This is a genomic window from Ornithinicoccus sp. (assembly GCF_057176825.1).
The window spans coordinates 2,365,278-2,422,948 of sequence record NZ_CM169976.1; the positions used below are offsets into that span (position 1 = coordinate 2,365,278).

Annotated in this window: 48 protein-coding genes, 1 tRNA gene and 1 pseudogene (2 of these 50 cut by a window edge); 34 read left to right on the forward strand and 16 right to left on the reverse strand. The window is 70.5% G+C overall.

The features are described 5' to 3' along the window. The 9 genes from metK to AC1QRC_RS11840 form a co-directional block, all read left to right on the forward strand. On the forward strand, window positions 1-568 hold the 3' end of the coding sequence (gene metK / locus AC1QRC_RS11800) for a methionine adenosyltransferase (RefSeq protein WP_484203494.1). It extends 647 nt beyond the left edge of the window; only the last 568 of its 1,215 coding nucleotides appear in the window; the start codon falls outside the window, past its left edge; its stop codon occupies window positions 566-568. A 59-nt stretch (window positions 569-627) separates the two neighbouring features. After that, window positions 628-2,697, forward strand: a complete 2,070-nt coding sequence (locus tag AC1QRC_RS11805; protein ID WP_484203495.1) for a primosomal protein N' family DNA-binding protein — start codon at window positions 628-630, stop codon at window positions 2,695-2,697. 186 nt (window positions 2,698-2,883) lie between these two features. Then, window positions 2,884-4,749, forward strand: a complete 1,866-nt coding sequence (locus AC1QRC_RS11810) for an ABC transporter substrate-binding protein (RefSeq protein ID WP_484203496.1) — start codon at window positions 2,884-2,886, stop codon at window positions 4,747-4,749. A gap of 208 nt (window positions 4,750-4,957) precedes the next feature. Continuing rightward, on the forward strand, window positions 4,958-6,481 hold the full coding sequence (locus AC1QRC_RS11815; protein WP_484203497.1) for an ABC transporter permease: 1,524 nt from the start codon (window positions 4,958-4,960) through the stop codon (window positions 6,479-6,481). 51 nt (window positions 6,482-6,532) lie between these two features. Continuing rightward, window positions 6,533-7,621, forward strand: coding sequence for an ABC transporter permease (locus AC1QRC_RS11820; protein ID WP_484203498.1), 1,089 nt, complete (start codon window positions 6,533-6,535; stop codon window positions 7,619-7,621). Next, window positions 7,621-9,384, forward strand: a complete 1,764-nt coding sequence (locus AC1QRC_RS11825) for an ABC transporter ATP-binding protein (RefSeq protein WP_484203499.1) — start codon at window positions 7,621-7,623, stop codon at window positions 9,382-9,384. Before AC1QRC_RS11820 ends, AC1QRC_RS11825 begins: the two co-directional genes overlap by 1 nt. Window positions 9,385-9,394: 10 nt before the next feature. Beyond that, window positions 9,395-10,351 (forward strand): methionyl-tRNA formyltransferase, encoded by a 957-nt coding sequence (gene fmt, locus AC1QRC_RS11830; protein ID WP_484203500.1) that lies wholly within the window; start codon window positions 9,395-9,397, stop codon window positions 10,349-10,351. Then, window positions 10,344-11,813, forward strand: coding sequence for an RsmB/NOP family class I SAM-dependent RNA methyltransferase (locus AC1QRC_RS11835; RefSeq protein WP_484203501.1), 1,470 nt, complete (start codon window positions 10,344-10,346; stop codon window positions 11,811-11,813). The genes fmt and AC1QRC_RS11835 overlap by 8 nt, the downstream gene beginning before the upstream one ends. Before the next feature lie 531 nt (window positions 11,814-12,344). Beyond that, window positions 12,345-13,643: an ISL3 family transposase gene (locus AC1QRC_RS11840; protein ID WP_484203502.1), complete on the forward strand. Its 1,299-nt coding sequence runs from the start codon at window positions 12,345-12,347 to the stop codon at window positions 13,641-13,643. A 303-nt stretch (window positions 13,644-13,946) separates the two neighbouring features. Here AC1QRC_RS11840 and AC1QRC_RS11845 read toward each other — a convergent pair. Then, window positions 13,947-15,349, reverse strand: a pseudogene (locus AC1QRC_RS11845) (IS1380 family transposase). A gap of 179 nt (window positions 15,350-15,528) precedes the next feature. Here AC1QRC_RS11845 and AC1QRC_RS11850 point away from each other — a divergent pair. From AC1QRC_RS11850 to AC1QRC_RS11865, 4 genes are all read left to right on the forward strand, one after another. Then, window positions 15,529-16,215, forward strand: coding sequence for a YcaO-like family protein (locus AC1QRC_RS11850; RefSeq protein WP_484203503.1), 687 nt, complete (start codon window positions 15,529-15,531; stop codon window positions 16,213-16,215). A gap of 1,188 nt (window positions 16,216-17,403) precedes the next feature. Next, window positions 17,404-18,060 (forward strand): ribulose-phosphate 3-epimerase, encoded by a 657-nt coding sequence (rpe, locus tag AC1QRC_RS11855; protein WP_484206630.1) that lies wholly within the window; start codon window positions 17,404-17,406, stop codon window positions 18,058-18,060. 11 nt (window positions 18,061-18,071) lie between these two features. Then, window positions 18,072-18,812 carry a nicotinamide mononucleotide transporter family protein gene (locus AC1QRC_RS11860; RefSeq protein ID WP_484203504.1) on the forward strand — a complete coding sequence of 247 codons (741 nt, stop codon included), beginning with the start codon at window positions 18,072-18,074 and terminating at the stop codon, window positions 18,810-18,812. A 9-nt stretch (window positions 18,813-18,821) separates the two neighbouring features. Continuing rightward, window positions 18,822-19,307 carry a PH domain-containing protein gene (locus AC1QRC_RS11865; RefSeq protein WP_484203505.1) on the forward strand — a complete coding sequence of 162 codons (486 nt, stop codon included), beginning with the start codon at window positions 18,822-18,824 and terminating at the stop codon, window positions 19,305-19,307. A 10-nt stretch (window positions 19,308-19,317) separates the two neighbouring features. Here the strand turns inward: AC1QRC_RS11865 and AC1QRC_RS11870 are convergent, their stop codons facing one another. Together AC1QRC_RS11870 and AC1QRC_RS11875 are read right to left on the reverse strand one after the other, a co-directional pair. Beyond that, on the reverse strand, window positions 19,318-19,869 hold the full coding sequence (locus tag AC1QRC_RS11870; RefSeq protein ID WP_484203506.1) for a nucleoside/nucleotide kinase family protein: 552 nt from the start codon (window positions 19,867-19,869) through the stop codon (window positions 19,318-19,320). Continuing rightward, window positions 19,866-20,525, reverse strand: a complete 660-nt coding sequence (locus AC1QRC_RS11875) for a TIGR03085 family metal-binding protein (RefSeq protein ID WP_484203507.1) — start codon at window positions 20,523-20,525, stop codon at window positions 19,866-19,868. The genes AC1QRC_RS11870 and AC1QRC_RS11875 overlap by 4 nt, the downstream gene beginning before the upstream one ends. 112 nt (window positions 20,526-20,637) lie before the next feature. On the opposite strand from AC1QRC_RS11875, the gene AC1QRC_RS11880 reads away from it, so the two are divergent. The 11 genes from AC1QRC_RS11880 to pyk are packed head-to-tail and all read left to right on the forward strand — an operon-like array spanning window position 20,638 to window position 31,803. Then, a complete protein-coding gene (locus AC1QRC_RS11880; protein WP_484203508.1) occupies window positions 20,638-22,590 on the forward strand; it encodes an ABC transporter ATP-binding protein in 1,953 nt (650 codons plus the stop codon). Next, window positions 22,587-24,398, forward strand: a complete 1,812-nt coding sequence (locus tag AC1QRC_RS11885) for an ABC transporter ATP-binding protein (RefSeq protein ID WP_484203509.1) — start codon at window positions 22,587-22,589, stop codon at window positions 24,396-24,398. Before AC1QRC_RS11880 ends, AC1QRC_RS11885 begins: the two co-directional genes overlap by 4 nt. A gap of 1 nt (window position 24,399) precedes the next feature. After that, window positions 24,400-25,053, forward strand: coding sequence for a Trp biosynthesis-associated membrane protein (locus AC1QRC_RS11890; RefSeq protein WP_484203510.1), 654 nt, complete (start codon window positions 24,400-24,402; stop codon window positions 25,051-25,053). Window positions 25,054-25,091: 38 nt separating this feature from the next. After that, window positions 25,092-25,301, forward strand: a complete 210-nt coding sequence (locus AC1QRC_RS11895) for an HGxxPAAW family protein (RefSeq protein WP_484203511.1) — start codon at window positions 25,092-25,094, stop codon at window positions 25,299-25,301. A 42-nt stretch (window positions 25,302-25,343) separates the two neighbouring features. Then, complete coding sequence (gene trpC / locus AC1QRC_RS11900) at window positions 25,344-26,150, forward strand: indole-3-glycerol phosphate synthase TrpC (RefSeq protein ID WP_484203512.1); 807 nt, start codon at window positions 25,344-25,346, stop codon at window positions 26,148-26,150. Further along, a complete protein-coding gene (trpB, locus tag AC1QRC_RS11905) occupies window positions 26,147-27,352 on the forward strand; it encodes a tryptophan synthase subunit beta (RefSeq protein WP_484203513.1) in 1,206 nt (401 codons plus the stop codon). The genes trpC and trpB overlap by 4 nt, the downstream gene beginning before the upstream one ends. Next, a complete protein-coding gene (trpA, locus tag AC1QRC_RS11910; RefSeq protein WP_484203514.1) occupies window positions 27,349-28,134 on the forward strand; it encodes a tryptophan synthase subunit alpha in 786 nt (261 codons plus the stop codon). Before trpB ends, trpA begins: the two co-directional genes overlap by 4 nt. Then, window positions 28,131-28,634: a MauE/DoxX family redox-associated membrane protein gene (locus AC1QRC_RS11915; RefSeq protein WP_484203515.1), complete on the forward strand. Its 504-nt coding sequence runs from the start codon at window positions 28,131-28,133 to the stop codon at window positions 28,632-28,634. Before trpA ends, AC1QRC_RS11915 begins: the two co-directional genes overlap by 4 nt. Then, window positions 28,634-29,407 (forward strand): DsbA family protein, encoded by a 774-nt coding sequence (locus tag AC1QRC_RS11920; RefSeq protein WP_484203516.1) that lies wholly within the window; start codon window positions 28,634-28,636, stop codon window positions 29,405-29,407. Before AC1QRC_RS11915 ends, AC1QRC_RS11920 begins: the two co-directional genes overlap by 1 nt. Further along, window positions 29,404-30,345 carry a prolipoprotein diacylglyceryl transferase gene (lgt, locus tag AC1QRC_RS11925; RefSeq protein ID WP_484203517.1) on the forward strand — a complete coding sequence of 314 codons (942 nt, stop codon included), beginning with the start codon at window positions 29,404-29,406 and terminating at the stop codon, window positions 30,343-30,345. Before AC1QRC_RS11920 ends, lgt begins: the two co-directional genes overlap by 4 nt. A 9-nt stretch (window positions 30,346-30,354) precedes the next feature. Further along, a complete protein-coding gene (gene pyk, locus AC1QRC_RS11930) occupies window positions 30,355-31,803 on the forward strand; it encodes a pyruvate kinase (protein WP_484203518.1) in 1,449 nt (482 codons plus the stop codon). A 72-nt stretch (window positions 31,804-31,875) separates the two neighbouring features. Here the strand turns inward: pyk and AC1QRC_RS11935 are convergent. Further along, window positions 31,876-31,958, reverse strand: a tRNA-Leu gene (locus AC1QRC_RS11935). 166 nt (window positions 31,959-32,124) lie between these two features. Here AC1QRC_RS11935 and AC1QRC_RS11940 point away from each other — a divergent pair. Continuing rightward, window positions 32,125-32,808, forward strand: coding sequence for an ANTAR domain-containing response regulator (locus AC1QRC_RS11940; protein ID WP_484203519.1), 684 nt, complete (start codon window positions 32,125-32,127; stop codon window positions 32,806-32,808). 23 nt (window positions 32,809-32,831) lie between these two features. Here the strand turns inward: AC1QRC_RS11940 and AC1QRC_RS11945 are convergent, their stop codons facing one another. Both AC1QRC_RS11945 and AC1QRC_RS11950 read right to left on the reverse strand, forming a co-directional pair. Next, window positions 32,832-33,620, reverse strand: a complete 789-nt coding sequence (locus AC1QRC_RS11945; protein ID WP_484203520.1) for a DUF554 domain-containing protein — start codon at window positions 33,618-33,620, stop codon at window positions 32,832-32,834. Window positions 33,621-33,665: 45 nt separating this feature from the next. Next, complete coding sequence (locus AC1QRC_RS11950; protein WP_484203521.1) at window positions 33,666-34,094, reverse strand: hotdog fold thioesterase; 429 nt, start codon at window positions 34,092-34,094, stop codon at window positions 33,666-33,668. Between the two features lie 19 nt (window positions 34,095-34,113). On the opposite strand from AC1QRC_RS11950, the gene polA reads away from it, so the two are divergent. The 5 genes from polA (at window position 34,114) to AC1QRC_RS11975 (ending at window position 41,079) form a co-directional block, all read left to right on the forward strand. Further along, complete coding sequence (polA, locus tag AC1QRC_RS11955; protein ID WP_484203522.1) at window positions 34,114-36,804, forward strand: DNA polymerase I; 2,691 nt, start codon at window positions 34,114-34,116, stop codon at window positions 36,802-36,804. Window positions 36,805-37,043: 239 nt separating this feature from the next. Continuing rightward, on the forward strand, window positions 37,044-38,330 hold the full coding sequence (locus AC1QRC_RS11960; RefSeq protein ID WP_484203523.1) for a branched-chain amino acid ABC transporter permease: 1,287 nt from the start codon (window positions 37,044-37,046) through the stop codon (window positions 38,328-38,330). Between the two features lie 10 nt (window positions 38,331-38,340). Further along, on the forward strand, window positions 38,341-39,336 hold the full coding sequence (locus AC1QRC_RS11965) for a branched-chain amino acid ABC transporter permease (protein ID WP_484203524.1): 996 nt from the start codon (window positions 38,341-38,343) through the stop codon (window positions 39,334-39,336). Then, window positions 39,326-40,315, forward strand: a complete 990-nt coding sequence (locus tag AC1QRC_RS11970; protein ID WP_484203525.1) for an ABC transporter ATP-binding protein — start codon at window positions 39,326-39,328, stop codon at window positions 40,313-40,315. Before AC1QRC_RS11965 ends, AC1QRC_RS11970 begins: the two co-directional genes overlap by 11 nt. Window positions 40,316-40,326: 11 nt before the next feature. Then, window positions 40,327-41,079, forward strand: coding sequence for an ABC transporter ATP-binding protein (locus AC1QRC_RS11975; RefSeq protein ID WP_484206631.1), 753 nt, complete (start codon window positions 40,327-40,329; stop codon window positions 41,077-41,079). A gap of 109 nt (window positions 41,080-41,188) precedes the next feature. On the opposite strand, the gene AC1QRC_RS11980 is transcribed toward AC1QRC_RS11975, so the two are convergent. Both AC1QRC_RS11980 and AC1QRC_RS11985 read right to left on the reverse strand, forming a co-directional pair. Next, window positions 41,189-42,580, reverse strand: coding sequence for an ABC transporter substrate-binding protein (locus tag AC1QRC_RS11980; RefSeq protein ID WP_484203526.1), 1,392 nt, complete (start codon window positions 42,578-42,580; stop codon window positions 41,189-41,191). A gap of 134 nt (window positions 42,581-42,714) precedes the next feature. Further along, a complete protein-coding gene (locus tag AC1QRC_RS11985; RefSeq protein WP_484203527.1) occupies window positions 42,715-43,512 on the reverse strand; it encodes a class I SAM-dependent methyltransferase in 798 nt (265 codons plus the stop codon). A gap of 170 nt (window positions 43,513-43,682) precedes the next feature. On the opposite strand from AC1QRC_RS11985, the gene rpsA reads away from it, so the two are divergent. Further along, window positions 43,683-45,158 (forward strand): 30S ribosomal protein S1, encoded by a 1,476-nt coding sequence (gene rpsA / locus AC1QRC_RS11990; protein WP_484203528.1) that lies wholly within the window; start codon window positions 43,683-43,685, stop codon window positions 45,156-45,158. An 89-nt stretch (window positions 45,159-45,247) separates the two neighbouring features. Here rpsA and AC1QRC_RS11995 read toward each other — a convergent pair whose 3' ends face one another. Continuing rightward, entirely contained in the window at window positions 45,248-46,003 is a 756-nt protein-coding gene (locus AC1QRC_RS11995; RefSeq protein ID WP_484203529.1) for an SDR family NAD(P)-dependent oxidoreductase, read from the reverse strand. 65 nt (window positions 46,004-46,068) lie between these two features. Here AC1QRC_RS11995 and coaE point away from each other — a divergent pair, with 65 nt between their 5' ends. From coaE to AC1QRC_RS12010, 3 genes are all read left to right on the forward strand, one after another. Then, on the forward strand, window positions 46,069-46,995 hold the full coding sequence (gene coaE / locus AC1QRC_RS12000) for a dephospho-CoA kinase (RefSeq protein ID WP_484203530.1): 927 nt from the start codon (window positions 46,069-46,071) through the stop codon (window positions 46,993-46,995). 10 nt (window positions 46,996-47,005) lie between these two features. Next, a complete protein-coding gene (uvrB, locus tag AC1QRC_RS12005) occupies window positions 47,006-49,117 on the forward strand; it encodes an excinuclease ABC subunit UvrB (RefSeq protein WP_484203531.1) in 2,112 nt (703 codons plus the stop codon). A 101-nt stretch (window positions 49,118-49,218) separates the two neighbouring features. Then, entirely contained in the window at window positions 49,219-50,235 is a 1,017-nt protein-coding gene (locus AC1QRC_RS12010) for a TerC/Alx family metal homeostasis membrane protein (protein WP_484206632.1), read from the forward strand. 11 nt (window positions 50,236-50,246) lie between these two features. Here the strand turns inward: AC1QRC_RS12010 and AC1QRC_RS12015 are convergent, their stop codons facing one another. The 7 genes in view from AC1QRC_RS12015 to AC1QRC_RS12045 are tightly spaced (at most 32 nt apart) and all read right to left on the reverse strand, a layout consistent with a single transcriptional unit that may run on beyond the window. Beyond that, window positions 50,247-51,134, reverse strand: coding sequence for an EamA family transporter (locus AC1QRC_RS12015; protein WP_484206633.1), 888 nt, complete (start codon window positions 51,132-51,134; stop codon window positions 50,247-50,249). Continuing rightward, window positions 51,128-51,796, reverse strand: a complete 669-nt coding sequence (locus AC1QRC_RS12020) for an MBL fold metallo-hydrolase (RefSeq protein WP_484203532.1) — start codon at window positions 51,794-51,796, stop codon at window positions 51,128-51,130. Before AC1QRC_RS12020 ends, AC1QRC_RS12015 begins: the two co-directional genes overlap by 7 nt. Window positions 51,797-51,805: 9 nt before the next feature. Beyond that, window positions 51,806-53,425, reverse strand: a complete 1,620-nt coding sequence (locus tag AC1QRC_RS12025; RefSeq protein ID WP_484203533.1) for an FAD-dependent monooxygenase — start codon at window positions 53,423-53,425, stop codon at window positions 51,806-51,808. A gap of 32 nt (window positions 53,426-53,457) precedes the next feature. Further along, window positions 53,458-54,417 (reverse strand): MBL fold metallo-hydrolase, encoded by a 960-nt coding sequence (locus tag AC1QRC_RS12030; protein ID WP_484203534.1) that lies wholly within the window; start codon window positions 54,415-54,417, stop codon window positions 53,458-53,460. Continuing rightward, window positions 54,414-55,145, reverse strand: a complete 732-nt coding sequence (locus tag AC1QRC_RS12035; RefSeq protein ID WP_484203535.1) for an ABC transporter ATP-binding protein — start codon at window positions 55,143-55,145, stop codon at window positions 54,414-54,416. Before AC1QRC_RS12035 ends, AC1QRC_RS12030 begins: the two co-directional genes overlap by 4 nt. Next, the gene (locus AC1QRC_RS12040) at window positions 55,142-56,998 is read right to left on the reverse strand and encodes a branched-chain amino acid ABC transporter ATP-binding protein/permease (protein ID WP_484203536.1); all 1,857 of its coding nucleotides are present in this window, start codon (window positions 56,996-56,998) and stop codon (window positions 55,142-55,144) included. The genes AC1QRC_RS12035 and AC1QRC_RS12040 overlap by 4 nt, the downstream gene beginning before the upstream one ends. Continuing rightward, window positions 56,998-57,671, reverse strand: partial view of a branched-chain amino acid ABC transporter permease gene (locus tag AC1QRC_RS12045; RefSeq protein WP_484203537.1) — the 3' portion only. Its footprint extends 196 nt past the window's final position; only the last 674 of its 870 coding nucleotides appear in the window; its start codon lies off the right edge, out of view; the stop codon is at window positions 56,998-57,000. Before AC1QRC_RS12045 ends, AC1QRC_RS12040 begins: the two co-directional genes overlap by 1 nt.

Here is a 57,671-nt window from a genome sequence, read left to right on the forward strand (position 1 = left end):
CGTCATCAACCCCGTGCTGGCCCGGGCACAGGACGACGGGGTGGGCATCCAGACCGGTGACCACCGCGTGCTGGTGAACCCGACCGGCAAGTTCGTCACCGGCGGCCCCATGGGGGACGCCGGACTCACCGGCCGCAAGATCATCGTCGACACCTACGGGGGCATGGCCCGGCACGGGGGCGGCGCGTTCTCCGGCAAGGACCCCTCGAAGGTGGACCGTTCGGCGGCCTACGCCCTGCGCTGGGTCGCCAAGAACGTCGTGGCGGCCGGGCTCGCGGCGCGCTGCGAGATCCAGGTCGCCTACGCCATCGGGGCCGCCCAGCCGGTGGGGCTCTACGTGGAGACCTTCGGCACCGAGAACCACCCGGTCGAGCGGATCCAGGACGCCATCGACAAGGTCTTCGACCTGCGCCCGGCCGCGATCATCGAGGAGTTGGACCTGCTGCGCCCGATCTACCAGCCGACGGCGGCCTACGGCCACTTCGGCCGGACCACCGCCGCTGGGGTGGATCGCCCCTTCACCTGGGAGGCGCTGGACCGGGTCGAGGCGCTGCTGTCCGCGATCTGACCGGTGCCGCCGGTGGACAGGCCGGGCGGCGTGTCGGTCACGTGCGGTAGACAGGCCGTATGACGAGGGAACCGGACGGGGAGCAGCTCGCGCTGGTGCCCGAGCCGGCCGGGTCGGGGGGCTCGTCGCAGCAGGGGGCTGGCCGCGCGGTCGAGCACCCGGTGGCCGAGGTGCTCGTGGACACGCCGTTGGCGCACCTGGACCGTCCGTTTGAGTACCGCGTGCCAGAGGAACTTGCTGCCACCGCGGTCCCCGGGGTGCGGGTCCGGGTCCGGTTCGCCGGCCAGGACCGTGACGGCTACGTCACGGCCCGCAAGGACGAGGCCGAGCACCTGGGGACGCTGGCCCCTCTTCGCCGGGTGGTGAGCCCGGAGCCGGTGCTGACCCCCCACCTGCGCCGGGTGTGCCGCGAACTGGCCGACCACTACGCCGGCTCCCTGTCCGACGTCGTGCGGCTGGCCGTCCCCCCGCGGCACGCCCGCGCGGAGGGCGCCGTGCCGCCGCCCGACGAGCTGTCCACCGAGGACGAGGCCCCCGCGGCTGCGCCGGGCGGCGATCCTCCAGGCGCTGCCTGGGGGGACTACCCGGCGGGCGCGGCACTGCTGCACCGCCTGGCCTCCGGTGAGGGGCCGGCCGCGGCATGGACTGCCCTGCCCGACGGTGGGGCGGACACCGGCTGGCCGGAGGCGCTGGCCGAGGCCGTCGCGGCCGTGCGGGCCTCCGGGCGCGGCAGCGTCGTGGTGCTGCCCGACCACCGGGACCTGGACCGTCTGGCGGCGGCGCTCGACCGGCGGCTCGGGGAGGACTCCCACGAGCGGCTGACCGCCGACCTGGGCCCCGAGCAGCGCTACGCCGCGTGGCTGCGTGCCCTGCGGGGTCACGCCGACATCGTGATCGGCACCCGCTCGGCCGCGTTCGCACCGGTGCGGGACCTCGGGCTGGTCGCCTGGTGGGACGACGGGGACGACCTGTTGCAGGAGCCGCGCAGCCCCTACCCCCACGTCCGCGAGGTGCTCCGGCGGCGGGCCGAGCTCACCGGCGCCGGGCTGCTCGCCGGCGGCTTCGCCCTCAGCCCGGCACTGCAGCACTGGGTCACCCAGGGATGGGTGCGGCCGGTGGGCGCGGCGCCCGCGACCGTCCGACAGCGCGCCCCGCAGGTCATCGTCGCGGGGGAGGGGCACCAGGAGAGGTCGGACCCCGCCGCGGCACGGGCCCGCATCCCCAGCGTGGCCTGGCGCGTCGTGAAGGAGGGGCTCGGGCAGGGGCCGGTCCTGGTCCAGGTGCCGCGCCGCGGCTATCTGGTCGGGCTGTCCTGCCGGCACTGCCGCACCGCGGTGCGGTGCTCGGCCTGCGAGGGTCCGGTCCACCTGGCCGGTCCGGACCAGCCGGCCGTCTGCGCCTGGTGCGGGGTGCCCGACCAGGGACGACCGTGCCGGCACTGCGGCGAGACCGGGCGGCGCTCGAGCGTGGTGGGGGAGCACCGCACCGCCGAGGAGATCGGTCGTGCCTTCACCGGGGTGCCGGTCCGGACCTCCCGTGGGGGACACGTGCTCGGGACGGTGCCCGACACTCCTGCCGTGGTGGTGGCCACCCCCGGGGCGGAGCCGGTGGCTCGCGGGGGGTATGCCGCCAGCCTGCTGCTCGACGGGTGGGCCCTGCTGGACCGTGCAGGGCTGGACAGCGCCGCCGAGGCCCACCGGCGGTGGACGGCCGCCGCGGCCCTGACCCGACCCGGCCATCGTGGGGGTCGGGTCGTGCTGGTCGGGGTGCCGGCCCACGGCGGGATCCGGCCGGTCGAGGCACTGGTCCGCTGGGCGCCCGGCTGGTTCGCCGAGCAGGAGCACGCCGAGCGCCTCGCCCTCGGGCTGCCCCCGACGCGGCGCACCGCCACCCTGACCGGTGACGCGGAGGTGGTCCAGGAGGCCCTCACCGCGTTGGACGGGCCAGCCCACGGGATCGCGGTGCTCGGGCCGCTGCCGGCCGGGGCTGCCGTGCGGGCCGTGCTGCGGGCGGACGGGGCGCCGGATGCGCTGGTGGCACAACTGCGTTCGCTGCGTGCGGCGCGCAGCGCCCGGCGGGCCGACGGGGAACTGCGCATCCGGCTGGACCCGGGCGACCTCGGCGAGTGAGACGACGGCGCGTTCGTCTCAAGTCGGTAACGATCGGGTCACCAAGCGGTGACTTCGATGGCAAACGCCGAAACCAGTGCATAACTTGGCTCTCGCATACCACCGGCGCGTTCGCAGGCTGCCGGGTGCCGGCCGGAGGAGGCCGACACCCGCCTGTCGAATGGGTCCATTCATCCAGGAGGAACATTGAAGATCAGGCGCACGACGATGGCCATCGTGGCCGCGGGAGCCCTGGTGCTGTCCGGTTGCACGTCCGACTCCGGCGGCGACGACGAGCCGACGCAGGCTGAAGAGGGCGGCGGCGACGAGGGCGGCACCGACACCGACGACGAGTCCGCCACCGGCGGGGCTGACGAGGGCGACGGCTCTGAGTCCGCCGGCGCCAAGCCCGACCTGGGTGACGTGACCACGGCCGACGACAACATCTTCTACTCGGTCGGTGAGGTCGAGTGGTCCGGGTACAACGGCAACCTGGTGGACACCAACTCGGTCTACAACGCCGTCATCAACGCCCGACTGAGCTCGGGCTTCATGTACTACGGCAACGACGGCACCATCATCCCGGACACCGACTTCGGCACCTACGAGGTCACCTCCGAGGACCCGCTGATCGTGGAGTACACCATCTCCGACGAGGCGGTCTGGGAAGATGGCACACCCATCACCTACGACGACTACCTCTTCGATTGGGCGTCCAACAACGCTCCGGCGATCTTCGGTGAGGACGCCGACCCGGTGTTCAACAACGTCGCCGACTCCTTCGGCCGCTACGTGCCCGAGGGCCCGCAGGGCGAGCCCGGCGGCAAGACCTTCACCGTCGAGTACGGCTCGCCGTATCCTGACTGGGAGATCATCGTCGCTGGTGTGTTCCCGGCCCACGTGGTCGCCGAGCAGTCCGGCATGAGCCTGGAGGACCTGAGCCAGGCCATCATCGACCGCGACGCCGAGACGGTCAGCGAGACCGCGGACTTCTTCAACGAGGGCTGGCTGTCCCCGGACAAGAACCTGCCGGACCCCGCCATCGTGCCGTCCTCGGGCCAGTACTCGCTGGATGGCGCCACCTGGAGCTCCGGTGAGTACATCACCCTCGTGCCGAACGAGAACTGGTGGGGCACCCCGGCGGCCACCGCGAACCTGACCTTCCGCTTCGCGGCTGCCGAGACCCACGTGACCGCGCTGGCGAACGGTGACCTCAACATCATCGAGCCGCAGGCCACCGTCGACACGGTGACCCAGATCGAGAACCTCGGCGACGGGATCACCCTGCTCAACGGCGACGAGATGACCTGGGAGCACCTGGACTTCAACTTCGCCGAGGACAGCCCGTTCGCGGACGAGAACGGTGGTCTGGCCGCCCGCGAGGCGTTCGCGATGTGCGTCCCGCGCCAGCAGATCATCGACAACCTCATCGCGCCGATCAACCCCGAGGCTGTCGTGATGAACGCCCGGGAGAAGTTCCCCTTCCAGGAGGACTACCAGGAGGTCGTCGACGCGGCCTACGACGGTCGCTACGACGAGGTGGACATCGAGGGCGCCAAGGCCAAGCTGGCCGAGTCCGGCCTGGAGACCCCGGTGCCGATCCGGATCGGGTACTCCGCGCCGAACCAGCGTCGTACCGACGAGGTCAGCCTCATCGCGTCCAGCTGCAACGACGCCGAGCTGTTCGAGATCGAGGACGTGGGCAACGCCGACTTCTTCGGCACCACCCTGGACAACGGTGACTGGGAGGTGGCGCTGTTCGCCTGGGCCGGTTCGGGCCAGATCGCGTCCGGCCAGGCCATCTACGAGACCGACGGTCAGCAGAACTACGGTGGCTTCGCCAACGAGGAGGTCGACGCGGCCTGGGAGACCCTGTCCGGCACGGTGGACCCGGAGGTCCACCTGGAGCAGGTGAAGATCATCGAGAAGGTGCTCTGGGACGAGCTGTACGGCATCCCGGTCTTCGCCTTCCCGGGTGTCGTGGCGCACGACGCCTCGATCGAGAACGTGATCTTCAACGCGACCCAGACGCAGATCGCCTGGAACGCCGAGCAGTGGGTGCGCGCTCAGTGACGTGCTGACCGGTCGCCCTGACCGGTTGTACGGCACCTGACCCGTGCCACCCTGATCAACCAGCCTGTGGGGCGGGGAGAGAACTTTCTTCCCGCCCCACAGTCGGCTGTGAGACCTGCCCGTGTCCGACGATGACAGCGCGTGTTCTCTGCGTTAGGCTCCAGCGACCGAGCCCGAGGGTGCGCCGACTCCTGAAAGGGAAGTGTCTGTGCTGCGATTCATTCTCCGCAGAGTGGGGATCTCTGCGCTGATCCTGCTCCTGGGATCCGTGTTCCTGTTCGTCCTCACCATCAACTCCGGGGACCCCCTGAAGGACCTCCGGGAGAGCCGGGACGAGAACCGCCAGACGCAGATGCTGCAGCGGACCCGGCAGATGGGGCTGGACCTCCCGTGGTACCAGCGCTACTGGGTGTGGCTGGTCGGCATCGGCAAGTGCTTCACGCTCAGTTGTGACCTGGGGCGGAGCTCGACCGGTGTCGACATGACGGCGGCCCTGGGCGACGCGGCCTCCAGCACCCTGCGGCTGGTGACCCTGGCCACCATCCTGGCGATCATCATCGGGGTCACCCTCGGCATCCTCGCGGCCATCCGGCAGTACTCCGGCTTCGACTACGCCGTGACGTTCATGGCCTTCCTCTTCTTCTCCCTGCCGGTCTTCTGGTTCGCCGTCCTTCTCAAGCAGTTCGGCGCCATCAAGTTCAACCAGTGGATCGCCGATCCATCGGTGTCACTGGTCACAGCGATCGTCCTAGCCCTCCTGACAGGGATAGCCCTGGCCTCCCTGATGGGGGGTGAGGGCAAGAGACGGCTGCTCACCTTCGGGGTCACCGCGCTGTTTATCTTCGGTGCGATCACCTACTTCGACTCGGTGGGCTGGTGGCGCAGGCCGGCCCTCGGCCTCGGCATCATTGTCGTCGTCGCCCTGGCCGCCGGGGTGTTGCTGACCGTCCTGACCACCGGGCTGAAGAACAGGAACATCCTCTACGCCTCGCTCACCACGATCGGGGCGGGCATCATCGGGTTCTTCGCCTTCTCGGGCTGGATCAACGACGCCAGCTACACCCGCCTGCTCATCATGTTGCTCGTCTCCGTCGCGGTGGCCATCCCGATCGGGTGGTTCTGGGGCGGCTGGGACAAGGGCGTGGCCATCTGGGTGTCGATCGGCACCGCCGTGACGTTCGCGGTGATGACCGGGCTGGACCAGTTGCTGCGCAACTTCAGCCTGTTCCTGGAGGCCAAGGGCAACCGTCCGGTCATCGGGACCATCGGGTCGGGCACGCCGAACTTCTCCGGACCCTTCTGGACGGGCGTGTGGGACTGGGGCGTGCAATTGATCCTGCCGACCATCGTGCTCACGATGATCTCGCTGGCCTCCTACAGCCGCTACACCCGGGCCTCGATGCTGGAGACCGTCCAGCAGGACTACGTGCGTACGGCACGGTCCAAGGGTCTGTCCGAACGGGTCGTGATGAGCAAGCACGCGCTGCGCAATGCGCTCATCCCGATCACCACGATCGTGGCCTTCGACTTCGCCGGGCTGATCAGTGGCGCGGTCGTCACGGAGTCCGTCTTCGGCTGGCAGGGGATGGGCTCGTTGTTCCAGCAGGGACTGGACCGCGTCGACCCGATGCCGGTCATGGCGTTCTACCTGGTGACCGGCACCGCGGCGGTGCTGATGAATCTGGCCGCCGACATTGCCTATGCCTTCCTCGACCCGCGGATCAGGACGTGAGGCCGGTGACCACCACCGCCCCCGCCGCCCTGACAGTCCCCGGAGGAACCCATGAGTGATGACAATGACCGCCCGCAGAACGAGAACGCACACCCGGACCGGGAGCGGCCCCACCTGCCCGGCACGGGCGACGAGGACATCTCGCCCGTGGTAGGCCAGCAGGACCCCGGCTCGCTGCAGCACCGCGCCGACACCGACATCCCAGCCGAGCTGTCGGTGGAGAAGGAGATCGACCTCTCCCAGAAGTCCTACTCCCAGGGCCAGCTGATCCGCCGCCGCTTCTTCCGCCACAAGGCCGCCATGGCCTCCCTGGTGGTCCTGGTCTTCGTGACGCTGATGGCGTTCACCTCGATCGGCTACGCCTTCCTGCCCGGCTGGTGGGGCAAGACCTATTGGGAGTCCGCCTCGGTGGTCGACGGTGGCCGCCCGACCCTGGGCCTGCTCCCGCCCACGCTGGGGGAGCACCCGTTCGGTCAGGAGAACACCGGCAAGGACTACTTCGCGCTCACCATGCGTGGCACCCAGCGGTCCATGTTCATCGCCTTCACGGTGGGCATCGTCACCACCGCGATCGGCACGCTGATCGGTGCGATGGCCGGGTTCTTCCGCGGCTGGATCGAGGCCGTCCTGATGCGGCTGACCGACCTGTTCATCGTGATGCCGCTGCTGGTGCTGGCCGCCGTGCTGGGCCAGATGTCCGGTGGCGGGATCTGGGCGCTGACCTTCATGCTGGCCCTGATCTCCTGGACCGGCCTGGCCCGCCTGGTGCGCGGTGAGGTGCTGTCGTTGCGGGAGCGGGAGTTCATCACCGCCGCGGAGGCGATCGGCACCAACCCGGGGCGGACCATCTTCAAGCACATCCTGCCCAACACGATGGGTACCATCATCGTCAGCGCGACGTTGACGATCGCGTCGGTAATCCTCCTGGAGAGCTCGTTGAGCTACCTGGGCTACGGGGTGCAGCCACCGGACACCTCGCTGGGCCTGCTGATCTCCACCTACCAGAACTCCTTCCAGTCCCGCCCGTGGCTCTTCTGGTGGCCCGGCCTGACCATCCTGGCGATCGCCCTCTCCGTGAACTTCCTCGGGGACGGCCTGCGTGACGCCTTCGACCCGCGCCAGAGCAGGAGTGCAGACTGATGACCGCAACCACCACCGTGGGGACCGAGCCCGTCCTGGACTTCCAGGACGTCGATGTCCGCTTCGGCACCGAGTTCGGGACGGTGCACGCCGTCAAGGGGATCTCCCTGGACGTCAAGCCCGGCGAGGTCGTCGCCCTGGTCGGCGAGTCCGGCTCCGGCAAGTCGGTCACCTCGATGACCGCCATGAGGCTGCTGCCGCGCAACGCGCGGATCGCCGGCAACGTCATCGTCAACGGGCATGACGTCACCACGCTCAGCGAGACCCGGATGCGCCGGCTGCGGGGCAACGACATCGGCATGGTCTTCCAGGAGCCGATGACCGCGCTGAACCCGGTGCTCACCATCGGCACCCAGCTGACCGAGTCGCTGGAGCTGCACGGCATCGCCTCGGGCAAGGCCGCCCTGGACCGGGCCGTCGAACTGCTCGGCATGGTCGGTATCCCCGAGCCGGAGCGACGGGTCAAGCAGTACCCGCACGAGCTGTCCGGTGGTCAGCGCCAGCGCGTGGTCATCGCCATCGCGATCAGCTGTGACCCCAAGGTCATCATCGCCGACGAGCCGACGACGGCGCTCGACGTGACCGTCCAGGCCGACATCCTGGACCTGCTGCGGTCGCTGAAGGAGAAGCTCAACACCGGCATCCTGCTGATCACCCACAACATGGGCGTCGTCGCCGACATGGCCGACCGGGTCGCGGTGATGTTCAAGGGCGAGCTGGTCGAGCAGGGCACCGCGGAGGAGGTGCTGCTCAACCCGCAGCACGACTACACCAAGATGCTGCTCAACTCGGTGCCCCGCCTCGGTGGCGGCCGGGACCAGATGGGCATCAGTATCCAGGAGCGGGACACCACCGCCGACAGCGAGCTGGCGATCGACCTGCGCAACCTGGTCATCGAGTACCACCGCCTTGGCAAGCCACCGTTCCGCGCTGTCGACGACGTCAGCTTCCAGGTGCACAAGGGTGAGATCGTGGGCCTGGTGGGCGAGTCCGGCTCGGGCAAGTCCACCATCGGTCGCTGTGCCCTGGGTCTGATCCCGGCGGTCGGGGGCTCCTTCGAGTTGCTCGGCCAGGACCTGCGCGGGATGAAGCGCGCCCAGCTCAAGGCGCTGCGCAAGCGGATCGGCGTCATCTTCCAGGACCCCGCGGCGTCGCTGAACCCGCGGCTGCCGATCGGCGAGTGCATCAGCGAGCCGATGGTGGTGCACAAGGTCGGCACCAAGAAGGAGCGCCGCGACAAGGTCTACGAGCTGCTCGATGCCGTGGAGCTGCCCCGTGAGGTCTACAACCGGTACCCGCACGAGGTCTCCGGTGGCCAACGCCAGCGGATCTCCATCGCCCGGGCGCTGACCCTGGACCCCGAGCTCCTCGTCGCGGACGAGCCGACCTCGGCGCTGGACGTCTCCGTGCAGGCCAAGGTGCTGGGCATCTTCAGCGACCTCCAGCAGCGCTACCAGTTCGCCTGCCTCTTCGTCAGCCACGACCTGGCGGTCATCGACCTGTTGGCCCACCAGGTGGTCGTGCTGCAGAACGGCAGGGTCGTCGAGGCCGGCCCGCGCGAGCAGGTGATGGCCAACCCGACCCAGGAGTACACCCAGCGGCTGATCGCGGCGGCGCCCATCCCCGACCCGGTCCAGCAGCGCGTCCGCCGCCAGGAGCGCCACGACCTGCTGCGTGACCTGGGCGACGAGATCGCCGAGATCAAGGTCGACGCCGACGAGTTCCACGAGACCTTCCACGGCACCGGGGAGTTCAACGAGTGACGAGAGCCCGATGAGGGTCGTCTTCGCCGGCACCCCCGAGCCCGCCGTCCCCAGCCTGCAGGCACTGCTGGAGTCCACTCACGAGGTCGTGGCCGTCCTTACCCGCCCCGACGCTCGGTCGGGCCGGGGACGGTCGGTGCGGCCGTCGCCCGTCAGGGAGGCAGCCGAAGCGGCTGGAGTGCCGGCGCTCACGCCTGCCTCGGCCCGGGACCCGGAGCTGCAGGAGGCCCTGGAGCGGCTCGCCCCCGACGCCTGCCCGGTCGTGGCCTACGGTGCGCTCCTACCACCGGCACTGCTCGCGCTGCCTCCCCACGGGTGGATCAACCTGCACTTCTCGCTGCTCCCCGCCTGGCGCGGCGCGGCCCCGGTGCAGCACGCCATCATCGCCGGGGACGAGGTCACCGGCGCGAGCACGTTCCAGATCGAGGAGGGGCTGGACACCGGCCCGGTGCTGGGCACACTGACCGAGACGATCCGGCCCACCGACACCGCCGGCGACCTGCTGGACCGCCTGTCCCTGGCGGGTGCGCAGCTGCTGGTCGCCACCCTCGACGGGTTGGAGTCGGGTCAGCTCTCCGGTCGGCCCCAACCGGCCGACGGGGTCAGCCTGGCGCCCAAGCTGGAGGCGGCGGACGGCCGGATCGACTGGGACCGTCCCGCGTATGCCGTGGATCGGCTGGTGCGTGGCTGCACCCCTGCCCCGGGGGCGTGGACAACCTTCCGTGGTGACCGGCTCAAGGTGCACCCGGTGCGGCTGCCCGCGCCGGACGAGACGGGGGAGGGCCCGGAGGGGTCGGGCCGGCTGGATCCGGGCGAGCTGCGGGTCGGCCGGCACGAGGTCCGCGTGGGCGCCGGCACCGGCGAGGTGCTGCTGGGCGACGTCCAGGCGCCCGGCAAGCGCGCCATGTCGGCCCTGGACTGGGCCCGCGGGGCCCGTCCGACACCGGGCGAGGTGCTGGGTGGCTGAGCGCAGGCCCCGGCGCGGACCGCGCCAGCGGACGGCGCAGCGGCCCGCGCAACGGGCGCGCACGGCGGATCCGGCCCGCGAGGTCGCCTACCTGACGATGGCCGCCGTCGCCGAGGGCGCCTACGCCAACCTGGAGCTGCCACGACAGCTGCGGCGGGCAGGACTGTCGGGTCGGGACGCCGCCTTCGCGACCGAGCTCTGCTACGGCACCATCCGGCTCCAGGGCTTCTACGACGCCGTCGTCGGCGCCGCGGGCGACCGCACGCTGGCGCAGGTCGACCCGCCCGTGCTGGACGTGCTGCGCCTGGGCTGCCACCAACTGCTGGGGATGCGCGTGCCGGACCACGCCGCGGTCAGCGCCACCGTAGCCATCGCCCGGCAGCACGTCGGGGCCGGTGCGGGAGGCTTCGTCAACGCCGTACTGCGCCGGGTCAGCGAGGCCGACCGCGATGCCTGGGTGGCCCGGGTGACCGAGCCGTTGCGGGACGACCTGGACCGTCTCGCGCTGCGGGAGTCGCACCCCGGCTGGATCGTGCGGGCGCTCCGGGCGGCGTTGCTCGGGCACGGGAGTGCCACGGCGGCCACCGTGGCGCAGGACCTGGCGGACCTGCTCCACGCCCACAACACCCCCGGCCCCCTCACCCTGGCGGCCCGGCCCGGCCTCGGCGCGGAGCAGGAGCTGCGCGCCGCCGGCGCCACCCCGAGCGCGCTCGCCCCGACGGCCTGGACCCTGCCGGGCGGGGACCCTGCCGCACTGGGGCCCGTCCGGGACGGCAGGGCAGCCGTGCAGGACGCCGGCTCCCAGCTCGTAGCACTGGCCCTGGCAGGAGCGGCGCTGGAGGGTCCCGATACCGAGTGGCTGGACCTGTGCGCCGGACCCGGCGGCAAGGCGGGCCTGCTCGCGGCCGTGGCGATGGGGCGCGGTGCCCGGCTCCGGGCCAACGAGGTGACCCCGCACCGGGCGGAGCTGGTGCGTCACACCCTCGACGCGGTGCGTGCCGCCGGAGGGGACGTCGAGGTCACGGTGGGGGACGGGCGGGAGGTCGGCGTCGAGGAGCCGCGCCGGTACGACCGGGCCCTGGTCGACGTCCCCTGCACCGGGTTAGGAGCCCTGCGCCGGCGCCCGGAGGCCAGGTGGCGGCGCACTCCGGAGGACCTCACCGGGTTGGGACCGTTGCAGCGCGAGCTGCTCGGCTCGGCCATGGACGCGACGCGCCCCGGCGGCGTCGTGGTCTACGCCACCTGCTCGCCCCACCTGGCCGAGACCCAGTTCGTGGTGCAAGACACCGTCAAGCGCCGGGGCGACGTGACCCTGGAGGAGGTGCGCCCCCTCCTGCGCGGGCGGGACGGGCAGCAGTTGCCGGACACCGGGCTGGGCCCCCATGGCCAGCTCTGGTCGCACAGGCACGACACGGACAGCATGTTCCTCGCTTTGCTCCGCCGGGGAACAGTGTCAGAGTAGCCCCCAACCGATGGGACATCTATCGTTGTCGATGCCGAAAGTCCACGTTCGCCTATGCGGCGATACATTCCCCCGCCACTCCGGGTCGATAGTCAGATCTGGCCACCGGTTCAATCCATTCCGAGCGGAAAACTAGTACTCAGGGAATAAACAGTCTATAAGCAGAGAATTGCGTTGCCTACTGCTGAAAGAATGCCATGTCTGCCAGCCAAAGCACAGTCGCCTTGTGAGACATCCAGCAATCCCCGAGCCGCCTCTCCCTAGCCTCCCTGTATCGATTCTCACACTTGCACGTCAATATGATGGGCTTGCGTTCGTAAATGCGCGCAGGCCATGCAGTGGATGGTGGCCAATCATTCATGGTTTCAATGTCCAAGCAATGCTCAGTATGATGTGTTTCTACCCCCAAAGCAAATATGGCTCTCCTGACACATCTGTGGGTCCTGAGCGCGCCGGAGTAGGGGCGCACGCCGTTCCCTGCGTAGGTTTCTGAGCTGTCGAGGAACAGAAGCCGACGGTCAGGAGAACGGCGTGCGTGATGTCAGCCTATGGCGGAGCCTGCTCGGAATCGAGAGGACGGTGCTCGAGCGGGTCGAGTTCGACGAGGACGCCGAGGTGCTGGTGGCGCACGTGCGGCCTACCGCGCGGGCGCGCGGCCGGTGCGGGAAGTGCCGGCGGCGCAGCCCAAGGTATGACGCCGGGCCGGGTCGGCGACGGTGGCGCGCACTGGACCTGGGCACCATCCGCGCCGAGGTGGAGGCCGACACACCGCGGGTGCGGTGCCGCGCTCACGGGGTGGTGGTCGCCTCGGTGCCCTGGGCACGCCACGACGCAGGCCACACCTACGCCTTCGACGATCAGGTGGCGTGGCTGGCGACCCAGGCCTCGAGGTCCACGGTGACCGAGCTGATGCGGATCGCCTGGCGCACCGTCGGCTCGATCATCGCCCGCGTCTGGGAGGACATCGACGCTGCCCATGACAGGTTCGAGGGCCTGCGGCGCATCGGGATCGATGAGATCAGTTACAAGAAGGGCCACAAGTACCTCATGGTCGTGGTCGACCACGACCAGCGCCGGCTGGTGTGGGCCGCACCGGGACGCACCAGCGCCACCGTCAACGAGTTCTTCGACCTCCTCGGCGAAGAGTGCTGCAAGCAGATCACCCACGTCAGCGCGGACGGGGCCGACTTCATCGACACTGTCGTGGCCGACCGGTGCCCGAACGCGGTACGGGTGGCCGACCCGTTCCACATCGTCTCCTGGGCCACCGACGCGCTCGACGAGGTCCGCCGCGGCGCCTGGAACGACGCGCGGGCACTGGCCCGCAAGGAACCCAAGCGAGGCCGCGGGCGTCCGCGGGCTGACGCGCCACCGCGACCGGCCAGCGAGCGAGCCGAGGCGCTCAAGGGCGCCCGGTACGCGTTGTGGAAGAACCCGCAGAACCTCACCGAGAACCAGCAGACCAAGCTCGCCTGGGTAGCCCGGACCGACCCGCGGCTGCACCGCGCCTACCTGCTCAAAGAGGGTCTGCGGTGGGTGTTCCAACTCCCCTACGACGAGGCCGTCGAAGCGCTGGAGAAGTGGATCAGCTGGGCCCGCCGCTGCCGCATCCCCGCCTTCGTGAAGCTGCAAAGACGCATCGTCAAACACCGAAGCCGGATCCTGGCCTCGATCGAGCACAACCTGTCCAACGGACTCATCGAGTCCACGAACACCAAGATTCGCCTGATCACCAGAATGGCATTCGGCTTCAAGTCCCCCCAGGCCCTCATCGCCATGGCCATGCTCAGCCTCGGCGGCCACCGACCCGTCCTCCCGGGCCGCAAATGACCCACAGGTATGTCAGAAGCGCCGCAAATATCGCCCATTTCCATCTGAGACAACAGAACGAGTGTCGACCCTCAACGCAATACAACCGGACGTACCCGCAACTGTGGGACACAAGTGGGCACAAACCCTTGACTCGACGCTACGGCCCTGCTAGCCCCGGTCTTTCATGAGTTCGGGCTGGTGAGGGTCTCGGGGGCGTGATCGTCGTTTCTGTCCGGCTCCGGTGTGGGGGCATGGCGTAGCGCCGGCTGGCGCTGCCGGGCTGCGGTTCTCCGGTTGGTGATGTCGTGGGTGGACGGGTGGTCAGGCTGATTGTGGGATCGCGGCGATGTTGGCGAAGACTGCCACGATCGCGGGCGCCCAGGGCCAGGTGGACGGGATTCGCAGGCGCCGGCGACGTCCGCCGTGGGTGAGTCGGGCGGGCACGTGCAGGAGCCGGTAGCGCAGCGCTTTGGGCTCGCAGGAGGCCAGGACGGCGGCATCGCCGGTGAGGGCGAGCAGTCGGGTCCAGGCGATGAGGTCGGCGGCGATGCCGGTCAGTAGCAGCCAGGTGGAGTTGATCGCGAACTCACGAGAGGGGAAGCGTCCCAGGCCGGAGTCCTTGGCGTGCCGGATGCGGTCCTCGACCCTGGCGTGGGCCCGGTGCCGGGCCTCCAGGAAGGCCAACTGTCCGACACCGGTGTTGGTGACGAAGGCCTGGTAGCGCCACCCGTCGGCCTCCTCGAACAGCGACAGCTGCGCGCCGGGGTGGGGCCGTTCACGCCGCACGATGACCCGCATCCCATCCGGCCATCTGGCCAGCAACCCTGCCGGGAGTAGGTCGGTCAGCTCGGCCACATCACCCCCGGCGCGGAGACCACCGTCGGCGTCCAGCGCCGGCGTCCAGATGTCCTCGGGGACCAGGGCGATGGCCCTGCGCAGCGGGTCGGTGATCGCGAACCCGACCGAGTACTCCACGGTGGCGGCCGCGGACCTGGCCGGTGGTGGTGAGCCAGTCCAGCAGGTCGTGGGAGGCACCCGCGCTGTCGGAACGGACCAGCAAGTGTTTGCGCTGGGCGGCTGGTACCTGCGCGATCGCCTCGGTCAATACCTGGATGTGGTCGGCGGCGGTATTCGACCCGGCCCGGCCGGTACGCAGCATCCCGGCCAGGAACTCACCGGTGTTGTCGCACCAGACCCCGATCGGGTGGAACCCGAAGTTGCGCTTGTAGGTCGGGGACGCCTGTTCCTTCTCACTGTGCGCGACCACGATCGTGGCGTCCACGTCCAGCACCACTACCTGTCCCAGGTTCCGCCCGGCGACCTTGGAGGCCGGCAGTCCGCCGGGGATGTGGGACCAGACGTGGCGACGCACCCGTGCCCGTGCGGTCACGATCTTCTTGGTCTGACCGGCCGTGACCTCGTCCAGGGCCCGCCACACCGTCGGCGCTGAGGCGACCGGTCCGAGCACCTCGCTCTGGTGGCGCAGGACGTCGATGTCGGCGATCGCCTCCCCGCCATCGGCAAGCATCACCGCGACGTCGACCAACACCTGCCCACGGTCGTGGACCGGGACGAACGAGGCTCGTGCCATCGCCGTCGAGAGCTGCCCGGTCAAGGCCGGTGCGTTCGGCCAGCAGCCGCAACCCGACACTGCCGGCATGGGCGACCACGCCGACACCATCAGCGCTGACGGACAGACCAGAGGACCACGAAGTACGCTTCACCTACCGAGTGCTTTCTGCTGGGCAACCTGGGACCTTAGACCAGTCCAAGTTTCCCCTGATCAGGAAGCACTTCGGTGCTTCTACACGCCGCTCACACCCTCGCGTCGTGAAAGACCCGGGCTAAGTGCTTGGTACGCGGGGGCCCCGGGGTTCGGTTGAACCCAGCGTCGTATCTTCCCGTGAATCGGTTAGAAAAATGGTTGGCGTTGAGCCAGGAGTTGGGCTGTTCCAGAATTCGGGTGCGTCAACTGCCTTTGGCTTGGGGGGCAGGCGTGTGCGTTGTGGTAGCAGGAGACGACGGCGAGGGAGGAAGGCCAAATCTTGGGTGTGCCGCAGGCTTCAGCTTGGGCGAGGCTATCGACAAGGCGCTAAGCGAATTCGTCAGTGTCCGGCGAGGGATTGTTGAAGTAGTCCGGGCATCTAGTGACTGGACTTCGAAGACGGCATTCAGTAGGGTGCGGGATGTAGAGGATCACGGGCTTATCCACTATGTGAGCCCGGAGTTGTGGCCTCTGTGGGAGATGTGGTTACAGAATGACACATTTGTTGACAGCGATGCTGCTTCGAATAGATGTTTTCCTGGAGGCTTTTTCGCAGGAAGTGCCTTGGACGGACTTATAAAAGATGCGGCCAGCACTGGTAGGCAAATTTTGCGTGTTGACCTCACAACTAGCACGCATGTCGCGGCCGGACTTTCGTGCGTAAAGATATTGGTCCCGGGCGCGATAGTCCCGTCTTTTGGCTACCGTCATAGGCGGACCCGAGACTTTAAGCCGAGGTGTCTCAAGTCGATGCCTTCGGGGTTGAGATGGAAGTTCGAAGAGGAGTGGGCTAGGCGTGCTGGCGCGCCGCATCCTGTTGCCTAGAGAAGGATGGGGATATTGGAAGCGGGGGTGATGGCCACCAGCCGCGTGGGGTTCTTTGGTGGGGAGGCGGTGTAAGTGAGGAATCCGAGGGGCCGTCGTTGTGGGCGCGTCGCCGCTCTGAACTAATGTAGGCCCTATGTATGCAGTGTCCACACGCAATCGCCTCCCGATTCTGGAACTTTTTGCCGCAGCGTTCCGCGACCGGTTCGATTTCTCAGGCGGAAAGTGTACGGATGCGGCTTTGGTTGATTGAATGCCTGCCACTGAGTGGGCGCTCGATTGCCTGCTTAGTGCTTTCGGTCGGGGTGGATGCCTGGAGTCTTCAGTGATGACGCGCAGGATCCTCGGATGCTCGTATCGACCCATTGACCATCACGAGCATGTCGACGCCATTCGGCGCCGGTGGCAGCGAGTGGTCGAAGTCTTGGTCTGGGCGCGCATGCGTTGGTATTCTCTCGGCTGGCCCTCGCTGTCGGCTCTTGAAAGGCTGCGTGCCAGTATCGATTCAGGCATGGTCGTTCAACTTTGGCGAGTTGTACCTGCGCGGCTGCTGTTCTCCGAGATTGGTTGTTGGATGGAGGTTGACGTGGTTCGTGGTTGAGGGTATGTTGATGTATATGACCGCTACTCAACAGAGAGGAATGGCCATGAAGTCAAGAAGTAGGATTTTGGCGTCGTTCGCCGGTGCCATGATGGTGGCTGGGTTATTGTCGCCGGCAGTTGCTTCTGGTGCGACGACGACGGTGCACCAGGGTGCTGTTAGTGCAGATGAGCCTAAGTCAGAGAATAGCCAGGTCGAGGTGAGCGAAAATCTATTCGCGCCCCTGAGTTGTGCGAGCCTGTCGCCCGCACCATGGATGGGACACGGCTGGACGTACATCACGAACTGCAACAACTTCACCAAGACTTTGTTCACTAGCGTCGGTCCGCCGCAGGCCGTTCCGGGACTGACTTCGGTCTACTTTGACCCGTCGGTGAAATGGGCCCACTGGTAGGAGTGGACTCGATGAGTTAGACGGTCGCGGTGCTGGTGCTGCTGAAAGGGGGGATGGCGGCCCCAGCACTACGACTGTTCAGCGTGGCGGGGATGGCGGGCCCAGCACTACGACTGTTCAGCGTGGCGGATTTTGCTCGCCGCTTGCGGGTTTGATTCGTTGAACGCGGCGCGTCAACATACGTGATGTGACCCTGCAGATCAGCCCGAGCATCCTGTCCGCCGACTTCGCGAACCTGGAGTCCGAACTGCACCGCATCAGCGGGGCGGACTGGGCCCACGTGGACGTGATGGACGGTCACTTCGTGCCCAACCTGACCCTGGGGCTGCCGGTCGTGGAGGCGCTGGCGCGGGTCAGCCCCGTGCCGCTGGACGCCCACCTGATGATCGAGGACCCCGACCGCTGGGCGCCGCAGTACGCCGGCGCCGGTGCCGACTCGGTCACGTTCCACATCGAGGCCGCGGCGGACCCGGTGGCCACCGCACGCGCGATCCGGGCCGAGGGAGCCCGGGCGGCGTTCGCGGTGAAGCCGGGCACCCCCTTCGAGCCGTATGCGGACCTGCTGCCGGAGGTGGACATGGTGCTGGTGATGACGGTGGAGCCGGGGTTCGGCGGCCAGTCGTTCATGGCCGACCAGATGCCCAAGGTCCGCCAGGTCCGCGAGGCGGTGAGGCGGCACGGGGGCCAGATCTGGATCCAGGTCGACGGGGGCGTGTCGCCCGACACCATCGGCCAGTGCGTCGAGGCGGGGGCGGACGTGTTCGTCGCCGGTTCGGCGGTCTACGGGGCCGAGGACGCTGGCGGCGCGATCGACCGGTTGCGGGAGCTCGCGGCCGCGCACGCCCACTGAGCTGCCGCACCATGGACACCTGGAACGACCTGTTCTACGCCCAGCTCACGATCGCCGGGCACGACATCGCCTGGCGCGAGGTGGTCGGCAACCTCTTCGGGTTCGCCTCCGCGCTCGGGGGGATGCGGCGCCGGATCTGGGCGTGGCCCGTGGGCATCGTGGGCAACGTCCTGCTGTTCACCGTGTTCATGGGCGTGTGGTTCGCCAACCCGCAGGAGCACAGCCTCTTCGGCCAGGCGGCCCGCCAGGTGTTCTTCGTGATTACCAGCGCCTACGGCTGGTGGCAGTGGCAGCGCTCGCGCCGCACCCGCGAGGCTGGCGCCCCGGCGATCACCCCGCGGTGGGCGAGCGGCGCCGAACGCGTCAGCTACCTGCTGGCCTGGGCCGGCGGTGTCGTCCTCGCCCAGTGGATCTTCGCCACGGTGGGAGCCGGCTGGCCCGCGCCACGCTGGTACTACTGGACCGACGCCTGGATCTTCGTCGGGTCGATCATCGCCACCTTCGCCATGGCCCGCGGGTGGACCGACTTCTGGTTGTGCTGGATCGCCGTCGACCTCGTGGGCGTCCCCCTGCTGTGGCACAGCGGCTACTTCCCCTCGGCCATCCTGTATGCCGTGTATGGCGCCTTCGTGCTCGCCGGCTTCCTGGTCTGGCGGCGCGCAGCCCTGGTCGAGGCGCCGTCCGGGGCCGGTCCGAACCTTGCGGAGTCCGCCGCGACAGGCCCCGGTGGCAGGCCCAAGGGGACGACGTAGCCTGGGAGGGTGAGCGCCCGCCCCACTCCGCCGTCGTCGTCCGCAACGGCCGGGCGGGACCCCTACGCCCCGTTCCGCCCGCGCCGCGGCCGCTACGTCGCGCTCGGCTGTGCCCTCGCGTTCGTCCTGGCCTTCGGCTATCTCGCCGTCGTGATCCCGTCGGAGGGGACCTTCGGCTGGGGGGTCTGGGACCGGGTGTTCCTGGTGGTGTTCGCCGTCGCCGTGGCGGCCTTCCTCTACCGGTACGCCGCGCTCCGGGCCGTGCCGACACCGGACGGGCTGCGGGTGGTCAACCTGGCGCACACCCACGAACTGGAGTGGGCCCAGGTCGCCTCGGTCGGCTTCTCGGGGGGTATGCCGTGGGTGGTGCTGGAGCTGACCGACACCGAGGAGGTCGCCGTCATGGCGATCCAGCGGGCCGACGGGGCCTACGGCCGGGCCGAGGCCGGTCGGCTCAGCGCGCTGGTGCAGCACCACACCGGCGGCGTCGGATAACGCGCCCGGGTCACGACGTGTCGAGCACCAGGTCGGCGACGACCCGGGCGGGGTGCCGGGCGTAGACCGCCTCCTCCTGCTCTGCCCACTCGGCCCAGTGCGGGGCGAAGGTGGCGCCGTCCCGGGCCAGCGCCCGGCTCCTCCTGGTGGCAGCGGGTGCCTCGAGCCAGACCCGCAGGGTGTAGCGGTCCACGCAGTCCAGGGCGAGCGCACCGACCCCCTCGATCACCACCAGGTCGGCAGGGGCGACGGTCACCAGCTCCGCCGACCGGGCCCGGACCCAGTCATAGCGGCGGTAACTGCCGGGGTGACCGTCCGCCAGGGGCAGGACCAGGCCTGCGCAGACCCGGGGGAGCGCCTCCGCCAGCCCCTGCCACCCCGGATACAGGTCGTCCAGGTGGACGACCGTCGCAGGCAGCCGGGCGGCCAGGGCGACCGCGAGGTCGCTCTTGCCTGCCCCGCTGCGCCCGTCGATCCCGACGAGCCGGACCCCGCCCGGCCCCGGGGCGGTGCGGACCAACTGGTCCACCACCCGGTCGACGAGCGGACCCGGATCGGTCACGAGCGGTCCAGGTGCTCCCGGTAGGCGCTCACGGTCGCGGCGTCACCGTCCACGGCCACGTCGGCGACGTCCGTCCTGCCGGACACGTGCAGGGCCAGCTCGACGGGGGAGCCGGTGAGGACGACGCTGCCCAGCCCGGTGTCGCGCGACGGCGGGCCGTGGACGGCGGCCCGGCCGTGCCCGGGTGCCACGAGGATGATGCCGACGGGGCTGCCCCGGGTGAACAGGCGGGCGGCGCGCCGGACCTGGGCCCACACCGCGCGGGCGGTGCGCTCCTCGACCGGGGCGGCCTGCCAGCCCGGCTGGGCGCGGCGGATGTCCTCGTGGTGGATGACGAACTCCAGCAGGTCGGCCACCTCGGCGACAGGGGTCAGCCGGGTCGGCCACCAGGGCGGCGGCCCGGACGCGACCCGGTCGACCAGGTCCTGGAACGGCAGCGAGGTCGCCATGTCCGCCCTGACCCGGTCGCCACGCGCCGCGGTCGGCGGCAGGGCCGAGAGCAGTGCGGCGTCGGGGCGGGACTCCCGCACGACCAGGTGGGCGAGCAGGCCGCTCACCGTCCACGGCGGGCAGAGCGTGGGGGCATCGGGGCCGACCTCCAGGGCGGTCTGGCACAGGGCGCGGCGATGGTCGCGGGCGAGGGTCATGTGAACCATCCAAACACCGCGTGCGAAGATGCAAGACGCACCCCCGACACTTCCCGCGGCCCGGGGTGGGCCCGGGACCCCGCCTTGGCCTGCTTCCCTGCACCGAGAGGACCACCGCGACGTGACTTCCGCACCGGGCGCCCGCCCGCTCCGGCCCCCCGTACCGACCCCCGCGGTGCTGCGCCGCGGGCTCCGGGTGATCTGGTTGGGGATGAAGGAGCAGAAGGGCTGGTTCTCGATCGCGGTCGTGGGCGCGGTCCTGTGGGCGGCCGCCACGGTGGCCACCGCCTGGGGCATCGGCTACGTCACGGACCGGGTGGTGACGCCGGCGGTCGCCGACGGCCGGGTGAGCGCGGGTGGTCTGTGGACGATCTTCCTGGTGCTCTCGGGCATCCTGGTCGTCAACGTGACCGGCGTGATCCTGCGCAGGGTCTTCGCGACAGTCGCCGGGTTCAACCTGCAGGCCTCCTACCGGCGCCGGGTCACCCGGCAGTACCTGCGGCTGCCGCTGAGCTGGCACCACTCGCACCCGTCCGGGCAGTTGCTGTCCAACGCGCACAGCGACATCGAGGCGACCTGGCAGGTGTTCAACCCGTTGCCGATGGCGATCGGCGTCATCGTGATGCTGGTCATCGCCGGGGGGCAGATGATCGTCATCGACCCGTTCCTGGCCCTCATCGGCTTCCTCGTCTTCCCGGGGCTATTCGCCGCCAACCTGGTCTTCCAGCGGGTCATGTCGCCGAAGATCACCCAGGCCCAGCAGTTGCGCGCCGAGGTGGCCGAGGTGGCCCACGAGTCCTTCGAGGCGGGGCTGGTCGTCAAGGCGATGGGCCGGGAGCAGGAGGAGGCCGAGCGGTTCCGCCGGGTCACCCACGACCTGCGCGACAGCCTGATCGAGGTCGGACGCACCCGCGGCACGTTCGAGCCGGTCATCGAGGCGATTCCGACCGTCGGGACGCTGGCCGTCCTCGCGGTCGGGACCGCCCAGGTGGCCGGGGGCCACCTGGGGGCCGCCGAGGTGGTCCAGATCGCCTACCTCTTCTCGATCCTGGCCTTCCCCGTGCGGGCCCTGGGCTGGGTGCTCGCCGAACTGCCCCGCACCGTGGTCGGGTTCAGCCGGGTCGACGCGGTCCTGAAATCCCGCGGGTCGATGGACTTCGGCGCGGGGGAACTGGCACGCGACGGGGCCGCCCACTCCCGGGCGGACGCGGTGGACTACGCCTACGAGGACCGGGTCGAGCACAGCGTCCTGGGCAGCGAGGAGGCGGCGGCGGAAGCGGCCGGCGGACACGACCCGTATGCCGGGACCTCCGGGGTGACCGAGCGCACCCCGGCCATCCGGGGCGTCACGCTGGACATCCCCGCGGGAAGCACCACCGCCCTCGTCGGTCCGACCGGCTCCGGCAAGTCGACGCTGACCAACCTCGTGCTGCGGCTGATCGACCCCGACTCGGGACGGGTCTCCCTGGACGGGGTGGACCTGCGCACGGTCCGGCACGGGGAGGTGCCGGCTGTGGCCACGCTGGTCGCGCAGCAGACCTTCATGTTCGACGACACCGTCCGGGACAACGTCGTGCTGGGCGTCGGTGAGGCTGGGGGCTCGGACGACGAGGCCCCGGACGACGAGGAGGTGTGGGCGGCCCTGCGGATCGCCCAGGCTGACCAGTTCGTCAGCGCACTGGGGGATGGCCTGGACACCGTGGTCGGCGAACGGGGCGGCACCCTGTCGGGCGGGCAACGGCAGCGCATCGCGCTGGCCCGGGCCGTCATCCGCAATCCGCGGCTGCTCGTGCTGGACGACGCGACGAGTGCCGTCGACCCCGCGGTCGAGCAGGACATCCTCGCCGGGCTGCGCGGGGCCAAGGACGGCATGACCGTGCTGGTCGTGGCCTACCGGATGGCCACCATCATGCTGGCCGACCACATCGTCTACCTGGAGCGTGGGCGAGTGCGTGACCAGGGCAGCCACGAGGAGCTGTTGGCCCGGTGCCAGGGGTATGCCGATCTCGTCACCGCCTACGCCCGTGAGGCCGCACAACGGGCCGCCGTCGCGGCCAAGGAGGAGCAGCAGTGAGCGCCGCAGCACGGGACGGGCAGGTCGGCGACACCCGGATCGAGAGCACCTCTGACCTGGGGACGATCGCCACGCTGCGGCGAGGACTGGAGCTGTCGCCCGAGCTGCGCAAGGGGCTGCTGGTCACCGCCCTGCTGGCCCTGGTGACCACCGTGGGCCGGGTCGTCATCCCCTTCGTGGTCCAGCAGGTCACCGACCACGGCATCCTCGCCGAGGGCGGCCCCGACGTGCAGTTCGTGCTCATCGCGGTGCTGGCCGCGGCGGGGGTCGTGGCCGTCACGAGCTTCTGCCAGTTCCTGGTGAACTACCGCCTGTTCAAGGCGGCGGAGTCCGGCCTCGCCACGCTGCGGATGCACGCATTCCGCCACATCCACAACCTGTCGGTACTCACGCAGAGCACCGAGCGCCGGGGTTCCCTGGTGTCCCGGGTGACCAGCGACGTCGACACGATCTCGATGTTCGTCCAGTTCGGCGGGCTGATGCTGCTGATCTCCACCGCGCAGATCCTGCTGGCGACCATCCTGATGCTGGTCTACAGCCCGATCCTGGCAGGAGTGGTCTACGCCTGCTTCCTGCCACTGGCGCTGCTCATCAGGTGGTTCCAGCCGATGCTCGGCCGGGCCTACGGCACGGTCCGGGCCAGAGTCGGGGAGATGCTCGGCGCCATCTCGGAGTCCATCGTCGGGGCGGTCACGATCCGCGCCTACGGTGTCGAGGGACGCACCGCCCAGCGGATCGACCGGGCGATCGAGGCGCACCGCGCGTCGGCCATCACCGCGCAGATCCGGTCCGTCACCGCGTTCGTCTCCGGCCAGGCCTTCGCCGGCCTGACCCTGGCGATCGTGCTGGTGGTGGGCACCGTGCTGGCGGTCGACGGGCGGGTGACGCTGGGAGAGCTGTTGGCGTTCCTGTTCCTGGTCAACCTGTTCACCCAGCCGGTGCTGATGGCCACCGAGATCCTCAACGAGCTGCAGAACGCCGTCGCCGGGTGGCGCCGCGTCATCGGCGTCATCGACACCCCCGCGGACGTGTCCGACCCCGAGGACGGGGTCGTCCTGGACCGCGGCCCGATCACGGTGGACTTCGAGGACGTCGCCTACGCCTACCCGGGTGGCGACCTCGTCCTGCAGGACGTCTCGCTGGCCTTCGCGCCGCGGAGCAGGGTGGCGATCGTGGGGGAGACCGGCTCGGGCAAGACCACGATCGCCAAGCTGCTCACCCGGTTGATGGACCCCACCCGCGGGAGGGTCCTCGTCGACGGGGTGGACCTGCGGGACGTGGCGTTCCGGTCGCTGCGCCGCCGGGTCGTCATGGTGCCGCAGGAGGGGTTCCTGTTCGACCAGCCGCTGGTCGACAACATCCGCTTCGGGCGGCCCGAGGCCAGCGACGACGACGTCCAGCTGGCCCTGACCGAGCTCGGGCTGGATGCCTGGCTGGACACCCTGCCGCAGGGGTTGCAGACCCAGGTCGGGCAGCGCGGGGAGTCGCTGTCGGCCGGCGAGCGCCAACTCGTGGCCATCGCGCGCGCCTACCTGGCCGACCCGGACCTGCTCGTCCTGGACGAGGCCACCAGCGCCGTGGACCCCTCCACCGAGGTCAGGATCCAGCGTGCCCTCGAGGGCCTGACGCGGGGTCGCACGTCGGTGGCCATCGCCCACCGGCTCTCGACCGCGGAGGCCGCCGACACGGTGGTCGTCGTCGACCGCGGGCGCATCGTCGAGGTCGGGCCGCACCGCGAGCTGGTGGGGGCGGGCGGGGTCTACACCCGGATGCACGCGTCCTGGGCGGCGCAGCAGCAGAATGGGTGACATGCGATCGGTCGCCCGCTCCCGGCTCTGGGTGGTCGCCGCCCTGTTAGGTGCGGTCGTCCTGCTGGTCGGGTCTGCCCGCCCGTGGCTGCACGCCCGCACCGAGGACGCCGTGGTCGGTGCGGCCAGCATCACCCTGACCGGCAGCGACCTCAGCCCCGCCGTCCCGGCAGCGGCACTCCTGGCTGGGGCCGCCTTGCTGGTGGGTCTGGTCGGCTCGCCCGTCGTGCGTCGCCTGGGCGGGGCCTGCCTGGTCCTGGCGAGCCTGGTCGCGGGGGTGCCCGTCGTGGGAGCCCTGCGGGACCCGGCGGGCGCCGCGGCCCCCGCGCTGCAGGACCGGACCGCCATCACCGGGGGCGGGGAGGCAGCACGGCAGGTCCAGGCCGACCCGACCTGGGTGGTCTCCCTGGCCCTGGTGGCCGTCCTGGCCCTGCTCGCGGCAGGCGTGCTGCGCCTGCTCCCCCAGGGTGGCGGGACCCGTCCCGGCGCGGCCGGTGGCAACGGCAGGGACGAGCCGGAGGGCCACCGCGAGGCACGACCAGCCGGGGAGGCGGGCGCGGGCTACGGCTCCGACACCTGGGAGCGGCTCTCGGCCGGTGAGGACCCGACACAGGACGAGCCCGGGGACGACGACACGGGACGTGACCTGGCATGATGGAGGCGCCCGCACGCACCACGAAGGAGCCCCCACCCATGAGCGAGCCCGGACACGGCCACTCCACCGCCGCCTGGACCGGCGTGGTCCTCCTGATCGTGGCCAGCACCGTGGCAGGGCTGGGCGTGATGCTCGCCCTGCCGTGGATGATGTGGACCGGTGCGGTCCTCGTGGTGGTCGGCGCCCTGGCCTGGTACGGCATGCACGCCGCCGGCTACGGCGAGGAGTGGGAGAGCAGCAAGCACTGACCCGCTGGGCGGCCTCCCAGCCGGCCCGTCTAGTCTGACGCGGTGACCACCGTGCTCGACCAGATCATCGCGGGGGTGCTGGAGGATCTCACCCAGCGTCAGGAGCAGCTCGCGCTGCCCGTGCTCCGGGAGCAGGCCCTGGCCGCACCCCCGGCCCTGGACGTCCTGGCCGCGCTCACCCCCGGGCCCACGATGCGCCTCATCGCGGAGGTGAAGCGGCGCAGCCCCTCCAAGGGCGACCTGGCCCCCATCGCCGACCCTGCGGCGCTGGCCCGCTCCTACCAGGATGGGGGCGCTGCCGTGATCAGCGTGCTCACCGAGCGCCGCCGCTTCCAGGGATCGCTGCAGGACCTGGCCGCCGTCCGGGCGGCAGTGGACGTCCCGGTGCTGCGCAAGGACTTCATCGTGGAGGACTACCAGGTCTGGGAGGCCCGGGCCCACGGGGCCGACCTCGTGCTGCTGATCGTGGCGGCGCTGAGCCAAGCCCGGTTGACCGCGTTGCTGGAACTCACCGAGCAGCTCGGCATGCAGGCCCTGGTCGAGGTGCACGACGAGCAGGAGGCCGAGCGGGCGGCCGCGGCGGGTGCGCGGATCATCGGGATCAACACCCGCGACCTGCGCACCCTCGAGGTGGACCGGGACACCTTCGCCCGGGTGGCCCCCAGCGTGCCGGCCGACATCGTGCTGGTCGCCGAGTCGGGCGTGCGCGGCGCCGCGGACGTCGCGACGTATGCCGCAGCTGGCGCCGCCGTGGTCCTCGTGGGGGAGGCCCTAGTCACCGGCGGCGATCCGGTGCGCGGGGCGCGTGAGATGGTGCAGGTCCCGACCAGGGAAGGAGCCCGACCGTGACCGAGCAGGTGGCCGGACGGTTCGGCCAGCACGGGGGACGCTACGTCCCCGAGGCGCTGGTGGCCGCGCTGGAGGAGCTGGATGCCGCACGGCTGGCGGCCATGCGTGACCCGGAGTTCCGGCGTGAGCTGGCCCGGCTGCACCGGGAGTACACCGGCCGTCCGAGCCCGCTGACCGAGGCTCCCCGGTTCGCCGAGCACGCGGGTGGCGCGCGGATCTTCCTGAAGCGCGAGGACCTGAACCACACCGGCTCGCACAAGATCAACAACGTGCTCGGCCAGGCGCTCCTGACCCGTGCCATGGGCAAGACCCGGGTGATCGCCGAGACGGGGGCGGGCCAGCACGGGGTCGCGACCGCCACCGCCGCGGCCCTGATGGGGCTGGATTGCACCGTCTACATGGGCAAGAAGGACACCGAGCGCCAGGCCCTCAACGTCGCCCGGATGCGGCTGCTCGGGGCCGAGGTCGTCGCGGTGCCGACCGGGAGCGCCACGCTCAAGGACGCGATCAACGAGGCGATGCGGGATTGGGTCACCCACGTGGAGACCACCCACTACCTGCTGGGCACCGTCACGGGACCGCACCCGTTCCCGACCCTGGTGCGGGACCTCCACGCGATCATCGGCGAGGAGACCTACGAGCAGGTCATGGCGCGGGTCGGGCGACTGCCCGACATCGTCTGCGCCTGCGTCGGCGGCGGGTCCAACGCGATGGGCCTCTTCCACCGGTTCGTCGGCGAGCCCTCGGTCCGGCTGGTCGGCTTCGAGGCGGGCGGTGAGGGCATCGAGTCCGGCCGGCACGCCGCCCGGTTCAGCACCGGCACGCCGGGCGTCCTGCACGGCGCCGCTACCTACCTGCTGCAGGACGAGGACGGTCAGACCCTGGAGTCCCACTCGGTGTCGGCCGGGCTGGACTACCCCTCCGTGGGCCCCGAGCACTCCTTCCTGCGCGACTCGGGCCGGGCCGAATACCAGCCGGTGACCGACCAGGAGGCGATGGACGCCTTCCAGTTGCTGTGTCGGACCGAAGGCATCCTCCCCGCACTGGAGAGCGCCCACGCCCTGGCGGGCGCGCTCCGGCTCGGCAGGGAGTCCGCCCCGGGCACGGTCATCGTGATCAACCTGTCGGGCCGCGGCGACAAGGACGTGGACACGGCCGCGACATGGTTCGGACTGGTCGACGAGGAGGGCAACGCCCGATGAGCGCACTGGACCAGGTCTTCGCCACCTGCCGCGCGGAGAACCGGGCCGCGCTGGTGGCCTACCTCCCGGCAGGGTATCCAGACATCGCGGGCTCGATCCGCGCCGTCCGGGCGGTCGTCGACGCCGGCGCCGACATCGTCGAGGTCGGCGTCCCCTACACCGACCCGCTCATGGACGGGCCGGTCATCCAGAACGCCGCGGAGCGCGCCCTGGCCGGCGGCTTCCGGTTCGCCCAGCTGCTGGGCTGCGTGCGTGCCGTGGCCCAGGCGGGCGCCGTGCCGGTGGTGATGAGCTACTGGAACCCGGTGCTCCGGTACGGCGTCGAGCGGTTCGCCGCCGACCTCGCCGAGGCCGGCGGCGCCGGCCTGATCACCCCGGACCTCATCCCGGACGAGGCGGGGCAGTGGCGGGCGGCCGCGGAGGCACACGGGGTCGACCCCATCTTCCTGGTCGCCCCGAGCTCCACCGACGTCCGGCTGGAGATGACGGTCCGGGCCTGCCGCGGGTTCGTCTACGTCGCCTCCACCATGGGGGTGACGGGTGTGCGCGGTAGCGTGGCCGACAGTGCGACCACCCTGGTCGAGCGCACCCGCCGGGTGACCGATCTGCCGCTGTGTGTCGGGTTAGGCGTGTCCACCGGTGAGCAGGCCGCGCAGGTCGCCGGCTACGCCGACGGTGTCATCGTCGGATCGGCGCTGGTCAAGGCGCTCGGTGACGACCCGAGTGGGGCAACCCTCCACGCTCTCACCCGGGAGCTCGCCGCCGGGGTCCGGCGCCGATGACGCGGGACCGGGCACTCGGCCTCGTCGGCCTGGTGGCCCGGTTGGCCCTCGGGGGAGTGCTGCTGGCAGCCGGGTGGCTGAAGATCCGGGACCTCACCGGCTCGATCCAGTCGGTCGTTGCCTACCAGCTGTTTCCCTACGAGGTCTCCCGCATGATCGGGACGATGCTCCCCGTGGTCGAGATCGCCCTTGGGCTGCTGCTGGTCCTCGGCCTCTTCACCCGGGTCAGCGCACTCCTCGGCGGGCTGCTCATGGTCGCCTTCATCGCGGGGATCGCCTCGGCCTGGGCACGGGGCCTGAGCATCGACTGCGGGTGCTTCGGCACCGGGGGTCCGGTCGAGCCCGGCCAGGAGCAGTACCTCCCCGAGATCCTGCGCGACCTCGGCCTGGTGGCGGCCGCCGCCTGGTTGGTGGTGCGACCGGGCACTCCGTTCGCCCTCGACACGTTGCTCCCGCAGAGCCCGCAAACCCGTCAGCCGCAGACCGGAAGGACCACCTGATGCCCCGCCGTCCCGCCCCCCAGGCACCCGCTCCGCCCACCGGCCCCCCACGTGCCCTGATCGGGGGCGTGGTGGTGGTCGTGGTCGCGATCGTAGCGGTCGTGGTGTACCTGTTCACCCGGGGCGGCGGCGGAGTCGGCGAGGACGCGGGCTCGGCCGGGGGATTCGGACGGGCCGACCACGGCTCCGTCAACGCGCTCAGCGAGGGCAGGGGCGTGGTGACCGCCGAGGGGGAGGGCGCGCCCCAGGTCCACGTCTACGTCGACTTCCAGTGCCCGTGGTGCGGCCTGCTGGAGACCACCTCAGGCGAGGCCATCGCGCAGTCGGCTGGGGACGGGGACATCGGCCTGGTGACCACCGTGATGTCCTTCCTGGACGGCCAGCTGGGCAATGACTCCTCCACCCGGGCGGCCAACGCCGCCCTGTGCGCCGACGACGCCGGCGCCTTCACGGCATACCAGAGGGAGGTGTTCCTCGGGCAGCCCACCGAGGAGGGCAGCGGGTTCACCGACGAGCAGCTGCTGCAGTTCGCCGAGGACGCCGGGATCAGCGGGGACGACCTGGACACGTTCACGTCCTGCACGACCCCCGACGGGGACGGCGCGCTCACCTACCAGGACTACATCGCCGACATGCAGGAGCGGGCCAACCGGGACAACATCACCGGCTCGCCCCGGGTCCTCATCGACGGCGAGGAGATCTCCACCGAGGAGATGAACCTGCTGATGAATGACCCGAACGCCTGGGACTCCGTGATCGAGGCCCACCAGTGAGTCCGGTGAGCGCGGCCGTGGTGCTGCCCACGGCGCTGCCCAGCCCCGAGACCGGGGTGTGGTGGCTGGGGCCGGTGCCCGTCCGCGCCTACGCCCTGTGCATCCTGCTGGGCATCATCGCCGCGATCTGGATCACCAGCCGCAGGATGCGGGCCCGCGGCGGCACGGGGGAGGAGATCTACGACGTCGCCCTGTGGGCGATCATCTTCGGGATCCTCGGGGGCCGGATCTACCACGTCATCAGCAGCCCCCGTGCCTACTTCGGGGAGAACGGCAACATCGCCGACGTCGTGAAGATCTGGGAGGGCGGGCTCGGCATCTGGGGGGCGATCGCCCTGGGGGCCGTCGGCGCCTGGATCGGCAGCCGCCGGCACGGCCACAACTTCCTGGACCTCGCCGACGCGATGGCGCCCGGGTTGCTCGTGGCCCAGGCCCTGGGCCGGTGGGGCAACTGGTTCAACAACGAACTCTACGGCGGGCCGTCGGACGCGCCGTGGGCGCTGACCATCCACCGCTGGGACCAGGGTGCCGGCGAGGCGGTGCGGGACGCGGACGGCAACGCGGTCGTGCTGGGGACGTTCCAGCCGACCTTCCTCTACGAGTCGTTGTGGTGCCTCCTGGTGGCGGCCGTGCTGGTGCTGCTGGACCGCCGGGTGCGGTTCGGTCGGGGCCAGGTGTTCGCGCTCTACGTCATGGGATACACCCTGGGCCGACTGTTCTTCGAGTTGATGCGCACCGACCCTGCCGAGATCGTGTTCGGCCAGCGGGTGAACGTGTGGGTGTCCATCGGCGTCTTCCTGCTGGGGCTCGTGCTCTACCTGGCCATGGGGCGGCGCCGGGACTACCCGGTGCGAGGCGGCGACCACGGTGCGGGCCAGGACGGCGCAGCCAGCGCCACCGTGCCGGAGGGGGACGGCGCAGCCTCCGATCGGGCATAGGGTGGTCCCATGCGTCGAGCCAAGATCGTCTGCACCCTCGGTCCCGCCACTGACAGCTACGAGCAGGTGCTCGCGCTCGTCGGGGCGGGCATGGATGTCGCCCGATTGAACATGTCCCACGGTTCCCACGAGGACCACGACGAGCGGTACCGCCTGGTCCGCCAGGCCGGTGACGAGGCGCAGCACGCCGTCGCGGTGCTGGCCGACCTCCAGGGGCCCAAGATCCGCACCGCGCGGTTCGCCTCCGGGGCGGTTGAGCTCGCTCCCGGTGACCGGTTTGTTATCACCACCCGGGACGTCCCGGGGGACCGCCACGAGGTGGGCACGACCTACTCGGGTCTCCCCGCTGACGTGAAGGCGGGGCACGACCTGCTCATCGACGATGGCAAGATCCACCTCACGGTGGACGAGGTCACCGAGACGGACGTCGTGTGCACCGTCATCATCGGGGGCACCGTCTCGGACAACAAGGGCATCAACCTGCCCGGCACCGCGGTGAGCGTCCCGGCGCTGAGCGAGAAGGACGCCGAAGACCTGCGGTGGGCGTTGCGGACCCGGGTGGACCTCATCGCCCTCTCTTTCGTGCGCTCCGGGGCCGACGTCGAGGACGTGCACCGGATCATGGAGGAGGAGGGGGTGCGGCTGCCGGTCATCGCCAAGATCGAGAAGCCGCAGGCCGTGGACAACCTCGAGGAGATCGTCGACGCCTTCGACGGCATCATGGTGGCCCGCGGCGACCTGGGAGTCGAGCTGCCCCTGGAGGCGGTGCCGCTAGTCCAGAAGCACGCCGTGGAGATCGCCCGTCGCAACGCCAAACCGGTGATCGTCGCGACCCAGGTGCTCGAGTCGATGATCAGCAACCCGCGCCCGACCCGGGCCGAGGCCAGCGACTGCGCCAACGCGGTGCTGGACGGGGCAGACGCGATCATGCTCTCCGGCGAGACCAGCGTCGGGGACTGGCCGATCAAGGCCGTCGAGGTGATGGCGCACATCATCGAGAACGTCGAGGAGCACGGCCTGGACCGGATCCAGCCGCTGGGCACCAACCCGCACACGACCGGGGGCGCGGTCACCAAGGCGGCCGCCGAGATCGCGGAGTTCCTCGAGGTCACCTACATGGTCACCTTCACCCAGACGGGCGACTCCGCGCGGCGGATGTCCCGGCTGCGCTCGCGCATCCCGATGCTCGCGTTCACGCCGGAGCCGGCCACGCGGTCCCAGTTGGCGGTGTCGTGGGGCATCGAGACGTTCCTCACCCCCCTCGTCGAGCACACCGACGAGATGGTCACCCAGGTGGACGAGGCGCTGCTGCGGGAGCGCCGCTGCAGCGAGGGTGAACTCGTGGTGATCGTCGCCGGGTCCCCGCCAGGCACCCCCGGTGGCACGAACGCACTGCGCCTGCACCGGGTCGGCGACGCCGTCTCCGGGGTCGCACCGGCCTACCGCCCCGCCACCTGACCCGGCCCCGGGCCGGTCAGAGCCGGCCCGGCACACGCGACGCCGCCCGTCACGGGGCGGGCGGCGCATACGTGCCGGGAGCGGGACTTGAACCCGCACGCCCTTTCGGGCAGAGCATTTTGAGTGCTCCGTGTCTGCCATTCCACCACCCCGGCTGGGGGACCGGCACAGCATACCGGCTGCTACCCCGGCCGAACGATCCCCCGACCCGGTCGGGCCCAGGGTTCCCGCAGCCGGTGTGATGTTTCGCACCCGGCACAGGGGGCCCTCCCCGCGGCGTGCGTGATTGGTCAGGCCCCGGCACGGGCTAGGCTTGCCCGCGTGACGGAGAAGCCAGCAGCAGCAGAGCCCGCCGAGCCCCTGGAGCCGGCGCAGGCACCGGACGAGCTCGAGTCGCCCGAGCCCGAGGAGGGCCCCTCCGGCGGCCTGCGCATCGTGGTCGCCGAGGATGAGGCCCTGATCCGGCTCGACCTGGCAGAGATGCTTGAGGAGGCCGGCCACGAGGTCGTGGGGCAGGCGGCCAACGGTGAGCAGGCGGTGGAGTTCGCCCGGGAGCTGGCGCCGGACATCGTCGTGATGGACATCAAGATGCCGGTGATGGACGGGCTGACCGCTGCCGAGGTGCTGGGCAAGGAGGGTCTGGCCCCCGTGGTCATGCTCACGGCATTCAGCGACCGCACCCTGGTCGAGCGTGCCAGGGAGGCCGGGGTGATGGCCTACGTCGTGAAGCCGTTCACCGCCAGCGACATCCTCCCGGCAATCGACATCGCCCGGCCCCGGTGGGTGGAGTTCCAGGCGCTGCAGGCCGAGGTCGCCGACCTCACCGAGCGCTTCGAGACCCGCAAGAAGCTGGACCGCGCCAAGGGTCTGCTGATGTCCAGCTCCAAGCTCACCGAGGCCGAGGCCTTCCGCCTGATCCAGAAGGCGGCGATGGATCGGCGTCAGTCGATGCGCGAGGTCGCCGAGGCCATCATCGAGTCGCTGGACAAGGGCAAGAAGAAGTAGCACCCGCGGGTCGGTGGCGCCGGTCAGGTGAGGCTGCTGACGGCCCACACCAGGACCGGGGCGACTGCCAGCGCCGGGAGCAGGTCGCCGACCGGGATGTCCTTCATCCGGAGCAGTCGGAGGCCCACGCCCACCAGCAGCAGCCCGCCGACTGCGGTGAGGGCGTAGATGTGGGCGTCGGGGAACACCGACCCCAGCAACACCCCCACCAGGGTGAGCGACCCCTGCACGACGGCGACCGACACCGCGGAGAAGAGCACGCCGACGCCGAAGGTCGAGGCGAACGCCATCGCCGCGAAGCAGTCCAGCACCGACTTCAGGACCAGTTGGTCCACGCCCCGGCCGAGGCCGTCGTTGAGCGAGCCCAGGATGGTCAGGGGGCCGACGCAGAACAGCAACGACGTGGTCAGCCATCCCTCGATGAAGCGTTCCCGCGGGGTCAGCTCACCGGCCCCCAGCTCGGCCTGCGCCGTGCGGGGTGCCCGCCGGGCGACATACCGCTGGATCACCCCGGCCAACCCCTCCAGCCGGTCCTCGATCCGCAGCAGCGACCCGACGATGCCGCCGATCAGCAGGCTGCCGAGCACGATCAGGACCGGGACCCCCGAGCCAACCGCGGCCTCCAGCGACGGCTCGGTCACGGACAGGGCAGACAGGGCGGCGACCAGGAGCGTCACCAGACCCAGACAGTCGGTGACGAGCCGGCGGACCCGTTCGGGCAGCCGCTGCCCGAAGGCCATCCCGGCCAGGGCCCCGGCGATGACCAGGGCCACGTTCACCAGCGTGCCGATGCCGGGGAAGGGTGCGTCCACAGGCGCAGGGTATGCCGTGAGGCGGCCCCGAGGGGACCCGGGGCGTCAGGCGGGCGGGCGGTCGCGCAACTGGCAGGTGAGACGGGCGGTGCAGACGCGCTGGTCCTCCTCGTCGGTGATCACCACCTCGTAGCAGGCCACCGACCGGCCCAGCGCCAGAGGTGTGGCGACCGCGCGCACCGTCCCCGACCGGACGGCGCGGTGGTGGGTGGCGTTAAGGTCGACGCCCACGGCGATCCGGTCCGTCCCGGCGTGGAGTGCCGAGGCGACCGAGCCGACGGTCTCGGCCAGGACTGCGCTGGCACCGCCGTGCAGCAGTCCGTAGGGCTGGGTGTTGCCCTCCACCGGCATGCGCGCCACCGTGCGCGCGGCGCTGGCTTCGAGCAACTCGATGCCCATGCGTTCGACGAGGGCGCCGGAGGGAAAGGCAGCGAGCTGGTCGGCGGTGAGTACCGGTGCGGGTCTGTCGGTCATGGGCCCTAGGGTGGCATGCGTGAGTCGACTGCTGCTGCTTGATGGACACTCCCTCGCCTACCGCGCCTTCTTCGCGCTGCCGGTGGAGAACTTCTCGACCTCGACCGGGCAGAGCACCAACGCCGTGTTCGGCTTCACCTCCATGCTGATCAACGTGCTGCGCGACGAGGCGCCAACCCACGTGGGGGTTGCGTTTGACGTGTCCCGGCAGACCTTCCGCACCGAGCAGTACCCGGAATACAAGGCCGGTCGCGCCACCACCCCCTCGGAGTTCCGCGGTCAGGTGGACCTGATCAAGGAGGTGCTGGACGCGCTGCGGATTTCCCACGTGGAGCTGGACGGGTGGGAGGCCGACGACATCATCGCCACGCTCACGACGCAGGCGCGGGCCGAGGGGATGGAGGTGCTGATCTGCTCGGGCGACCGCGACACCCTGCAACTGGTCGACACCACCACGACGGTCCTCTACCCCCGCCGGGGCGTCTCCGACCTGGTCCGGATGACTCCGGAGGCGGTGCAGGAGAAGTACGGGGTCCCGCCGGCGCGCTACTCCGATCTCGCCGCGATGGTGGGGGAGAGCTCGGACAACCTGCCGGGGGTCCCCGGAGTCGGGCCCAAGACGGCGGCGAAGTGGATCACCGCGCACGGTGACCTGGCCGGCGTCGTGGACCACGCCGATGCCCTCACCGGCAAGGCCGGCCAGTCCTTCCGGGACCACGTCGCCCAGGTGCTGCGCAACCGGCAGCTCAACCAGCTCGTCGCGGATGTGGAGCTGGGAAGCACGCCGCAGGACCTGGAGCGGCGCACCTGGGACCGGGAGGAGGTGCACCGGCTCTTCGACGGGTTGGAGTTCCGCGTGCTGCGCGACCGCCTGTTCGAGACCCTGGACTCCGTCGAGGACGAGGCGGAGGAGGGCATCGAGGTCGAGGGTGCCCAACTGTCCCCCGACCAGGTGGCGGACTGGTTGGCCACGCACGGCGGGACGGGGGAGCGGGTGGGGCTGCACGTCCTGGGGTCCTGGGCACGGGGGACCGGGGACGTCACCGGGCTCGGTCTGGCGGCGGACGACACGGCCGCGTATGTCGAGCTGTCCGGCCTGGACGAGACGGCCGAGTCCGCGCTGGCCGGGTGGCTCGGCGACCCCGAGCGCCCGAAGGTGCTGCACGACCTCAAGGGGCCCGGTCAGGCGCTGGCCGCGCGCGGCCTGCCGCTACGTGGGGTGGTCAGCGACACCGCGCTCGCCGCCTACCTGGTCCGGCCCGACCAGCGGTCCTACGACCTGGCCGACCTGGTGCTGCGCTACCTGCACCGCGAGCTGCGGCTCGACACCCAGGAGGAGGACCAGGGCACCCTCGACCTGTCCTTCGGCGACGACGCGGACGAGGCGGCGCGCACGGCGACCGCCCGCTCGGCGATGGTGCACGCCCGCGCGGTCCTGGAGCTGGCCGCCGCCCTTGACGAGGAGGTGGCCGACGTGCAGGGCACCTCCCTCCTCGCGGACATCGAGCTGCCGCTGGCGAGCGTGCTGGCCCAGATGGAGCGGGTCGGGATCGCCGTGGACGTCCCCGGACTGGAACGCCTTGAGGCGGACTTCGCCGGGCGGATGCAGCAGGCGCAGCAGGACGCCTACGACGCTATCGAGGACGAGACCGTCAACCTGGGCTCGCCCAAGCAGTTGCAGTCCGTCCTGTTCGACCGGCTCGGGCTGCCCAAGACCCGCCGCACCAAGACCGGCTACACCACGGACGCCGAGGCACTGGCGGGGCTGTACGCCCAGACCGAGCATCCGTTCCTGGAGGCGCTGCTCCGGCACCGCGACAACACCAGGCTGCGGGTGACCGTGGAGGGACTGCTGAAGTCGGTGGCCGACGACGGTCGGATCCACACGACATACCAGCAGACGATCGCCGCCACCGGGCGACTGTCCTCCACCGAGCCCAACCTGCAGAACATCCCGATCCGCACCGAGGAGGGGCGCCGGATCCGGGAGGCGTTCGTGGTCGGCCCGGGCTACGACGAGTTGATGTCGGCCGACTACTCCCAGATCGAGATGCGGATCATGGCGCACCTGTCGGGGGACACCGCCCTGATCGAGGCGTTCCGCAGTGGCGAGGACCTGCACCGGTTCGTGGGGTCCCGGGTCTTCTCGGTGGAGCCCGAGGACGTCACCGCCGAGATGCGCTCCAAGGTCAAGGCGATGAGCTACGGCCTGGCCTACGGGCTCTCCGCGTTCGGGCTCTCCAAGCAGCTGACCATCTCCACCGACGAGGCGAAGGGGCTGATGGAGGAGTACTTCGCCCGGTTCGGCGGGGTGCGGGACTACCTGCGCGACGTCGTGGCCGAGGCCCGGTCCACCGGTTTCACCGAGACCATGCTGGGCCGGCGGCGCTACCTGCCGGACCTGAACTCCGACAACCGGCAGCGCCGCGAGATGGCCGAGCGGATGGCGCTCAACGCCCCGATCCAGGGGTCGGCGGCCGACATCATCAAGGTGGCCATGCTCCGGGTCGACCGGGCCCTCACCGAGGCGGGACTGCAGTCCCGGGTGCTGCTGCAGGTGCACGACGAGCTGGTGCTCGAGGTCGTGACCGCGGAGAAGGCACAGGTGGAGGCCATCGTCAGGGAGGAGATGGGGGCCGCGGTCGCCATGGACGTGCCCCTGGATGTCAGCGTCGGGTGGGGGCGCAGCTGGCACGACGCTGCCCACTGACCGGTCCCAGGTCACGATTCGGCACCGAGCGGCTCCGAAAGCCTGTTGTCGCCGGTCAGGGTGTGGTTTACTCCCCGCAGACATCCGAAGGAGAACCCGTGCGAGCCCGCCTTATGGCCCTGCTCGCAGCCCTGTTCCTGGGCCTCTGTCTGGCCCCGGGAGCATCCGCTGCGACCCTGGCTGGCGGTCCGGCCGACCGTGTACCGGCCAGTCCTCCAGCCCCCCTGTCCGCGCACTCGATGTCCCGTGCCCTGGTGGCCGGCGACGAGGCGACCGCTACCGCCGGCGACGAGGACGAGGACGACCAGGACCAGGAGGGCAGCGAGAACCTCAGGGGCACCATCCGCGGGCCGGACCGGGCCCCGCTGGTCGGCCTCGAAGTCACGGTCAGCCGGGACGGCACGGAGGTCGGGACGGGCACCACCGACGACAGCGGCCAGTGGGAGGTGGCGCTGCCCGGTCCGGGGAACTACACCGCCTCGATCGACCCGGCTGCCCTGCCCGAGGGAGTGACCTTCCGCAACGAGGGCGGTGACACCGTGAGCGGGGTGACCGTCCGGCCCGGCGCCAACCAGAACGTCGTCTTCGCCCTGGTGGCCGCGGACGACGACGGCGCGCCGACGGCCGCGACCGGCGGCGGGTTCAGCGGCCGCTTCGCCCAGTTGCTGGTCGAGGGCATCAAGTTCGGCGCGATCATCGCGATCACCGCCGTGGGCCTCTCCCTCGTCTTCGGCACCACGCGCCTGATCAACTTCGCGCACGGCGAGTTCGTCACCTTCGGTGCGGTCGTCGCCTTCTACCTCTCGAGCGCGGGCGGCCCGCTGCCACTCATCCTGGCGGCGGTGCTGGCGATGGTCGCCACGGCTGCCCTCGCCGGCGGGTTCGAGTTGGCGGTGTGGAGACCGATGCGCAAGAAGGGCACCGGGCTGATCCAGATGTTCATCGTCGCGATCGGCCTGGCGCTGCTGCTGCGGCACCTGATCCAGGTCGTCTTCGGCCCCTCGCGACGCCAGTACAACGAGTACGCGCTCCAGCAGGCGTGGGACCTGGGGCTGTTCCGGATCACCCCGCGCGACGCGATCATCACGCTGCTGGCCTTCGCGGTACTGGCCGGCGTCGCCCTGATGCTCCAGAAGACCAGGATCGGCAAGGCCATGCGCGCGGTCAACGACAACCGCGACCTGGCCCAGGCCTCCGGGATCGACGTGGACCGCGTGGTCATGATCGTCTGGTTGCTCGGTGGCGCCCTGGCGGGCCTGGGCGGAGTCCTGTACGGGCTGAGCGAACGCGTCTACCCGGAGATGGGCTTCACCCTGCTGCTCATGATGTTTGCCGGCGTCATCCTCGGCGGCCTGGGGAGCGCCTACGGAGCCATGGTGGGCGCGCTGTGCATCGGCATCGTCATCCAACTCTCGAACCTGTGGTTCCCCTCGTCGTTGCAATACATGTGGGCGCTGTTGGTGATGATCCTGGTGCTGCTGTTCCGACCACAGGGCCTGCTCGGCCGACGCGAACGGGTGGGGTGAGGGAGGAACCATGGATATCGACTTTCTCAACATCCTGAGCAACGCGATCCGCGGTGCGCTCGGCCCCGAGGCCGCCATCTACGCCCTCGCGGCGATCGGCCTGAACGTGCACTTCGGCTACACCGGGCTGCTCAACTTCGGCCAGGTGGGCTTCATGCTGGTCGGCGCCTACGGCACGGCCGTCCCGGTGGTGTCCTGGGGTCTGCCGCTGTGGGTCGGCGTGCTCATCGGCATCGGCTGTGCGGTCGTCCTCGCGCTGATCCTGGGCATACCCACGCTCCGGCTGCGGGGGGACTACCTGTCGATCGCCACGATCGCGGCCGCCGAGGTGCTGCGCTATCTCTATCGCTCGGAATGGGCCGAGCCGCTGACCGGCGGCGTGTTCAGCCTCAAGGGATTCGCGGGCGGCTTCTACTCACTCAACCCCTACTCCAGTGACCTGAGCCTGGGCTGGCTGACCTTCAGCAGCCGATCGCTGTGGGTGATGACGGTCGCCTGGGGTGCCACGCTGCTGGCCACCCTGCTGGTCGGGCTCCTCATCCACTCCCCGTGGGGCCGGGTGCTGCGCTCGGTCCGGGAGGACGAGCTCGCGGCCCGCAGCCTGGGCAAGAACGTGTTCGCCTACAAGATGCAGAGCCTGATCCTCGGCGGCGCCTTCGGTGCGCTGGCCGGCTCCCTGCTGGCGATCAACACCCAGGCGCTGAACCCCGACAGCTTCATGCCCATCATCACCTTCTACCTGTGGACGATCATGATCCTCGGCGGCGCCAGCCGGGTGGTGGGACCCATCGTCGGCTCGATCGTCTTCTGGTTCCTGCTGACCTTCCTCGACGCGTTCCTGCGGCAGGCCATCGGCAGTGGTCTGATCCCCTCCAGCGTGATGGTCTCCAGCGATGTGGGTGCCGTCCGCTTCGCCGCCGTCGGGTTGGGGTTGATGCTGCTGATGATGTTCCGGCCCGCGGGTCTGCTGGGCAACCAGAAGGAGTTGCGTCTCGATGTCCGCTGACGAGCACGAGCTCGACGACCAGGTCCTCTCCGAGCGGGAGGAGCTGGTCGGCGTCGAGCAGGCGCTGGAGGAGCAGGCGCCCTCGGTCGGCGCGGCCCGCGCGGCCGAGGCGCTGCGCGACGTCGCCGCAGAGCCCGGCGTGGCGAAGCCGGACCCGATCCTGGTGGCCGACGGCATCACCCGCCGGTTCGGTGGCCTCACCGCGGTGGACGTGGACCACCTGGAGGTCCAGCGCGGCACCATCACCGCGCTCATCGGACCCAACGGCGCGGGCAAGTCCACCTTCTTCAACCTGGTGTCGGGCTTCGACACCCCGAACTCTGGCACTTGGAGCTTTGACGGCACCGACATCAGCGGCAAACCGGCCTACCGGATCGCCCGCCTCGGGATGGTGCGCACCTTCCAGCTGACCAAGGCCCTGATGCGCCTGACGACGCTGGAGAACGTGATGCTGGGCAGCACCGCGCAACGGGGGGAGCGGATGGGGATCGCCCCGCTCCGGTTCCTCTGGAAGGACCAGGAGCAGCAGATCCAGAACCGTGCCGAGGAGCTCCTGGAACGGTTCCGGCTGACCCACATGCGCGACGAGTTCGCCGGGACGATGTCCGGTGGTCAGCGCAAGCTGTTGGAGATGGCGCGCGCCCTCATGGTCGAGCCGAGCCTGGTGATGCTGGACGAGCCGATGGCGGGCGTCAACCCCGCGCTCACCCAGTCCCTGCTGGGACACATCCAGGCCCTGCGCGACGAGGGCACCTCGATCATCCTGGTCGAGCACGATATGGACGTCATCATGTCGATCTCGGACTGGATCGTCTGCTTCGCCGAGGGCAAGGTCATCGCCGAGGGGCGACCGGACGACATCCGGACCAACCCGCAGGTGATCGACGCCTACCTGGGCTCCAGGCGGGCCCTGCACCAGGAGGACGACGCGCCGGAGTCCGAACCCGTCACCGGCGAGAACGAGGAGCAGCAGTCGTGAGCCCCGACACCCTGAGCAGCGGCGAGGGCCGGACCACCGAGGCACAACTGCGCACCGTGGACCTGGTCTCCGGATACATCCCCGAGGTCAACATCCTCAACGGGTGCTCGGTCTACGTCGACAAGGGCGAACTGGTGGGCATCATCGGCCCGAACGGCGCCGGCAAGTCGACCCTGATCAAAACCATGTTCGGGCTCGTCCCGGTGCGGTCCGGTCAGGTGCTCCTCAAGGGACGCGACGTGACCGGGCGCCCGGCCCACAAACTGGTCGGGGACGGCCTGGGCTACGTCCCGCAGAACAACAACGTGTTCCCCTCGCTCACCATCGAGGAGAACCTGCAGATGGGCATGTACCTGCGGCCCAAGGAGTACGACACCCGGTTCGGGGCGGTCGCCGACCTGTTCCCGATGCTCGCCGACCGCAAGTCGCAGAAGGCGGGCTCGCTGTCCGGTGGGGAGCGCCAGGTCGTCGCGATGGGCCGGGCCCTGATGACCGATCCCGAGGTGCTGTTTCTGGACGAGCCGTCCGCGGGCCTGTCACCGATCATGCAGGACACGGTGTTCGAGGCCGTGGCCACCATCAACTCGTCCGGGGTGTCCATCCTCATGGTGGAGCAGAACGCCCGCCAGTGCCTGGACATCTCCGACCGCGCCTACGTGCTCGACCAGGGCAAGGACGCCTACACCGGCACCGGCCAGGAGCTGGCCCACGACCCCAAGGTGATCGAGCTCTACCTGGGCACCCTGGCGCGGATCGACGGCTGACACCCGGCGAGCAGCACCCGATACCAACAGACCGGCCCCCCGAGCGAACTCGGGGGGCCGGTCTGTGTGACCTCAGTCCTGCCGTGTCACGCCGGCAGGACGGGGAGTGTCAGCGGCTCTCCTCAGGGTTGGACTCCACCGAGTCGAGGGACTCGAACTCGCCGGCGTCGTTGTACCCGTAGATCTCGATGGTCGCCCGACCCGGCTCACCGGCGTCGACGAAGTCCAGCGGGCCGCTCACGCCGTTGTAGTCGATGTCGACACCCTCGTCGAGCAGGGCCTTGCACTCCTCGAAGGAGGTGCACGCCTCGCCGTCGCGGGTGACGTTGACGACCTCGGCCTTGAAGTCCTCCGGGTCGGCGGACCCGGCAGCCTCGGCGGCCAGCGCCATGGTGACCACGCAGTCGTAGACCTGCGGGGCGAACTGGGTGTTGTCACCCAGGTCCGGGGCGAACTCGGCCAGCGCCGCCAGGAAGTCGGCGTTGTCGGCCGAGGCCGGGGCGGTGCCCTTCATCCCGCCGATGACGCTCGGGTCGGACTCGCTGACCAGGCTGCCCAGGTCCGGGATCCGCAGACCGTCTGCGCCGTAGAAGCCGACCTCGCCCGGGAGCAGGCCGTTCTCGATGAGGCCCTGGATGATCTGGGCGCCCTCGTCGAATGCCACCACGACGACCGCGTCGGCGCCGGAGGAGACCACGGACTCGATGGCACCGTCGAAGTTGGTGGCAGCCGGGTCGTAGGTCTCGTTGATCGCGACGGAGGCACCAGCGTTCTCCAGCGCCTGGGCGGTCGCGTCGCCCAGACCGCGACCGTAGTCGTCGGCACGGGCCAGGATCGCGACGTTGGACCAGCCGTCCTCGACGATCAGGTTGCCCAGGACCGGTCCCTGCAGGGCGTCCGAGGGCGCCGTGCGGATGTAGAGACCGTTGTCGTCCAGGTCGGTGAAGGTCGGGGCGGTGTTCGAGCCGGAGCACTGCATGACGCCGGCGCCGGTGACCCGCTCGTAGATGGCCAACGACATACCCGAGGCCGCGGCGCCGATGATGGCGCTGACGCCCTCGCCGAGGATGCGGTCGGCCGAAGCCTGCGCGACCGAGTCCTGACCGGCCTCGTCACCGGCGATCGGCTCGGGGATCTCCGAGCCGAGCACACCGCCGGCGGCGTTGATGTCCTGCACGGCCAGCCCGACGCCGGCGAACTGGGGCGGACCCAGCGGGGCGAGCTGCCCGGTCTCGGGGAGCACGTAGCCCAGGGTGAACTCCGCGGGGGCGTCGGCCGGGGGCGGGGCTGCGTCGTCGCCGCCCTCGGTCTCCTCGGCCTCGTCGCCGGTGTCCTCGGCGTCGTCGCCGGTGTCCTCGGCGTCTTCTTCGGCGCCGGTGTCCTCGGTCGCCTGCTCCTCGGCGGCGTCATCGCCGCCCTCGTCGTCGGTGCCACCGCACGCGGCCAGCAGGGCCAGGGCGGACAACGTCGCCACGGCCTTCAAGTGCGTCTTCCTGCGCATCGTTTCCCTCTCGCCAGGTACCGGCACGAGTCCACGCACCGGTGTGTGTGGGCCAAACCCTAATGCGGGACGGCCCCGATTGGGCCGGTTGTGACCAACCTGTGACCTCGCCGGTCCGGGGTGGTCCCCGCAGGTCAGGGCCGTCGCGCCCGGAAGATCGCGGTGCCCGGCACGAGCCGTCCGCGCAGCGGTGACCAGCCACCCCACTCGTGCTCGGCGCCGTCCGGCCACTCCGGCTCCACCAGGTCCTCAAGGACCAGCCCCGCGGCGACCACCTCCCGCACCCGGTCACCCATGGTCCGGTGGTGCTCGACATACGTGGCCCGTCCCGCACCGTCCTGCTCGACGTAGGGGGAGCGGTCGAAGTAGGAGTGGCGGACCTCCAGCCCCTGCGGCCCCGGCACGTCGGGCAGGGACCAGCGGAACGGGTGGGTGACCGAGAAGACGATGTGCCCGCCCGGCCGCAGCACCCGGGCGACCTCGCGCAGGACGCCCGCCGAGTCGGCGACGAAGGGGAGCGCGCCGTAGGCGGAGAAGACCACGTCGAACGAGGCGTCCGTGAACGGCAGGGCGGCCGCGTCGCACTCCACGTATGCCGAGGGCCGGGTGCGGCGGCCGGCGTCCAGGGCGGCGCCCTGCCGCAGCATGGCGCCGGAGAGGTCGGTGGCCACGGCCCGGGCTCCCTGCGCGGCGCACCAGCGGCTGCCCTGGCCGGCCCCGGCCCCGAACTCCAGCACGTCCAGCCCCGCGACCGGCCCCAGCAGGTGCAGGTCGGACTCGTAGACCCCCTCCGGACCCCACATCAGTTCGGCGTCACCCAGCAGGGTCCCGTGCTCGGCCTGGTAGGCGGCGGCCTCCGCGTCCCACCAGGAGCGGCTGGCCCGCACGCTCTCGGCGTGGTCGGCGGGTCTCCTGCTCACGGACTCCGGCATGGCGCCAGTGTGGCAGGCCCGGATTGACCCGGATGGACGCGCCCGAGTAGGCTGGCAGAGCGCGTCGCGTGTGCTCACGCGCGCCTGAATGTCTGTCCACCCCGGTGGACCGGACCCGTCCCGGGCACGGTCTGCCACACACTATGCCAACCAATCGGAGTCCCTACTACATGACTGCCACTGCGGCCGAGAAGGCCATCTCCCAGATCGCGATCAACGACATCGGGTCTGAGGAGGAGCTGCTCGCAGCGATCGACGCGACGATCAAGAACTTCAACGACGGCGACATCGTCGAGGGTGTCATCGTCAAGGTCGACCGGGACGAGGTCCTGCTCGACATCGGCTACAAGACCGAGGGTGTCATCCCCTCTCGCGAGCTGGCCATCAAGCACGACGTCGACCCCTCTGAGGTCGTCACCGTCGGCGACGAGGTCGAGGCCCTGGTCCTCCAGAAGGAGGACAAGGAAGGCCGCCTCATCCTGTCCAAGAAGCGCGCCCAGTACGAGCGCGCCTGGGGCTCCATCGAGCAGGTCAAGGAAGAGGACGGCGTCGTCACCGGCACCGTCATCGAGGTCGTCAAGGGCGGCCTGATCCTGGACATCGGACTGCGCGGCTTCCTGCCGGCCTCCCTGGTCGAGATGCGCCGGGTCCGCGACCTCCAGCCCTACGTCGGCAAGGAGATCGAGGCCAAGATCATCGAACTGGACAAGAACCGCAACAACGTGGTCCTGTCCCGCCGCGCCTGGCTTGAGCAGACCCAGTCCGAGGTGCGCACCACCTTCCTCAAGGAACTGGCCAAGGGCCAGGTCCGCTCCGGTGTCGTCAGCAGCATCGTCAACTTCGGTGCGTTCGTCGACCTGGGCGGCGGTGTCGACGGCCTGGTGCACGTCTCCGAGCTGTCCTGGAAGCACATCGACCACCCGGGTGAGGTCGTCGAGGTCGGCAACGAGGTCACCGTCGAGGTGCTCGACGTCGACATGGACCGCGAGCGCGTCTCCCTGTCGCTGAAGGCGACCCAGGAGGACCCGTGGCAGCACTTCGCGCGCACCCACGCCATCGGCCAGGTCGTGCCCGGCAAGGTCACCAAGCTGGTGCCGTTCGGTGCGTTCGTGCGCGTCGAGGACGGCATCGAGGGTCTCGTCCACATCTCCGAGCTGGCCGAGCGCCACGTGGAGCTGCCGGAGCAGGTCGTCCAGGTGGGCGGTGACATCTTCGTCAAGGTCATCGACATCGACCTGGAGCGTCGCCGGATCTCGCTGTCGCTGAAGCAGGCCAACGAGGCGGTCACCGCCGAGTTCGACCCGACGCTGTACGGCATGGCGGCCGAGTACGACGAGGAGGGGAACTACAAGTACCCCGAGGGCTTCGACCCGGAGACCAACGAGTGGCTCGAGGGCTTCGAGACCCAGCGCGAGAAGTGGGAGAAGGAGTACGCCGACGCCCACGAGCGGTGGGAGGCCCACCGGACCCAGGTCGAGGCTGCCGCCGAGGCGGAGTCCACCTCCACCGAGGAGACCGCAGCCGCGTCCGCGTCCTACTCCTCCGGCACCGAGGCCGCGACCCCGGTCGCGCCGCAGGAGGCCACCGGCACCCTGGCCTCGGACGAGGCGCTGGCCGCGCTGCGCGAGAAGCTCACCGGCAACTGAGCACCGCCGGGCACCCGCCCGGTATGCCGTGAGGCCCGGTTCCCCTCGGGGAGCCGGGCCTCTGCCGTGTGCCGGCAGGGTGCGATCGGTCAGCCGCGACCCAGCAGGGTGCCCCCGTTCACCTGCAGGATCTGGCCTGTGGTCCACCCGGCGTCGGGTGAGGCCAGGTAGGCGACGGCGGCCGCGACCTCGTCCGGGGTGCCGGGACGGCCCATCGGGATCGGCGCCACCCGGTTCTCGTAGAGGGAGGGGTTGGCGGCGAGCCGGTCCTCCCAGAAGGGGGTCTCGGGGACGAACCCGGGGGCGACCGCGTTGACCGTGATGCCGTCTGCGGCCACCCTGGTCGCCAGGGACAGCACCCAGGCGTTGACGGCGGCCTTGGCAGCCCCGTAGGACCCGGATCCACGCAGTGCCGCGATGGAGCTCATCGCCACGATGCGCCCCCCGGGCCGGCTCAGGTGGGGCAGCAGCGCCTCGGTCACCAGCACCGCCGAGAGTACGTTGCCCTCGAAGTCGGCGCGCCAGGCGGCGGCCAGCTCCGCCAGGCCGTCGCCGCCGCCGTGGCCCGCGTTGCCGCCGGCGTTGGCGACGAGGACGTCGATCGTCGGCCCGTCCCGGAGTTGGACCGCCAGCTCCTGCACCTGGGCGGGATCGGTCAGGTCGCAGGGCCGTGGCGTGAGGCGGACCCCCGGCTGTGCCGTGGTGCCGAGCTGTTCGGCGGCCTCGCGGAGCACCTCCGCGCGCCGGCCCACCAGGACCACCTCGTCCGCACCGTCCAGCAACCGGGCAGCGGCCGCCCTCCCGATGCCGGTGCCACCGCCGGTCACGATGATGCGTCGTCCCATGGACCCCATGCTAGGCGGGCTCGCTCCCGCCGGTGGGGCCCGCAGGTGCCGTCTAGGGTGGGGACATGCTCTGGATCGGACTGACCGGCGGGATCGGCTCCGGCAAGTCGACGGTCTCCGGGCGCCTGGCCGAGCAGGGGGCGGTAGTGCTGGACGCCGACCAGATCGCCCGGGAGGTGGTGGCCCCTGGCACGCCGGGCCTGGCCCGGGTGGTGGAACGGTTCGGCCCCGGCGTCGTCGACGGCTCGGGGGCGTTGGACCGGGCGACCCTGGGGCGACTCGTCTTCGGTGACACCGCGGCCCGGCAGGACCTGGAGGCGATCACCCACCCGCTGATCGTGGAACGCACCCGCCTGCTGCGGGAGGGGCTGCCCGCCGGCACGGTGGTCGTGCACGACGTCCCCCTCCTAGTCGAGTTGGGGTATGCGCCGCGCTACCACCTGGTGGTGCTGGTCGGCGCCTCGGCGGAGACCCGGCTGGAACGCCTGGCCACGACCCGGGGGATGACGCGGGAGGAGGCCCGGTCCCGGATGGACGCCCAGGCCGACGACCCGGCACGGCGGGCGGTCGCCGACGCGTGGCTCGACAACGACGGCACCCGGGAGGCGCTGCTCCGGCAGGTGGACCGGCTGTATGCCGAGCGGCTGCGGCCGATGGTGGACAACCTCGGGGCGGGACACGCGGTCCGCACCGAGCACGCGGTGGCCCCGACCCCCGGTGAGCACCTCCCTGGCCGTGCCGACCGCGTCGCAGGACGGCTTGCCCACCTGGTGGGGGAGGACCTGGCGACGGCACGGCATACCTTTGACGGTGCGGTCGTGCGCAGCGAACTGCAGGTGATCGACCCCGCCGACCCGGCGCTCCGGCGTCGTCTGCGGGAGGGCGGGTTCCCGGCCACCGGCACCCACGAGCACGGCAGTGCCGACCCGGGGCGCCTGGTCAGCGTGGTGCTGCACGGTCCCGATGCCCGCTCTGTCGGTGCCGCGCAGTAGCGTCGCAGTCATGCGTCCCACGACCGACCTGCAGCGCACCGTCGCACCCTTCGAGGTGGTCTCGGAGTTCTCCCCGAATGGCGACCAGCCGGCCGCGATCGCCGACCTGGCGGCCCGGATCAACGCCGGCGAGCAGAACGTCGTGCTCCTCGGCGCGACGGGCACCGGCAAGTCCGCCACGACGGCGTGGTTGCTGGAGCAGGTGCAGCGGCCGACGCTGGTCATGGCGCCCAACAAGACGCTCGCGGCGCAGTTGGCCAACGAGTTCCGGGAGCTGCTGCCGCACAACGCGGTCGAGTACTTCGTCAGCTACTACGACTACTACCAGCCGGAGGCCTACGTCCCGCAGACGGACACCTACATCGAGAAGGACTCCTCGATCAACGACGAGGTGGAGCGGCTGCGGCACTCGGCGACCAACTCGCTGCTCACCCGGCGCGATGTCGTGGTGGTCGCGTCGGTCTCCTGCATCTACGGCCTGGGCACCCCGCAGGAGTATGTCGACCGGATGGCCCGGCTCAAGGTCGGTGACGAGGTGGACCGGGACGCGCTGCTGCGCCGGTTCGTGGAGATGCAGTACTCCCGCAACGACATGGCCTTCACCCGCGGCACCTTCCGGGTCCGCGGTGACACGGTCGAGATCATCCCGCAGTACGAAGAGCTGGCGGTCCGGGTCGAGTTCTTCGGCGATGAGATCGACCGGCTCTACACGCTGCACCCGCTGACGGGTGAGGTGGTGCGGGAGGAGCAGGAGATGTACGTCTTCCCGGCCTCGCACTACGTCGCCGGCCCGGAGCGCATGGAGCGGGCGATCAGCGGGATCGAGGCCGAGCTGGCCGAGCAGCTGGCTGCCTTCGAACGGGAGGGCAAGCTGCTGGAGGCGCAGCGGCTGCGGATGCGGACCACCTATGACGTGGAGATGATGCGCCAGGTGGGCTCGTGCTCGGGCATCGAGAACTACTCGCTGCACATCGACGGTCGGGACCGCGGCTCGGCGCCGAACTGTCTGCTCGACTACTTCCCAGAGGACTTCCTGCTGGTCATCGACGAGTCGCACGTGACGGTGCCGCAGATCGGCGCCATGTACGAGGGCGACATGTCGCGCAAGCGCACGCTGGTGGACCACGGCTTCCGGCTGCCTAGCGCGATGGACAACCGCCCGCTGAAGTGGGAGGAATTCCTCGACCGGATCGGGCAGACGGTCTACCTGTCCGCGACCCCCGGCGACTACGAGATCGCCAAGTCCGACGGCGTCGTGGAGCAGATCATCCGCCCGACCGGCCTGGTCGACCCGCAGGTGGTGCTCAAGCCCACCAAGGGCCAGATCGACGACCTGTTGCACGAGATCAACGAGCGGGTCGAGAAGAACGAACGGGTGCTGGTCACCACACTGACCAAGAAGATGGCCGAGGACCTCACCGACTACCTGCTGGAGCGGGGAGTGCGGGTGCGCTACCTGCACTCGGAGGTGGACACGCTGCGGCGGGTCGAGCTGCTCCGGGGGCTGCGCACCGGGGAGCACGACGTGTTGGTCGGGATTAACCTGCTCCGGGAGGGGCTGGACCTGCCCGAGGTGTCCCTGGTGAGCATCCTGGATGCTGACAAGGAGGGGTTCCTGCGCTCGACCCGCTCGCTGATCCAGACCATCGGGCGGGCCGCCCGCAACGTGTCGGGCCAGGTGCACATGTACGCCGACCGGGTCACCCCCTCGATGCAGGAGGCGCTGGAGGAGACCGACCGGCGCCGGGAGAAGCAGTTGGCGTTCAACGCCGAGCACGGGATCGACCCGACGCCGTTGCGCAAGCGGATCGCCGACATCACCGACATGCTGCAACGCGAGGACGCCGACACCCAGGAACTGATGGGCAGCGGCCGCAACCAGTCACGGGGCAAGGGTGGCCGGCCCACCGGAGCCACGGTGGCGGCCGACGCCGGGGTGGCGGGCAGCGCGCGGTCGACCGACTCGATGCCGGCCACCGAGCTGGCGGAGCTGATCCACGAGTTGACCGACCAGATGCACGCTGCCGCCACCGACCTGCACTTCGAATTGGCGGCGCGGCTGCGTGACGAGATCGCCGACCTGAAGAAGGAGCTGCGGCAGATGCGGGAGGCCACCGGCTGAGCCGACCCACCGCGCGGTGGGGTGCGCTGTCGGGGTACGGCGGATATCGTGCTCCCTGACCGGAAGGAGCCACCGTGGTCTTCGGGAACTCATTCGCCCCCATGTGGGTGATCGCCACTGTCGTCGGCGTCACGATCCTGGTCCTGGTCTTCGACGTGGTGGTCCTGGGGCGTCGCCCCCACGTGCCGTCCAACCGCGAGACGGGGACCGCCCTGGGGATCTACATCTCCGCGGCGCTGCTGTTCGGCATCTATGTGCTGCTGGCCCCGGGCGGGGGAGGCCAACTCGCCGCCGAGTACTACGCCGGCTGGTTGACCGAGTATTCGTTGTCGGTCGACAACCTGTTCGTGTTCATCATCATCATGGCGAAGTTCCAGGTGCCCCGGAAGTACCAGCAGTTCGCCCTGCTCGTGGGCATCGTGATCGCCCTGATCCTGCGGGCGATCTTCATCATGCTGGGGGCCCAGGCCATCGAGGCCTGGTCCTGGGTCTTCTACATCTTCGGTGCCTTCCTGATCTACACCGCGATCAAGCTGGCCAAGGAGAACCTCGGTCACGACCACGAGGAGGAGGAGTTCCAGGAGAACGCGCTGCTGCGCTGGGTGGAGAAGACGCTGCCGTTCACACAGTCCTGGGACCACGGGACGAAGGTCCGGGTGGTCGAGAACGGTGCCAAGGTGTTCACCCCCATGTTCATCGTGATCCTCGCCCTGGGCATGACGGACCTGCTCTTCGCCCTCGACTCGATCCCCGCGATCTTCGGGATCACCCGCGACCCGTTCCTGGTCCTGATGGCCAACATCTTCGCGTTGATGGGGTTGCGCCAGCTCTACTTCCTCATCGGTGGCCTGCTGCAGCGCCTGGTCTACCTGGGCCTGGGCCTGTCGGTGCTGCTGGCCTTCATCGGCGTCAAACTGATCCTGCACGCCCTCCACGAGAACACCCTGCCCTTCGTGAACGGCGGCGAGCCCATCCACGGCGTGCCCGAGGTGCCGATCTGGCTGTCCCTGTCCGTCATCATCGGGATCCTGGTGGTCACCACCGTGCTGAGCCTGATCAAGAGCTCCAACGACGCCAAGCGCCACGCCTCGGCCGGCGACCAGGACCTCCCCGACTGACCGTCGGGGGTTCAGTCGCGCATCTGGGTCCGGGGCCGACCGAGGACCATGATGCTGGCGGCGACCACCAGGGTCATCCCGACCAGTTGGAGCGCCTGCAGGCTCTGGTCCAGGATCAGCAGCCCGGCCAGCGCCGCGGCGGCCGGCTCGAGGCTGAGCAGCACCCCGAACACCCCGGCGGCGAGGCGGCGGAGGGCGACCAGCTCCAGGGAGTAGGGGATCGCGCTGGAGAGCAGGGCGATCCCCGCGCCCCGGAGCAACGCCTCGGTGGACCACAGGTCGGACCCTGCCTGCCAGAAGCCGAACGGCAGCAGACACACCGCGCCGATAGTCAGGCAGATGGCCATCCCGTCCAGCCCCTGGAACCGCTCGCCCGTGCGGCTGCTGAGCAGGATGTAGCCGGCCCAGCAGGCACCCGCCGTCGCGGCCATCCCGATGCCGACCAGGTCGAGCTCGTCCCATGGCACCGTCAGCGCCTCGGAGATCAGCAGCACCCCCACCAGGGCCCCTGCCACGGCGGCCAGGTCGCGCCCCCGGCGCGAGGTGAGGGCAGCCAGCGTCAGCGGCCCGAGGAATTCGATGGTGACGGCAACCCCGATCGGCAGCCGCTCCAGGGAGCCGTAGAAGGCCAGGTTCATGCAGGTCAGCGCCGCGGCGAAGGCCGTGACTGTGGCCCAGTCGCCGCGGGTGCGACCCCGCAGCCGCGGTCGCACCACGGCCACCAGCAGGACGGCCGACAGCGTCAGGCGCAGCGAGACCGACCCGACCACCCCGATCAGGGGCAGCAGGGTCGCGGCCAGCGCCCCGCCGAACTGGACGGAGACGACCGCGACCAGGACGAGGAAGACCGGGTCGACCCGGCCCAACCCCTTCGCGGCAGGAGTGGGACCGGTCACCATCCCCGGTCGCGCCACTCGGGCAGGTGTGCTCGCTCGGCGCCCAGGGTGGTGCTGTCACCGTGACCGGGGTGCACCACGGTGGAGTCCGGGTAGACACCGAACACCCGCTCCTCCAGGTCGTCCATCAGTGAGGTGAAGTCCTCGTTGCTCCAGGTCTTGCCAGGGCCACCGGGGAAGAGGCTGTCGCCGGTGAAGAGGTGCACACCGCCGGCGCCGTCGCGCAGCGCCAGCGCGACCGAGCCCGGGGTGTGGCCGCGCAGCCCGATGACCTCGAGCGTCAGCTCACCCACCGTGACCGTGGCACCGTGCTCCAGCGGCACGTCGGGCGACACGGGCAGCGCCTCGGCGTCGGCCGCTCCTGCGGCGGTCGCGGGCGTATGCCGTTCCACGACGTCGGCGAGAGCGCGGTGGTGATCCCAGTGCTGGTGGGTGGTGACCACGAGCTGCAGCTGGCCGGACCCGGAGTCGACCAGGTCGAGCACGGCATCGGCCCGGTCCGCCGCGTCGATCAACAGCTGCTCACCGGTCCGGCGACAGGTCACCAGGTAGGCGTTGTTGTCCTGCTCGGAGACGCTGCGCTTGCGGACCATGGCGTTGCCCAGGTTGCCGACCCACGACGGGCCCCCGGGTTCGACGTGACAGGGCTTCGGGGAGGCGGACATGGCGCCAGTCTAGGCACCCGCCACCGCACGGCGGACCGCGTCCCCCACCTGACCCAGGCCCTCCGCCCGGGCCGCGACAAAGGCGTCCGGCCGGACCACCCACAGGTCGCCGGGACTGCTGCGCAGACCGGAGGCGACGGTTCCCTCCGGGTCGACCTCGGCGAGGTCGAGCACCTGGCGGGGAGCCCCGGGCGGCAGCCCCTGCGAGAGCACGGCACGCAGGGCCTCGTGCTGCGCGCGGGGACCGAGCACGGTGACCGCCCCGCGCACCACCTCGCGCAACCGGGTCACGCCCGGGTGCCCGGCCAGCGACACCGGGGCGTCGGGCAGCACCACCCCGGGCACCGGCGCGGGCGCGTGCCCGCGGGGTGGCCGACCCGGCCACGGGCGCGAGGGGTCGGGCGTGGTCAGGGGACTGTCGACATACCAGAAGGGCTCTGCCAGGCGCCCGGAGTCGACCTGTCCGCGTGCCGCGGGGTCGGTGAGCGAGGCCTGCAGGACCTGGTGCCGGTGGGTGTGGGACGTCTCGTCCTGGGGGACCAGGAAGTCCATCGTCGCGGTGGTGACCTCGAGGTTCTCCCTCGCCGCAGCCCCCCGCTCCTGCGCGTAGCTGTCCAGCAGGGAGGGCGGCGCCCACCCGTGCAGCACGAAGGCGAGCTTCCAGGCGGCGTTGTCGGCATCACCGACCCCGGAGTTCAGGCCACGGGCCCCGAAGGGGGCGACCAGGTGGGCCAGGTCGCCGGCCAACAGCACCCGCCCGACCTGCAGCGTGGTGGCGATCCGGGAATGGAACCGGTAGAGCGAAGACCACACGACCTCGTAGTCGCGGTCGCCGATGATCTGCCGGATCCGGGCGTCCAGCGAGCCGTCGGCGCGGGCGGCGTCCAGGTCGAACTCGGGCTCCACCTGCCAGTCGATCCGGAACGTGGAGTCCGGACACGGGTGGATCAGCACCTGCCGGCCGGGGTTCCAGTCGGGGTCGAAGTAGAAGCGCCGCTCCTGCTCCCACCCGGGGAGGTCCGCCCGGATGTCGCAGATCAGGAAGGCGTCGGCGAAGCTGCGGCCCGGGAAGTCCACCCCCAGCATCCGGCGCAGGGCCGACCCGCGGGCGCCCCCGGCGGCCACGGCATACGCACCGCGCAGTTCCTCCTCGCCGGCCGGTGTCGTGCAGCGGACCCGGACCCCGTCGGCGTCCTGCTCGAGGCCGGTGACCTCGTGGGCCCACCTGACGTCGATGAGCGGCTGATCGGCGATGAGTCCGTCGAGGATCTCCTCGGTGCGGCTCTGCGAAAGGTTGACGAAGGGCGGCAGGGGAGAGCGCCCGGGGTCGGGAAGGTCGACGCTGAACAGTTCGCGGTCGCGGTAGAAGGTGCGGGCCGTCTGCCAGGTCAGGCCCTCCTGGGCGATCGCCGCGGCGCCGACCCACGACCACACGTCCAGCACGTCACGCTGCTGGCAGATGGCCTTGCTGCCGACCCGGTCCCGCGCCGGCCGGGAGTCGAGCAGCACGGTCGGGACGCCCCACCGGGCCAGCAGCAGCGCCGTCGTCTGCCCGACGGGGCCATTGCCCAGCACCAGGACGGTGTGGTCGGCACCGCTCAGGACCGGTATGTCGTGCAGCAGGGGCACCGGTGCCCTCACCTCCCTGTGTGGTCGGGTGCTCAACCCTGCAGCTGGGCCCAGACCTCGCGGTCCCGCTCGGCCGTCCAGATGACCGGGCGCTCGATGCCCTCCAGCTCGTCCCACACCCGGGACACGTCGAACGGCAGACAGTGCTCGAAGATCGGCCAGCGGCCGTACTCCTCGACCATCGCCGCATGGCTGGCGTCGAAGGCCTCCTTCAGGCTTCCACCGCGGTCGTGCACGGCCGTGACCTGCTCCACCATCACCTCCAGGAAGTGGCGGGTCTGCGCGATCGCGGCCCGGACCCCGTCCTCACCCTGGGCGACCGCCCCGCGGCCGCCGACCAGCGAGGTGGCGCCGAACTCGGCGACGGCGTCCAGCGTGCCGCTCATCCAGTCGTGGTGGAACGCGTCGCCGGTGTAGAGGGCGGCCTCGGCCTCCACCAGGTCACCGGCGAACAGCACCCCGTGCTTGGGGACCCACGCCACGATGTCGCCCTCGGTGTGCCCGCGGCCGCAGAACTTCAGCACCAGGTCACCGCGGTCGCCGCCCAGCGGGATGCTCAGCTCGTCGGAGAAGGTCAGGGAGGGGCGGGTCAGGCCGGGGATCTCCTCGGGATCCTTGAACAGCCGGGGCATCCGCCCGAACTCGCTGTCCCAGTCCTGCTGGCCGCGCTCCTCGACCAGTTGCCGGGTGGTCTCGTGCATGATCGTCTCGGCCGCGTCGAAAGCGCTGGCGCCCAGCACCCGCACCGCGTGGTAGTGCGACAACACGAGGTAGCGGACCGGCTTGTCGGTGTGCTCGCGCAGTTGGGCCAACCAGTCCCGGGCCGCCGCCGGGGTGGCCCGCGCCTCGAACGCCACCACGAAGTCCTCGCCCTCGATCGCGCCGACGTTCGGGTCCCCCTCCGCGGTCAACGCGTAGACACCGTCCGCCAGCACCTCCAGGGTCTCGGTCTTGGCGGTCAGGTCCGTGGACGATGCGAACGGCTTGCTCATCGGTCTCCTCCAGTCGTGCCGCCGAGGTAGGCCGCCTGGACCCGCTCGTCGGCGCTCAGTTCCTGCGGGGTGCCCTCGGTGACGATCTCACCGCGGTCCATCACCACCGCACGGTCGGCCACCTTGAAGGCGGCCCGGACGTTCTGCTCCACCAGGAGGACGGCCAACTGCCGCTCGTCCCGGAGGTGAGCCAGTGCAGCGATGATCTCACCCACCACCTTGGGCGCCAGGCCCAGGCTCGGCTCGTCCAGCACGACGACGCTCGGCTCGGCCATCAGGGCACGGCCCATCGCCAGCATCTGCTGCTCCCCGCCCGACAGGGATCCCGCCTGGAGGCCGAGCCGGTCCTTGAGCCGAGGGAACAGCTCAAGGACCTCTGCCGTCATGGCCGCCGTGTTGCCGCCCCCGCGCCGGGTCCACGCCCCGAGGGTCAGGTTGTCGGCGACGGTGAGGGAGGGGAAGACCAGCCGGTTCTCCGGCACGTGGGCCAGACCGAGCGCGGCGATCCTCTCGGCGCCCAGACCGGTGATGTCCTTGCCCTCGAGGGCCACCGTTCCCGCCCGGGGCGGCAGCAGCCCGCTCACCGCGCGCAGCAGGGTGGACTTGCCCGCGCCGTTGGCGCCCACCACGGCGAGGATCTCGCCGGGGGAGACCTGCAGGTCCAGTCCGTGCAGCACCTCCAGTCGCTCGTATGCCGCGTGGAGACCGGTGACGACCAGGCTCGTCATTGCTGGACCTCCTCGGCGGCGGCGCGGACGACCTGCTCCGCCTCGTCGTCGACCCCGAGGTAGGCGGCGACGACGGCCGGGTTGGCCCGCACCTCGGCGGGCTCCCCGAGAGCGATCAGGTGGCCGTCGTCCAGGACCGCGATCCGGTCGGCCAGAGCCATCACGGCAGCAACGTCGTGCTCGACGAGCAGCACCGCGATGCCCGACTCCCGGACCCGGCGCAGCATGGCCGACAGGTGTGCCCGCTCGGCGCCGGAGAGGCCGGCCATCGGCTCGTCGAGGAGCAGCACTGTGGGGGCCAGCGCCAGGGCGCGGGCGACCTCGACCTGGCGCTGCTGGCCGAAGGAGAGGGCGGTGACCGGACGGTCCGCCTGGTGGGCCAGGCCGACCGCGGTGAGCACCCGCTCTGCGTCCTCGGCGATGGCCCGCTCCTCACCGCGGTCCAGGCCGAGCATGCCCCGCAGCACCCCGGCGCGGCTGCGCAGGTGGCGGGCCACCTTGACGTTGCCCCGCACGGTGCTGGAGCCGAAGACCTGGAGGTTCTGGAAGGTGCGGGTGGCCCCGAGCCCGGCGACCACGTGCGGCCGCTGGCCGGTGACGTTCTGCTCCCGGACCGTGACCTGCCCGTCGGTGGGGGGCATGACTCCGGTGATGATGTTGAACGCCGTCGTCTTGCCGGCGCCGTTCGGGCCGATGAGCGCCACGATCTCGCCGGCGGCCACCTGCAGGTCGAGCTCGGACAGGGCGGTCACCCCGCCGTAGCGCTTGGTGACGCCCTGCACCTCCAGCACGGTGGTGCCCGGCTCCGGGACGTCGGCCTCGGCCAGGAGAGTGTCGAGCTCGGGGCCGAGCGACTTCGCCACCGGTTCCTCCGCGCCCGGGTCGGTGGTGCGACGTCCCAGCCGGTGCAGCACCGTGTGCCACAGCTGCGCCAGTCCGCCCGGCATCAGGATGACCACCAGCACCAGGACCACGCCGAAGCCGAGCAGCTGCACCTCGCCGGACGCGCCCGGGATGAGGTGCGGGATCAGGTCGCGCATCCCCTCGTCGAGGACCTCGACGACGATGGCCCCGGTGAGGGCCCCCCACACGGTGCCCAGGCCGCCGAGCACGACCATGAGCAGGAAGGAGACCGACAGCGGGAAGTTGGCGGCCTCCGGGCTGACCACGGCCAGCCAGTGGGCGTAGAACACCCCGGCAAGTCCGGCATACCCCGCGGCGAGCACGAAGACCCGCAGCCGCAGGGTGAAGGTATTGACCCCGAGGCACTCGGCGGCGACCTCGGAGTCGTTCACCGCACCGAGGGCGCGGCCGGTGCGCGACTTGGTGAGCTTGGCGGCCAGCGCCAGGCAGATCAGCACCACCGGGGCGAGCAACCAGAAGTACTCGGCGGGAGTGTTGTAGACCCGGCCGCCGATGTCCGGCTTGGGGATGCCGTAGATGCCGCTGGTGCCGCCGGTGTACTGCAGCTCCCGCACCACGACGGTGACGATGATGCCCAGGCCGAGGGTCGCCAGCGCCAGGAAGTGCCCCCGCAACCGCAGCAGCGGGAGACCGACCAGGAACGCCAGCAGCATGGCCATGAAGACCGACACCGGGATCGCGAGCACCATGTGCACGTCGTACCGGGTGACCAGGATCCCCTGGGTGTAGGCGCCGACGGCGAAGAACGCCGCGTGGCCCAGACTGACCTGCCCGGCCAGGCCCATGAGCAGCGAGAGACCGATCGCGGCGATCGTGAAGATCAGGACATAGACGCCGAGGTTGACCAGGCTGGTGGAGGCCACCATCGGGAAGACGGCCAGCACGGCGGCCAACAGCAGGTAGGGCAGCACGACCCGGAAGCGGCCCATCAGACCCGCACCCCCGTCCCGCGCAGCGCCAGGCCCTGCGGTCGGATGACCAGCACCAGGACAAGCACGACGAAGGCCACCGCGTCGCGGAAGCCGGTGTCGCCGTAGCCGGCAACCAGGTTTTCCAGCACGCCCAGCATCAGCCCGCCGAGGAAGGCCACGCGGAAGGACACCAGGCCGCCGAGGGTCGCGGCGACGAAGCCCTTCAGGCCCAGGGTCAGGCCGTGCTCCCAGGACGCGAAGTAGATCGGGGCGCCGACCACACCGGCCACGGCCCCGACGAACCCGGCGATCGCGAAGGCGATCATGGTCGCCTTCTTCGGCGAGATGCCGACGAGACGGGCCGCGACCGGCTGCTCGGCACACGCCCGCAGCGCCTTCCCACGGATGGTGTGCTCGTAGAACCACACCACGGCATACCCGACGACGGCGGCGATGCCCAGGATCCACAGCTCCTGGGCCCGGATGCTCACGCCGGCGATGGTGAGGTCCGAGCCGGGGAAGCGGGTCAGGCTGCGGGCCTCGGGCCCCCAGATCAGGAGCATCACGGCCTTGACCGCGGTCGAGACGCCGAGGGTCAGGATGATGGAGACCAGGGGCGTCATCTTCCGGACCGGTCGGATGGCGACCCGTTCGATCAGCACCGAGACGAGGACCACGAGCGGGACGACCA

Coding starts and splice junctions, on each gene's coding strand:
- AC1QRC_RS11805 (WP_484203495.1), top strand. CDS start 628: ATGACGAGGGAACCGGACGGGGAGCAGCTCGCGCTGGTGCCCGAGCCG.
- AC1QRC_RS11820 (WP_484203498.1), top strand. CDS start 6,533: ATGAGTGATGACAATGACCGCCCGCAGAACGAGAACGCACACCCGGAC.
- AC1QRC_RS11825 (WP_484203499.1), top strand. CDS start 7,621: ATGACCGCAACCACCACCGTGGGGACCGAGCCCGTCCTGGACTTCCAG.
- fmt (WP_484203500.1), top strand. CDS start 9,395: ATGAGGGTCGTCTTCGCCGGCACCCCCGAGCCCGCCGTCCCCAGCCTG.
- AC1QRC_RS11860 (WP_484203504.1), top strand. CDS start 18,072: ATGGACACCTGGAACGACCTGTTCTACGCCCAGCTCACGATCGCCGGG.
- AC1QRC_RS11875 (WP_484203507.1), bottom strand. CDS start 20,525: ATGGTTCACATGACCCTCGCCCGCGACCATCGCCGCGCCCTGTGCCAG.
- AC1QRC_RS11890 (WP_484203510.1), top strand. CDS start 24,400: ATGCGATCGGTCGCCCGCTCCCGGCTCTGGGTGGTCGCCGCCCTGTTA.
- AC1QRC_RS11895 (WP_484203511.1), top strand. CDS start 25,092: ATGAGCGAGCCCGGACACGGCCACTCCACCGCCGCCTGGACCGGCGTG.
- trpA (WP_484203514.1), top strand. CDS start 27,349: ATGAGCGCACTGGACCAGGTCTTCGCCACCTGCCGCGCGGAGAACCGG.
- AC1QRC_RS11915 (WP_484203515.1), top strand. CDS start 28,131: ATGACGCGGGACCGGGCACTCGGCCTCGTCGGCCTGGTGGCCCGGTTG.
- AC1QRC_RS11920 (WP_484203516.1), top strand. CDS start 28,634: ATGCCCCGCCGTCCCGCCCCCCAGGCACCCGCTCCGCCCACCGGCCCC.
- pyk (WP_484203518.1), top strand. CDS start 30,355: ATGCGTCGAGCCAAGATCGTCTGCACCCTCGGTCCCGCCACTGACAGC.
- AC1QRC_RS11950 (WP_484203521.1), bottom strand. CDS start 34,094: ATGACCGACAGACCCGCACCGGTACTCACCGCCGACCAGCTCGCTGCC.
- AC1QRC_RS11960 (WP_484203523.1), top strand. CDS start 37,044: ATGTCCCGTGCCCTGGTGGCCGGCGACGAGGCGACCGCTACCGCCGGC.
- AC1QRC_RS11965 (WP_484203524.1), top strand. CDS start 38,341: ATGGATATCGACTTTCTCAACATCCTGAGCAACGCGATCCGCGGTGCG.
- AC1QRC_RS11970 (WP_484203525.1), top strand. CDS start 39,326: ATGTCCGCTGACGAGCACGAGCTCGACGACCAGGTCCTCTCCGAGCGG.
- AC1QRC_RS11980 (WP_484203526.1), bottom strand. CDS start 42,580: ATGCGCAGGAAGACGCACTTGAAGGCCGTGGCGACGTTGTCCGCCCTG.
- AC1QRC_RS11985 (WP_484203527.1), bottom strand. CDS start 43,512: ATGCCGGAGTCCGTGAGCAGGAGACCCGCCGACCACGCCGAGAGCGTG.
- rpsA (WP_484203528.1), top strand. CDS start 43,683: ATGACTGCCACTGCGGCCGAGAAGGCCATCTCCCAGATCGCGATCAAC.
- AC1QRC_RS11995 (WP_484203529.1), bottom strand. CDS start 46,003: ATGGGACGACGCATCATCGTGACCGGCGGTGGCACCGGCATCGGGAGG.
- coaE (WP_484203530.1), top strand. CDS start 46,069: ATGCTCTGGATCGGACTGACCGGCGGGATCGGCTCCGGCAAGTCGACG.
- uvrB (WP_484203531.1), top strand. CDS start 47,006: ATGCGTCCCACGACCGACCTGCAGCGCACCGTCGCACCCTTCGAGGTG.
- AC1QRC_RS12010 (WP_484206632.1), top strand. CDS start 49,219: ATGTGGGTGATCGCCACTGTCGTCGGCGTCACGATCCTGGTCCTGGTC.
- AC1QRC_RS12015 (WP_484206633.1), bottom strand. CDS start 51,134: ATGGTGACCGGTCCCACTCCTGCCGCGAAGGGGTTGGGCCGGGTCGAC.
- AC1QRC_RS12020 (WP_484203532.1), bottom strand. CDS start 51,796: ATGTCCGCCTCCCCGAAGCCCTGTCACGTCGAACCCGGGGGCCCGTCG.
- AC1QRC_RS12030 (WP_484203534.1), bottom strand. CDS start 54,417: ATGAGCAAGCCGTTCGCATCGTCCACGGACCTGACCGCCAAGACCGAG.
- AC1QRC_RS12035 (WP_484203535.1), bottom strand. CDS start 55,145: ATGACGAGCCTGGTCGTCACCGGTCTCCACGCGGCATACGAGCGACTG.
- AC1QRC_RS12040 (WP_484203536.1), bottom strand. CDS start 56,998: ATGGGCCGCTTCCGGGTCGTGCTGCCCTACCTGCTGTTGGCCGCCGTG.